The sequence below is a fragment of the Vibrio sp. 1180_3 genome (assembly GCF_029478545.1).
GTDB lineage: Bacteria > Pseudomonadota > Gammaproteobacteria > Enterobacterales > Vibrionaceae > Vibrio > Vibrio aestuarianus.
Window position 1 is genome coordinate 1 of record NZ_SJFM01000026.1, and the last position, 57671, is coordinate 57671.

57 protein-coding genes (1 of these 57 running past the window's edge) are annotated in these 57671 nt (G+C 42.2%); 16 read left to right on the plus strand and 41 right to left on the minus strand.

Annotation, left to right across the window (positions count from 1 at the left end):
• Positions 1 to 139: 139 nt before the first annotated feature.
• The 9 genes from EYW48_RS15160 to EYW48_RS15200 form a co-directional block, all read right to left on the minus strand.
• Complete coding sequence (locus tag EYW48_RS15160) at positions 140 to 1459, minus strand: O-antigen ligase (RefSeq protein ID WP_172532737.1); 1320 nt, start codon at positions 1457 to 1459, stop codon at positions 140 to 142.
• Between the two features lie 75 nt (positions 1460 to 1534).
• Positions 1535 to 2149, minus strand: a complete 615-nt coding sequence (locus tag EYW48_RS15165) for a hypothetical protein (protein ID WP_274699873.1) — start codon at positions 2147 to 2149, stop codon at positions 1535 to 1537.
• A 113-nt stretch (positions 2150 to 2262) separates the two neighbouring features.
• On the minus strand, positions 2263 to 2715 hold the full coding sequence (locus EYW48_RS15170; RefSeq protein ID WP_261919140.1) for a VanZ family protein: 453 nt from the start codon (positions 2713 to 2715) through the stop codon (positions 2263 to 2265).
• Positions 2712 to 3419, minus strand: a complete 708-nt coding sequence (locus EYW48_RS15175) for a VpsP family polysaccharide biosynthesis protein (protein WP_261919141.1) — start codon at positions 3417 to 3419, stop codon at positions 2712 to 2714. Before EYW48_RS15175 ends, EYW48_RS15170 begins: the two co-directional genes overlap by 4 nt.
• Complete coding sequence (gene vpsO, locus EYW48_RS15180) at positions 3419 to 5620, minus strand: exopolysaccharide regulatory tyrosine autokinase VpsO (protein WP_277432633.1); 2202 nt, start codon at positions 5618 to 5620, stop codon at positions 3419 to 3421. The genes EYW48_RS15175 and vpsO overlap by 1 nt, the downstream gene beginning before the upstream one ends.
• A gap of 13 nt (positions 5621 to 5633) precedes the next feature.
• Entirely contained in the window at positions 5634 to 6152 is a 519-nt protein-coding gene (vpsN, locus tag EYW48_RS15185) for an exopolysaccharide export protein VpsN (RefSeq protein WP_277432634.1), read from the minus strand.
• A gap of 6 nt (positions 6153 to 6158) precedes the next feature.
• Positions 6159 to 7286: an outer membrane beta-barrel protein gene (locus tag EYW48_RS15190; protein WP_277432635.1), complete on the minus strand. Its 1128-nt coding sequence runs from the start codon at positions 7284 to 7286 to the stop codon at positions 6159 to 6161.
• 82 nt (positions 7287 to 7368) lie between these two features.
• Positions 7369 to 8763, minus strand: a complete 1395-nt coding sequence (vpsL, locus tag EYW48_RS15195) for an exopolysaccharide biosynthesis glycosyltransferase VpsL (protein ID WP_172532742.1) — start codon at positions 8761 to 8763, stop codon at positions 7369 to 7371.
• A gap of 413 nt (positions 8764 to 9176) precedes the next feature.
• The gene (locus tag EYW48_RS15200) at positions 9177 to 9776 is read right to left on the minus strand and encodes a YitT family protein (protein ID WP_053310456.1); all 600 of its coding nucleotides are present in this window, start codon (positions 9774 to 9776) and stop codon (positions 9177 to 9179) included.
• Between the two features lie 345 nt (positions 9777 to 10121).
• Here EYW48_RS15200 and glyA point away from each other — a divergent pair, with 345 nt between their 5' ends.
• Positions 10122 to 11372, plus strand: coding sequence for a serine hydroxymethyltransferase (glyA, locus tag EYW48_RS15205; RefSeq protein ID WP_053310283.1), 1251 nt, complete (start codon positions 10122 to 10124; stop codon positions 11370 to 11372).
• 111 nt (positions 11373 to 11483) lie between these two features.
• On the opposite strand, the gene EYW48_RS15210 is transcribed toward glyA, so the two are convergent.
• The 13 genes from EYW48_RS15210 to leuS all read right to left on the minus strand — a co-directional run bounded on the left by EYW48_RS15210 (position 11484) and on the right by leuS (position 24541).
• Positions 11484 to 11810 carry a hypothetical protein gene (locus tag EYW48_RS15210; RefSeq protein ID WP_053310282.1) on the minus strand — a complete coding sequence of 109 codons (327 nt, stop codon included), beginning with the start codon at positions 11808 to 11810 and terminating at the stop codon, positions 11484 to 11486.
• Between the two features lie 160 nt (positions 11811 to 11970).
• Entirely contained in the window at positions 11971 to 12939 is a 969-nt protein-coding gene (gene lipA, locus EYW48_RS15215; protein WP_053310281.1) for a lipoyl synthase, read from the minus strand.
• A 5-nt stretch (positions 12940 to 12944) separates the two neighbouring features.
• Entirely contained in the window at positions 12945 to 13598 is a 654-nt protein-coding gene (lipB, locus tag EYW48_RS15220) for a lipoyl(octanoyl) transferase LipB (RefSeq protein ID WP_053310280.1), read from the minus strand.
• A 211-nt stretch (positions 13599 to 13809) separates the two neighbouring features.
• The gene (ybeD, locus tag EYW48_RS15225; protein ID WP_053310279.1) at positions 13810 to 14088 is read right to left on the minus strand and encodes a DUF493 family protein YbeD; all 279 of its coding nucleotides are present in this window, start codon (positions 14086 to 14088) and stop codon (positions 13810 to 13812) included.
• 116 nt (positions 14089 to 14204) lie between these two features.
• Positions 14205 to 15383 (minus strand): serine hydrolase, encoded by a 1179-nt coding sequence (locus EYW48_RS15230; RefSeq protein WP_053310278.1) that lies wholly within the window; start codon positions 15381 to 15383, stop codon positions 14205 to 14207.
• 92 nt (positions 15384 to 15475) lie between these two features.
• The gene (locus EYW48_RS15235) at positions 15476 to 16258 is read right to left on the minus strand and encodes a septal ring lytic transglycosylase RlpA family protein (RefSeq protein WP_261918021.1); all 783 of its coding nucleotides are present in this window, start codon (positions 16256 to 16258) and stop codon (positions 15476 to 15478) included.
• Positions 16259 to 16260: 2 nt separating this feature from the next.
• Positions 16261 to 17382, minus strand: a complete 1122-nt coding sequence (gene rodA, locus EYW48_RS15240) for a rod shape-determining protein RodA (RefSeq protein WP_261918020.1) — start codon at positions 17380 to 17382, stop codon at positions 16261 to 16263.
• Positions 17382 to 19268 (minus strand): penicillin-binding protein 2, encoded by a 1887-nt coding sequence (gene mrdA / locus EYW48_RS15245; protein ID WP_053310275.1) that lies wholly within the window; start codon positions 19266 to 19268, stop codon positions 17382 to 17384. Before mrdA ends, rodA begins: the two co-directional genes overlap by 1 nt.
• 6 nt (positions 19269 to 19274) lie before the next feature.
• Entirely contained in the window at positions 19275 to 19745 is a 471-nt protein-coding gene (gene rlmH, locus EYW48_RS15250) for a 23S rRNA (pseudouridine(1915)-N(3))-methyltransferase RlmH (protein ID WP_053310274.1), read from the minus strand.
• Positions 19746 to 19748: 3 nt separating this feature from the next.
• A complete protein-coding gene (rsfS, locus tag EYW48_RS15255) occupies positions 19749 to 20066 on the minus strand; it encodes a ribosome silencing factor (protein WP_053310273.1) in 318 nt (105 codons plus the stop codon).
• Between the two features lie 63 nt (positions 20067 to 20129).
• Complete coding sequence (gene holA, locus EYW48_RS15260) at positions 20130 to 21155, minus strand: DNA polymerase III subunit delta (RefSeq protein WP_053310272.1); 1026 nt, start codon at positions 21153 to 21155, stop codon at positions 20130 to 20132.
• 9 nt (positions 21156 to 21164) lie between these two features.
• Positions 21165 to 21785, minus strand: a complete 621-nt coding sequence (lptE, locus tag EYW48_RS15265; RefSeq protein WP_274693481.1) for an LPS assembly lipoprotein LptE — start codon at positions 21783 to 21785, stop codon at positions 21165 to 21167.
• A 182-nt stretch (positions 21786 to 21967) separates the two neighbouring features.
• Positions 21968 to 24541, minus strand: coding sequence for a leucine--tRNA ligase (gene leuS / locus EYW48_RS15270; RefSeq protein ID WP_277432636.1), 2574 nt, complete (start codon positions 24539 to 24541; stop codon positions 21968 to 21970).
• 122 nt (positions 24542 to 24663) lie between these two features.
• On the opposite strand from leuS, the gene EYW48_RS15275 reads away from it, so the two are divergent.
• Positions 24664 to 25134, plus strand: coding sequence for a zinc ribbon-containing protein (locus tag EYW48_RS15275; protein WP_274674781.1), 471 nt, complete (start codon positions 24664 to 24666; stop codon positions 25132 to 25134).
• A 73-nt stretch (positions 25135 to 25207) separates the two neighbouring features.
• On the opposite strand, the gene lnt is transcribed toward EYW48_RS15275, so the two are convergent.
• The 5 genes from lnt to miaB all read right to left on the minus strand — a co-directional run bounded on the left by lnt (position 25208) and on the right by miaB (position 30785).
• On the minus strand, positions 25208 to 26716 hold the full coding sequence (gene lnt, locus EYW48_RS15280; RefSeq protein ID WP_277432637.1) for an apolipoprotein N-acyltransferase: 1509 nt from the start codon (positions 26714 to 26716) through the stop codon (positions 25208 to 25210).
• A 45-nt stretch (positions 26717 to 26761) separates the two neighbouring features.
• Positions 26762 to 27637 carry a CNNM family magnesium/cobalt transport protein CorC gene (gene corC, locus EYW48_RS15285; RefSeq protein WP_053310267.1) on the minus strand — a complete coding sequence of 292 codons (876 nt, stop codon included), beginning with the start codon at positions 27635 to 27637 and terminating at the stop codon, positions 26762 to 26764.
• A gap of 92 nt (positions 27638 to 27729) precedes the next feature.
• A complete protein-coding gene (gene ybeY, locus EYW48_RS15290; protein ID WP_053310266.1) occupies positions 27730 to 28194 on the minus strand; it encodes an rRNA maturation RNase YbeY in 465 nt (154 codons plus the stop codon).
• Positions 28191 to 29291, minus strand: a complete 1101-nt coding sequence (locus tag EYW48_RS15295) for a PhoH family protein (RefSeq protein WP_053310265.1) — start codon at positions 29289 to 29291, stop codon at positions 28191 to 28193. The genes ybeY and EYW48_RS15295 overlap by 4 nt, the downstream gene beginning before the upstream one ends.
• Positions 29292 to 29360: 69 nt before the next feature.
• Complete coding sequence (gene miaB, locus EYW48_RS15300) at positions 29361 to 30785, minus strand: tRNA (N6-isopentenyl adenosine(37)-C2)-methylthiotransferase MiaB (protein WP_053310264.1); 1425 nt, start codon at positions 30783 to 30785, stop codon at positions 29361 to 29363.
• 255 nt (positions 30786 to 31040) lie between these two features.
• Here miaB and EYW48_RS15305 point away from each other — a divergent pair, with 255 nt between their 5' ends.
• A complete protein-coding gene (locus EYW48_RS15305) occupies positions 31041 to 32192 on the plus strand; it encodes a 2-octaprenyl-3-methyl-6-methoxy-1,4-benzoquinol hydroxylase (protein WP_171980427.1) in 1152 nt (383 codons plus the stop codon).
• A 241-nt stretch (positions 32193 to 32433) separates the two neighbouring features.
• Here EYW48_RS15305 and crr read toward each other — a convergent pair whose 3' ends face one another.
• The 5 genes from crr to cysZ all read right to left on the minus strand — a co-directional run bounded on the left by crr (position 32434) and on the right by cysZ (position 37444).
• Entirely contained in the window at positions 32434 to 32943 is a 510-nt protein-coding gene (gene crr, locus EYW48_RS15310) for a PTS glucose transporter subunit IIA (protein ID WP_053310262.1), read from the minus strand.
• A gap of 105 nt (positions 32944 to 33048) precedes the next feature.
• Positions 33049 to 34773: a phosphoenolpyruvate-protein phosphotransferase PtsI gene (gene ptsI, locus EYW48_RS15315; RefSeq protein WP_053310261.1), complete on the minus strand. Its 1725-nt coding sequence runs from the start codon at positions 34771 to 34773 to the stop codon at positions 33049 to 33051.
• Between the two features lie 139 nt (positions 34774 to 34912).
• Positions 34913 to 35170, minus strand: coding sequence for an HPr family phosphocarrier protein (locus EYW48_RS15320; protein WP_011078325.1), 258 nt, complete (start codon positions 35168 to 35170; stop codon positions 34913 to 34915).
• 301 nt (positions 35171 to 35471) lie between these two features.
• Positions 35472 to 36440 carry a cysteine synthase A gene (gene cysK, locus EYW48_RS15325; RefSeq protein ID WP_053310260.1) on the minus strand — a complete coding sequence of 323 codons (969 nt, stop codon included), beginning with the start codon at positions 36438 to 36440 and terminating at the stop codon, positions 35472 to 35474.
• A 263-nt stretch (positions 36441 to 36703) separates the two neighbouring features.
• The gene (cysZ, locus tag EYW48_RS15330; protein WP_171980426.1) at positions 36704 to 37444 is read right to left on the minus strand and encodes a sulfate transporter CysZ; all 741 of its coding nucleotides are present in this window, start codon (positions 37442 to 37444) and stop codon (positions 36704 to 36706) included.
• A gap of 242 nt (positions 37445 to 37686) precedes the next feature.
• Between cysZ and zipA the strand changes: the two genes are divergently transcribed.
• The 5 genes from zipA to cueR all read left to right on the plus strand — a co-directional run bounded on the left by zipA (position 37687) and on the right by cueR (position 43527).
• Positions 37687 to 38523 (plus strand): cell division protein ZipA, encoded by an 837-nt coding sequence (gene zipA, locus EYW48_RS15335; RefSeq protein WP_171980425.1) that lies wholly within the window; start codon positions 37687 to 37689, stop codon positions 38521 to 38523.
• A 60-nt stretch (positions 38524 to 38583) separates the two neighbouring features.
• The gene (ligA, locus tag EYW48_RS15340; protein WP_277432638.1) at positions 38584 to 40599 is read left to right on the plus strand and encodes an NAD-dependent DNA ligase LigA; all 2016 of its coding nucleotides are present in this window, start codon (positions 38584 to 38586) and stop codon (positions 40597 to 40599) included.
• Between the two features lie 510 nt (positions 40600 to 41109).
• Positions 41110 to 42153 carry a chitoporin gene (chiP, locus tag EYW48_RS15345; RefSeq protein WP_171980423.1) on the plus strand — a complete coding sequence of 348 codons (1044 nt, stop codon included), beginning with the start codon at positions 41110 to 41112 and terminating at the stop codon, positions 42151 to 42153.
• 75 nt (positions 42154 to 42228) lie between these two features.
• A complete protein-coding gene (locus EYW48_RS15350; RefSeq protein WP_171822914.1) occupies positions 42229 to 43044 on the plus strand; it encodes a hypothetical protein in 816 nt (271 codons plus the stop codon).
• 69 nt (positions 43045 to 43113) lie between these two features.
• Positions 43114 to 43527 carry a Cu(I)-responsive transcriptional regulator gene (gene cueR / locus EYW48_RS15355; protein ID WP_168522918.1) on the plus strand — a complete coding sequence of 138 codons (414 nt, stop codon included), beginning with the start codon at positions 43114 to 43116 and terminating at the stop codon, positions 43525 to 43527.
• 11 nt (positions 43528 to 43538) lie between these two features.
• Here cueR and EYW48_RS15360 read toward each other — a convergent pair whose 3' ends face one another.
• The 5 genes from EYW48_RS15360 to EYW48_RS15380 form a co-directional block, all read right to left on the minus strand.
• Positions 43539 to 43988, minus strand: coding sequence for an NfeD family protein (locus tag EYW48_RS15360; protein WP_053310253.1), 450 nt, complete (start codon positions 43986 to 43988; stop codon positions 43539 to 43541).
• Positions 43989 to 43996: 8 nt separating this feature from the next.
• Positions 43997 to 44920, minus strand: a complete 924-nt coding sequence (locus EYW48_RS15365; RefSeq protein ID WP_053310252.1) for an SPFH domain-containing protein — start codon at positions 44918 to 44920, stop codon at positions 43997 to 43999.
• Positions 44921 to 45186: 266 nt separating this feature from the next.
• On the minus strand, positions 45187 to 46041 hold the full coding sequence (locus EYW48_RS15370; protein ID WP_176246301.1) for a co-chaperone YbbN: 855 nt from the start codon (positions 46039 to 46041) through the stop codon (positions 45187 to 45189).
• 298 nt (positions 46042 to 46339) lie between these two features.
• A complete protein-coding gene (locus tag EYW48_RS15375) occupies positions 46340 to 47167 on the minus strand; it encodes an SDR family oxidoreductase (RefSeq protein ID WP_277432639.1) in 828 nt (275 codons plus the stop codon).
• 8 nt (positions 47168 to 47175) lie between these two features.
• Entirely contained in the window at positions 47176 to 48090 is a 915-nt protein-coding gene (locus EYW48_RS15380; protein ID WP_171980420.1) for a TIGR01777 family oxidoreductase, read from the minus strand.
• Between the two features lie 255 nt (positions 48091 to 48345).
• Here EYW48_RS15380 and EYW48_RS15385 point away from each other — a divergent pair, with 255 nt between their 5' ends.
• Genes EYW48_RS15385 through yfcE form a run of 5 tightly spaced genes read left to right on the plus strand, consistent with a single transcriptional unit; the run spans position 48346 to position 51207 of the window.
• Positions 48346 to 49080: a DUF1538 domain-containing protein gene (locus EYW48_RS15385; protein ID WP_053310249.1), complete on the plus strand. Its 735-nt coding sequence runs from the start codon at positions 48346 to 48348 to the stop codon at positions 49078 to 49080.
• Positions 49077 to 49871 (plus strand): DUF1538 domain-containing protein, encoded by a 795-nt coding sequence (locus EYW48_RS15390; protein ID WP_168522907.1) that lies wholly within the window; start codon positions 49077 to 49079, stop codon positions 49869 to 49871. The genes EYW48_RS15385 and EYW48_RS15390 overlap by 4 nt, the downstream gene beginning before the upstream one ends.
• Positions 49861 to 50211, plus strand: a complete 351-nt coding sequence (locus EYW48_RS15395) for a P-II family nitrogen regulator (RefSeq protein ID WP_053310247.1) — start codon at positions 49861 to 49863, stop codon at positions 50209 to 50211. The genes EYW48_RS15390 and EYW48_RS15395 overlap by 11 nt, the downstream gene beginning before the upstream one ends.
• On the plus strand, positions 50208 to 50612 hold the full coding sequence (locus tag EYW48_RS15400) for a CBS domain-containing protein (RefSeq protein WP_053310246.1): 405 nt from the start codon (positions 50208 to 50210) through the stop codon (positions 50610 to 50612). The genes EYW48_RS15395 and EYW48_RS15400 overlap by 4 nt, the downstream gene beginning before the upstream one ends.
• Positions 50613 to 50661: 49 nt before the next feature.
• Complete coding sequence (gene yfcE / locus EYW48_RS15405; RefSeq protein WP_171980418.1) at positions 50662 to 51207, plus strand: phosphodiesterase; 546 nt, start codon at positions 50662 to 50664, stop codon at positions 51205 to 51207.
• Positions 51208 to 51223: 16 nt separating this feature from the next.
• Here yfcE and EYW48_RS15410 read toward each other — a convergent pair whose 3' ends face one another.
• From EYW48_RS15410 to EYW48_RS15420, 3 genes are all read right to left on the minus strand, one after another.
• The gene (locus tag EYW48_RS15410) at positions 51224 to 51502 is read right to left on the minus strand and encodes a SelT/SelW/SelH family protein (RefSeq protein ID WP_171980441.1); all 279 of its coding nucleotides are present in this window, start codon (positions 51500 to 51502) and stop codon (positions 51224 to 51226) included.
• A gap of 95 nt (positions 51503 to 51597) precedes the next feature.
• Positions 51598 to 52113, minus strand: coding sequence for a regulatory protein ToxS (locus tag EYW48_RS15415; RefSeq protein ID WP_053310243.1), 516 nt, complete (start codon positions 52111 to 52113; stop codon positions 51598 to 51600).
• A 10-nt stretch (positions 52114 to 52123) separates the two neighbouring features.
• Positions 52124 to 52984, minus strand: coding sequence for a transcriptional regulator (locus EYW48_RS15420; protein WP_171980417.1), 861 nt, complete (start codon positions 52982 to 52984; stop codon positions 52124 to 52126).
• Between the two features lie 258 nt (positions 52985 to 53242).
• Here EYW48_RS15420 and htpG point away from each other — a divergent pair, with 258 nt between their 5' ends.
• The 3 genes from htpG (at position 53243) to hemH (ending at position 57244) form a co-directional block, all read left to right on the plus strand.
• On the plus strand, positions 53243 to 55150 hold the full coding sequence (gene htpG / locus EYW48_RS15425; protein ID WP_277432640.1) for a molecular chaperone HtpG: 1908 nt from the start codon (positions 53243 to 53245) through the stop codon (positions 55148 to 55150).
• Positions 55151 to 55516: 366 nt separating this feature from the next.
• Positions 55517 to 56161 carry an adenylate kinase gene (adk, locus tag EYW48_RS15430; protein ID WP_053310240.1) on the plus strand — a complete coding sequence of 215 codons (645 nt, stop codon included), beginning with the start codon at positions 55517 to 55519 and terminating at the stop codon, positions 56159 to 56161.
• Positions 56162 to 56278: 117 nt separating this feature from the next.
• On the plus strand, positions 56279 to 57244 hold the full coding sequence (gene hemH / locus EYW48_RS15435; RefSeq protein ID WP_274674056.1) for a ferrochelatase: 966 nt from the start codon (positions 56279 to 56281) through the stop codon (positions 57242 to 57244).
• 122 nt (positions 57245 to 57366) lie between these two features.
• On the opposite strand, the gene EYW48_RS15440 is transcribed toward hemH, so the two are convergent.
• A protein-coding gene (locus EYW48_RS15440; RefSeq protein ID WP_053310238.1) for a peptide MFS transporter crosses the window boundary here: on the minus strand, positions 57367 to 57671 show its end. 1084 nt of this gene lie beyond the right edge of the window; only the last 305 of its 1389 coding nucleotides appear in the window; its start codon lies beyond the right edge, outside the window; it ends in the stop codon at positions 57367 to 57369.

Genomic DNA, 57671 nt, shown 5'->3' on the forward strand with positions numbered 1-57671 from the left:
ACTCTACGATTACATGGTCAAATGTATGAAAGAACTGGCAAAGCCAGAGCCTGATATTAACTCTCTTCTGCCTTGGAACGTCTCACACTGAAATTAAAACGCCCCGTGGGATTATGGGGCGCATACGCACGCCCTAGTATTACGTTTTATGTTCTTTACGATCTACCCTATTTGGAATTGAGTTCGCCCAATGGCCCATCAGCAAGCAAAGTAGAAAATATAAAGTGTTAGCTGGTGCTTGAAGTGGAAAATCAACACTCATATGAATCGTCATACCAATAATAGCCATCAACGATGACAAGCCAATCCCACGCATCAATTTACTGCGACGCTTCTTAAATGCGTGGAAGGCTTGTTTGCCAGAGACTAAAATCATCAACAATAAGATGGTTGAGGCAACAAAACCATATTCAAATACAAATTGGATATAATCATTATGGGCATGATCATAAAACAGCTTTACATCACCTTGGTTATAGGCAGGAAACGTTGAATAAAATGTGCCTGCCCCATATCCCGTCAGTGGACGTTCTTGGATAGCAACGAGTGAATATCTGATAACATCATCTCGTGACTCACTTTCTAAGCTAGTTTCAACGAGGCGTTGCTTCACTTTTTCTAAACCAAACCAATTGCTTACAATAAAAGTATCAATAAGAAATAAGCTGATTATTAATACATATACACTTCTAGGTTTTGGTTTGTAGAAGAATAAAAGCAAAATGGATCCCAATGTCAATGCTATAAAAAAGGCAATATTGCCCATTCTTGAACGCGTTAGTACTAATGCAATAACCATAATAACAAGGCCTAAACGAACGAAAGCTTTATCCGAAAGTAATACGGCAAAAAACTGTTTTATCATGTTTCGTAATCCCGTTTTGTTTGAATCACTTAACTGGGCAATGAGAAGGCCAAAGCCAATACAAAGATTGAGCATAAGAAAGTTGGCTAAGTGGTTGTGATAAACAAAGCTCCCTGAAGCTCGAGTGCCCAAAGGTAGATTGAATATGGGCGAATGCTCTAGGTGGAGTAAAAGTACTACACCAGCATAAAAGCCTTGGCATATACCACTGGCCACCATGACGGTAGCTAGTAATTTCAGCTTGTTACGCGTATCGATTAATACAGATGCAACTAAGCATAACTGTAGATAGTGAAGAGACTTTAGTGCGGAGACAAAAACCAAGCCGGAATCTTGAGTCAGATTGAGTGACTGTATGCTTTGAATTAAAGACCAGAGCGTTATTGCCATGATCGGCATAATCACCCATTTGGTTCTTTTGAGCGACGTTTTCCAATGTTCAGGTGAATAAATACAGAGGCATAAGATAAGTAACAAAGCGCCCCATACTTCATTGAATGACCACGCGATAGGGCGATTACTGCCTAGAGGTATAGGAAGCCAAAAGACAAAAATTAAAAATAAAGGGAATGTTATCTTTTCAATTAGGCGCATGTTATTGATATCGAATAGAGAAGGGCAGGAATAGTTATATTCCTGCCCTTGGATAAAAAAGAGATGACGAACGTTTTAATTAAGTGATGCAGTACCGCCACCGCTACCACTGCCAGTACCTAAGGTTGTGGTGTTTCCTGGTGTTGTCGTTACTGGAGGTGGAGTACCCGGTAGGGTTGATGGGGTACCTGCTGCTGTCGGTTCGGTAATGGTTGCCGGATCGGCTCCGCCAGATAAGGCTGCAATAATGACATCCGTTGATTGCATCGTTTCTGTTCCGATAACGGCATCAACAATCGCTTGAGCTGACTCTGGCGATTGACTTACTGCAAGTTGGACAACCTCTGAACGTAGGTTTGCTGGAGCGTTTTTTACTAGAATTGCAGTGAGCTCAGCAACTTGATCGCTTGGAATATTGGCAAAAACAGCATTGAAAATATCTAAAGATAGCTCTGGGTGTAAAGTAGAGGCAACATCTGCCATCTCTAAAATCATATTAGGACATAACTTCATTAAAGCTTGTAACGAAGTAACTGCACTGTCTGCTTGAGCTAAGCTAGCTTTAATTGTGTCCATTGCGATTTCATGATTTTTATATAACGAACAGCTCGCTTCTGTTACTGCATATACATTTGAGCTACCCACTAAGGCTGCAAAAGTAGTCCATAATATCCATAGTGTTTTTTTCATTTTAGATTCCTGAAGAGCCTACAATTATTGTCGTGAAATTATAAGTTAAGTCGGTAACTAGGTGATATCACTCTAGCGATAAATAACTGAATTATTCTCATTTTTAAGGCATGTTAATGACTGGTATGGCACGAATTGGTGAATGATTTTCTCTTGGTTTTCATTGATTGATATTTATCTGTTAAGTAGCTCATAACTGCCGCAATAAATATACCGAGCAAACTTGAGCCTAGATCGAATAATGAAAAGGTTCTAGTGTCGGAAAATATCTGCAAACCTTCATCAATCATGCAGCATGCAGATACGATCGAAATAGCCAAGTAAATACTGTTTTTTATTTCCAGCGAGGCCGAGATTACTCTTATCAAAATAAGGGTTAGCAACAGTGCAAAGGTAAAATGTAGATAGATGTCTCCACCAATAAAATTTTCCAACAGCAATGGGATTTCTACATGGTAATGAAACGTTTTTAACAGTGATAACGCAACTGTGCAAAGCGAAAGGATAGTAAACATTGCAAAGGTAACAGGGCGCTGAATAATGTAATGTTTTAAGCTGAGATTCACTTTAACACCTTTTTACAGAGATTGACTTTGCCATCATACCCTCTTGGGTTGTAGATAATAGCGGCACAAGCAAATTTCAATAGTCCGCTTGATTGTAGATAACGGTACATCTCCCCTTGGCTTTTGGGATGGGTTAGTGCCCTTGCAATATGTTCAATGATTATGGATCTTCGTTGAGGCGTGAATTGCTGCCAGTTTTCGAGTCCCACTTGTGCAATCTTGCTATTGACGGTTGGGATAAATGGTCCATATTGATTAGCATTGTCAAAATACAAGTTAATATTTTCCCCTTGCAATTGCGTTTCTACAGACAACAAGTCGGCCCAAGTATCAGGCCAGTTCTGTCTTAGCGATGCACTTTTCAAGTAGGCTTTTTTCGCTTGTTGCAGAATGCCTATTTGGTCTTCTGTTGTGCTCAAATAGGCTTCCCATTCTAATGTTTTACCTAACAAATTGTAATAATGAGGATGACTCGAATGGTAGTCGATAGCCTCTAATATAGTTTGTTTGGTTTCATTAATCACATTAGGTGTGACATCTTGAGGGTGTTTTACCCAACGTTCGATATTTTTTTCTGTCGCAACAGCGTAGATAGAAGCTGAACCGAAACAGAAGGCCAGATATAGAGTAACTAATGCACAAAGCCCAACACTCCATTGAAGTATTGGGGCTGTGATTATATTTTTATTTACGAAGGCTACCATTATGGTTTTTCAGAACCGTAATACGAGTGGTACTGCTGATATCCGCTATAATGGGACGCTTTTTTGATGTTTAATTTATTTAAGACCACGCCATCAATTCTCGCGCCTTGCTGAGTCAGTCGTCCAACCACATCACGAACTATTTTCGTGCGAGTCTGTGCTGCATTGATAACCAGGATCGTTGAATCAACATATTGAGATAGCATGAATGCATCACTTACAGCAAGACATGGGGGAGTATCGATAACTATTCGAGTGTAGCTTGTCTTTAATTCTTCCAGCAAGGATACAAATCGCGATGATGAGAGTAATTCCAACGGATTGTCCGTCAGTACCCCTGCGGTCAGGATGTCTAATCCTGATTCTTCATCAGTATGAATACAGTCATCCAAGGTATGAGTACCTGTCAGCAGGTTGGTTATTCCTGGCTGGGAACCTGAAACTCCGAAGCGATGGGCTACCGATGGCTTGCGTAAGTCACAATCAATAAGCAGTGTTTTTTCCATTTGTGATAATGAAAAAGCAAGGTTAATGCTTGAGGTTGTCTTCCCTTCTTCAGGCAGCGATGACGTGACCATTACGACATGGTGATCTTTGTTGGTGTTAGCCAGTAAATAACCAGTTCGAATGGTCCTAATCGCTTCCGTTAACTCTCTGTGGTTACTATCAAAGTAGGCCCTTGGCTTTAATTGGCCGCGAGTCTTTATCGCTGGAACAATACCCAATAAACTGAGCGATAATAGTTTCTCAACCTGTTTAATATCGACAAATGTATCGTTAACCGCATCAGCAATGAAGGCCACCACGCAAGCAAAACCAAAAGAAGCAATGAAAGCCAAGATTACGATTAACTTTCTATTCGGCTTGCTAGGAGCAAGTGGTGGATTAGCAAAGTCAGTAAATCTGGCAATCGTTGCATTAAAATCGCTTGATGCACTGGTCTCTTTTTGGCGACTTAAGAATAAGTCAAATAGCTCGCGGTTGGTTTGAACCTCACGTTTTAATTCTGAATATTTGGCATTTTTTACGGTTAGAGTTTGAAAATCTAATTTTCTTTTCTCCAATTCCTTATGTAAAGAACGCTCAGCTTGCTTGGCTGCTTGCAATTCGTTGCTAATACCATTCAACAGCTGTTTAAGTTCTGAATTTAAGTTACGTTTGACCGAGTTTAGTTCGGCTTGAGCCGATTTTAATTTCGGGTGTTTTGGGCCGTAACGTTTTGACAGTTCAGACACTTTTCTTTCTGCTTGTACTTCAGCCAGTTTTACATCTCTGATCGTTGGGTGATTCGAGATTTCAGGAATCGAGGCGAGAGATGATAAATCATCCTTGCGGCTATAAGTTTGTGCGACGAGGTAAAGTGTTTCTGCGGCCACGCGGCGATCGCGAGTTTTATTCAGTTGAGAGGTGAGTTCTTCAAGCTCTTGCGAAGCTAACCCCTCAACGCCTTGAATATCAACTAATCCTTCTGCTTTAAGAAAGTCTTGCAACTGAGCTTCAGACACTCTGAGTTTTTCACGCAGTTCACCCATACGACTGTTCAGCCAACTATTTGCTTTTAATTCAACTTCAAGTTTAGCTTCAATGTGACTATCCATAAAAACTCGGCCAATTTCGTTAGCAATTTGAGCTGATAATTTAGGGTCTTTACTGGTATAAAAGATAGTAACAAGCTGAGTTTTTCGTATAGGGCTAATTTCGAGCCCTCGTTTAAATTTAGCTAAAACTAAGCGGCTGTTACGATAGTTTTGCTCTTCTTCTGAAGCTTCTACAGGCTCTTTTTTAAAAGCTTTAAGAGCCGGAAACCATTCAAAAATACTCGCCAAACTAAGGGTTGGTTTTTTTTGTGCGGAAGGATCAAATTCCGGATGCTGGGAAAGATTTAGTCGGTTGATAACTTCTTCTGCAATTCGGTCAGATTTTAGAATTTCAATTTGAGTTAAGTAATACTCTTGGCTCTTGGTATCTAAGCCATAGACATCTTCTATTGATACGGCTTTCGCCTGCTTAGATTCAATGAGCAATGATGCTCTAGCCGTATATTGTGAAGGGATCGACAATACTATGAGCACTGCGATTGCGGTCACCATGATAGAGAAAAGCAAAATACGCCATTTGTAGTTGAGCAGAATATTAAAGTACTGACGAATATCAATGATCTCATCTGAGTTCAATTGACGATTATTTATAGAGTTTTCCATACAACTACATTACCTAAAAAAAGCTTTCTTCAATGGTGAGAATGTCACCTGGCTGAATTTTATGAAGCAAAGTTACCTTGACCGGTTTGGCACTAGGGTCATCACTTGACGATATATATATATTGGTCTTTGAAGCTCGCTCGGTAAAACCACCAGCAATTGTAATGGCTTTATTTACGGTGAGACCTGGGTGGTATGGATAGCTCCCGGACTTATCAACTTCCCCATTGATAAAATATGGGCGATACTCGATCACACTGACAAATACATTCGGGTTAACGAGATAATCTTCAAGTAAACCATCGTGTATAGCGGTTTTCACCTCTTCAATGGTTTTTCCTTTTAGCTTAATTCTGCCCAAAAAAGGATAGTCTATGTTACCACTGTCACTGACACGGGTTTCCATAGACAGCTCTGGCTCGTCATAAACCTGGATCTTAATCTGGTCGCCGACACCGAGTTTGTATAGGTTCTCATTGGCCAATGTTGACAAAGAGAAACAGCTTAAAATAATGGCTAAGAAGTACTTCATTATAAGTTACATCACACCTTCAATAGCAAAGTAGTAAATATTTTGATCATAGCTAAATTGGTTGATGTTTGAATCTTTTGATTCAAGACCATAACCAAGCTTGAACGTTAACCAACGACGAAAATCATAATTAAAGGATAACGTTACATTGGTTGTATCATCTTTACGTGATGAGCCTGTGTAATCTTCGCTGAGTAATGAGACGTCAGCTTTAGTTGAGATGATCTTACTCCAATTGTGTGACCAATTAATATCGTAGATTTTTGTATCAATAGCATCACCCACACCGTCAGGGTCCGTTGAACGACGGTTTGTTTTAAGTTGTACAGCAGAATAAGATTTAACGAGATAAGTCAGATCGATATCCCATGAAAATGAATCAAAATCTTCTCTTTCTGCTGAATCAAAGTTTTTATGTTGTGCACCAATTTTTGCATTGCCTCGCAATTTACCCGTTGCATCCCAGGATGCACCGACATAAGCAAAGTAATGTTTGCTATCTCTTTGGGTCGAATTAGGAGCAACAAGATCATAGTTTCTGTCGTTGGCAATAAATTGGATCAATAGCGATGTTTTAGGTAAGGCCTTGTAGTAAAAGGCGGTGTTGAAACGAAGTTCATCCCAGTCTTGATACTGTGTTCTATTCTTATTATTTTTGTAATCTAAATCACCCCAACCAATATTGGTTTCCACTCTGCCTTTTGCTTCTATACCACCATAACCGTAACCAAGGTTAAGGTTATTGCTGTTGTATTTGTTGTACAGCAGATCCAGGGTTTCATCGTTATCACCGCGGCTTTCATGAGTTAATGCTAATGAATAGTTTAGGTTTAATCGGTGCTTAGAATTAAGCTCCCAATCGCTAGATAAATCAAAAAAGTGATCGGTGAAATCATCTTTACTTGAACTGAAAAAATCACCTCTTTGAAGCCTATAAGAGATGATATGCTTTTGTCCAACAGGTTCAAAAGCAACGGTCACACCAGGTTCCAATACTAAATAATGAGAACTTTCGAGGTCATTATCAGCTTTTGCTAGGTTGTCGTTATAGCCCGTTGATGCGTTCAAAAAAGGTATAATTGCAATCCCAGAATCTGTAACGATAGGATTGGGTTCTGGTTTTGCGTAAGCCATGGTAGCTGTTAAAAATGTCAGGCTAAAGAAAGCAGCCTTTTTAAAATTATAATTTTTCATGTGAATGCACTGAGTCCATTTTTTAGTAAGCGTTTTTGCCGACAAATCCTTTAAATACGGTTAGGAATACAATTTTGATATCCAACCATAAAGACCAACGGTGTATATAGTCCAAATCGAATTGAACCCGTTTTTCCATTTTATCCACAGTATCTGTCTCTCCACGCCAGCCGTTGATCTGAGCCCATCCGGTAATCCCAGGTTTGACTTTGTGTCGCAACATGTATCGATTGACTATGGTTCGATATTCTTCGTTGTGCGCAACTGCATGCGGACGAGGACCAACTATCGACATTCTTCCTTGAAGAACATTAATGAATTGTGGAAGTTCATCTAGCGAGGTTTTACGAATAAAAGCACCAAACGGTGTTACTCGGGGATCATTCTTGGTGGCTTGCGTGACTTTATTGCCATTATCCATTGCTCGCATGCTTCTAAACTTCCATACTTTTATGGGTTTACCATCGAGCCCATAACGCAGTTGTTTAAAGATAATAGGACCAGGTGAGCTGAGTTTAACGCCAATGGCAACGGCAATAAGAACAGGGCTTATTAACGTCAAAATAATACTGCTGAGTACCAGATCTTCAAACCGTTTTAGCCAGGTAACCAAACCATTAAAAGGCGTATCGAAAATACTAAAAGCATTAACTTCGCCGATGGTGTACCAGCGAGAATGAAGTAAATTGAAGGTAAAGAAGTCTGGGACGATATAGGTATTAACGGTGCTATCTGAAAACGCTTCTAAAATGGTGCTGATTCTCTGCTGAGCTTGCATTGGCAAAGCAATATATACATTTTTTACTTTGCCATCTTTCGCCAATGCTAATGCATCATTAACTTTGCCTAAAACAGGAATATCTCCATCTAAACGGGCTGTTTCTCTATCATCATAAAATCCGGTCATCTTTATCCCTAATTCAGGATTCTTAATTAGATTTTTTGATAATTCTAAACCTTGGGGTGTCATGCCTATGATGACGGCTTTGGTGGTATGGAACCCTTGTTTGTGTAAATAGTAAATGACGGCGAATGCTAACGAACGCCACACAATCAGCAATATGAATGATCCGACAAACCAAAATCCTAAAATTAAACGAGAAAACTCATTACCAGTTTTAGTGAAGTAGCCAACTAATGTCAGACAACCAACCGTAGCCGCCCAACAAAAAGAGGTGTGTAAGGCTAAATCTCGAAGTTTAGCTGTGCGCCATCCACTATAAATACCTAAGCTTTCAGCAATAAAGGAATAAAAAAGTACTCCTAAAAGACTCACTGAGACGTATGACATAGTGACAATATGTGAGTGAAACTTTAGCGTAATATACATGGTGATCAGTATTACTAGGCAATCTATCAAACGATAGAAAAATTTACCTTGATAGTTAGTAATACGGATCCTTCCTTTTTCACCCATAACAGGAGCTCCTACAAGCAACTTAATTAAAGCCAGAAATAATAATTATGTTAAGTGGAGCATTCTCATATTAAGCGTGTATGACTTCAACCTGTCCTAGTGCTTCAAAAATAAGACACTATGCATATTATTTGGTTTTTCGTTCTGTAAAAGGTGAGGTGATGATTTAAATAACAAAAAACTAGTACTTAAGTTTATTTTTTATTGATTTTGTTATTATTAATAATGATGAAGGAGGATTGCTTTATATCTAGTTTGAAGTTTATGTAATATTAGTGCTTTCTAATTTCGCGTTACTTAATGAAGCGTAATTTTTAATCAATTTGAAGTTTTATAAAGAAAAGGAGTACGTTATTTGCTGAATGTAATTACTTTCAAAGAAGGAAAAGGCTTTAAACCTTTTCCTAGATCAATTACCCGTAAGTAACGCTATAACGTGTCGGTTTATGGTTCATCGCTAACACTAGGTTTAGTGCAACCGCTCCCAATACAGAGATAGCAATAGTAGTCGGTGAGACGAAAAAGAAAGAGGCAAACAAGATAGCGCAGTCAATAGTCAACTGGCTCTTACCAACTGAGATACCGAATTTATCTTGGATAAATAAGCAAAGAACATTGAAGCCGCCAAGGCTCGAACGGTGGCGAAATAAAATAAGCATGCCTAATCCCATTAATAGTCCGCCCGCTATTGCGCAATAGATGTCATTGACACTATCAAGAGAAATAACCAGATACAGATGGTCGGCAAAAATAGAAACTAACGCACCGGAAACCGCGCTATTTATTGCAAAGCGTTTGCCAAAGCGTTGCCATGCGAGAAGATAAAACGGACTGTTGGCGATGAAATACAAGATTCCAAAAGAAGCTGGGACAAACTGGCTTAATAACAGTGCTAAGCCGGTAGTGCCGCCTGTCAGTAAATGAGCCGACTGCAAAAAGAAGATACCTTGTGCGACTAGAAATGTACCCGTTAAAATGGCAATCCAATCTTCTTTGCGTGTGTGTTTTTCCATCAAAAATAAATTTAAATAGTCCAAAGTGGCATGCATAGTAAAGAAAAGTCGATCTTTTCGGTAGCTAGAGAGCAAAAATTGAGGTAAACCTATGTAATTGCCGTTTTACAGGGTGTAAAGCTAAAAGTTGACGTTTGCTGGTTATCATGAAAAATCGAGCACGTAACATGAGAAACCTCGTTAGTCATTATGAGAAAACTGCATAATAATTTCTGCAATTTGTTCTTTATGACCCAGATCAAATTATGTAGAATGTGCGCCATATTACGGTGACGAAAACGTTTGCTTTTGGTCGTTGTGTGGTTTTTTTGAAACATTCAGTCAAATCTGAGTCAGGAGATACAGATGCTTAAGCGTGATATGAACATCGCAGATTACGATGCGGACTTGTTCGCAGCTATTCAAGAAGAAACTCTTCGTCAGGAAGAACACATCGAACTTATCGCTTCAGAAAACTACACAAGCCCACGTGTAATGGAAGCTCAAGGTTCTCAGCTAACCAATAAATATGCAGAAGGTTATCCTGGCAAGCGTTACTACGGTGGTTGCGAGTTCGTTGATAAAGTGGAAACGTTAGCGATCGAACGTGCATGTGAATTGTTCGGCGCTGAATACGCAAACGTACAGCCTCACTCTGGTTCTCAAGCGAATAACGCGGTTTACATGGCACTGCTTAATGCTGGTGATACCGTTTTGGGTATGAGCTTGGCTCACGGTGGTCACTTAACTCACGGTTCTCCGGTAAACTTCTCTGGTAAGCTTTACAACATTATTCCTTACGGTATCGATGAGAATGGCCAGATCGATTATGAAGAAATGGAAGCATTAGCGGTTGAGCATAAGCCAAAAATGATCATCGGTGGTTTTTCTGCTTACTCACAAATTTGTGATTGGAAACGTATGCGCGAAATCGCGGATAAAGTTGATGCTTACCTTTTTGTTGATATGGCGCACGTTGCAGGCCTAATTGCAGCGGGTGTTTATCCTAACCCAGTACCACACGCACATGTCGTAACGACAACCACGCATAAAACGCTTGCGGGTCCTCGCGGTGGTTTAATTCTTTCAAATGCGGGTGAAGATCTGTACAAGAAATTAAATTCAGCAGTATTTCCAGGTGGTCAAGGTGGCCCATTGATGCACGTTATCGCTGGTAAAGCGGTTGCATTCAAAGAAGCGTTGGAACCTGAATTTAAAGAGTACCAAACACGTGTTGTGGCTAACGCAAAAGCGATGGTAGCGGAGTTTCTTGCTCGTGGTTACAACATTGTATCAGGTTCAACGGAAAACCATCTTTTCCTTGTTGATTTGATTGATAAAGATATCACAGGTAAAGATGCAGATGCTGCGTTAGGTGCTGCCAACATTACAGTCAACAAAAACTCAGTGCCAAATGATCCTCGTAGCCCATTCGTAACATCGGGTATCCGTGTTGGTTCTCCTTCAATTACTCGCCGTGGTTTCACCGAAGCGGATGCAAAAGCGTTAGCTGGTTGGATGTGTGACATCCTTGATAACATGGGCGATGAGTCTGTTATTGAAGCGACTAAAGCGAAAGTACTTGAGATTTGTAAGCGTCTGCCTGTTTACGCGTAAATTTTTTTAGTACTAAAAGCAAAAGCTCCCAAATGATGGGAGCTTTTTTATTTAAGGGATAAAAAGATCAACTGGCGTCGAGATCCCTATCGTGATTATTCATTTATATTGCTACTTAGCAATGCTCAATAGTGTTCCTGACTTGCATTGAAATGAGTAATACTTAGTGCTTTCATTGAATTTGCCAAGACCTTCACCATCACAATATTCAATGTTGATATTACGCATGGTATCCAGTGTTTTTTCACTATTAAGCGCAAATTTAGAACCATCGGCACAAACGATACGTACGCGACCATCATCACTTACCGAATAGATACTAACTTCAGTATTACAAAGCTCAAAAGATGCTTCACGATAGTTATCCTGTTGTGTATTGGATGCACAACCGGCAGTTAATGCGGCAGCAATAAGCGCCAATGTACTGATCGTTTTCATTTGGATTATCCTTAGCTTTGTTATTGTACTTATATAATCCATAAGCCTATAGAACCTCAGCTCAATATTCAAGTTTCTGATATTTTCGTTAAGACAAACAAAAGCCGATATATAGGTATCGGCTTTATCGGCTATCGATTTTACTTATCAAACAGAAGATTTATTTTACTTCCAGTCCTTTCGCTTGCATGTCGGCGTGATAAGACGAGCGAACGAATGGGCCGCAAGCTGCATGAGTAAATCCAAGCTCTAATGCAATTTCTTTGAGTTCATCAAATTCTGATGGTGGAACATAACGTTCCACAGGTAAATGATGTCGACTTGGCGCTAAATATTGGCCAAGTGTAAGCATGGTGACTCCATGCGCTCGCAAGTCTTTGAGTACTTCTACGATCTCTTCTTTAGTTTCGCCCAGCCCCATCATCAGTCCTGATTTCGTTGGAATGCTAGGGTGCTGCTCTTTGAATTTCTTTAGGAGTTCCAGTGACCATTTATAGTTCGCACCCGGACGAGCCTTACGATAAAGGCGAGGAGCTGTTTCTAAATTGTGGTTAAAAACATCGGGTGGGTTGTCTTTTAGTAAATCTAAAGCAACGTCCATGCGCCCACGAAAATCAGGGACGAGCGTCTCGATACGAATCTCGGGGTTTAATGCTCGGATTTCGCGATTACAGTCAGCGAAGTGTTGAGCACCTCCATCACGTAGATCATCGCGGTCAACGGAAGTAATCACGACATACTTCAATTTCATGTCTTTAATGGTTTGCGCCAATTTTGCAGGCTCATCATTTTCAGGTGCATTTGGGCGACCGTGGGCAACATCACAAAATGGGCAACGACGGGTACAAATTGCCCCTAAAATCATGAAGGTTGCTGTACCGTGGTTGAAGCATTCGGCAAGATTCGGACAAGAAGCCTCTTCACACACTGAGTGAAGGTTATTTTTGCGCATCGCTGACTTTATGTCTTGAATGCGTTGGCTATCCGAAGGCAGTTTTATTTTCATCCATTCCGGTTTGCGCAGTACTTCTTTTTGTTCGACAGCTGGCATGTTTTTAACAGGAATTAGTGCCATTTTATCAGCGTCACGGTATTTAACGCCTTTTTCCATTTGGATTGGTTTGCTCATGCTTTTTACCTATGAAGAGGTGCTTCTGTGCTGATTTCTACTTGCTCGTAACCAAGTAACGTAACGAGTTCTTTTATTATTTGTTTCTCTATCACTTCTAGATCGGAAGGTCCACCAAGCTCACTGACTTGTATCATTTCCATCCCTTGATAACCACAAGGATTAATGCGTAGAAATGGAGATAAGTCCATGTTGACATTCAGGGCCAAACCGTGAAATGAACAACCTTTACGTATCCTCAAGCCAAGGGAGCATATTTTTTTTCCATCGACGTAAACACCAGGGGCATCCGGCCGAGCGGCTGAGTTAATATTGTATGTTTGGAGTGTATTGATGACGATATTTTCAATGTTGGTGACGAGATCGCGCACACCTAACTTTTTTCTACGTAAATCGATAAGAAAATAAGCGACTAACTGACCAGGGCCATGGTAAGTCACTTGCCCCCCTCGGTCGCTTTGCACGACAGGTATGTCGCCCGTATTCAGTAGATGTTCAGCTTTACCTGCTTGCCCTTGAGTAAATACGGGGCAATGCTCGACAAGCCAGAGTTGATCTGGCGTGGTTTCATCCCTTGTGTCGGTAAACTCGTGCATCGCTTGCCATACTGGCTGATAATCTTGCCGACCGAGTCGTTTTACAACAAGCTGGTTAAACATCAACAACACTCATCATCACTATATAAATAAAGTTTTTGGATTATAAACTTCTTCCGGCCAATGGACTACCGATTGGGCTGATAAATTTATCCATGTTGCTGATGTGGCTCATTTAGCTCTATGATTTATATGAAAAAAGCAGCCTAGGCTGCTTTCAAAAAAAATTGAAAAAATCAAAAATATGAGAGGTTAATCCATTCTCATCAACAAATTATAGCACCATTCGTACGATATCTATTTCACCGAGTTCTTTGTATAGCACTTCAACTTGTTCAATTGAAGTGGCGGTGATATTGATCGAAACTGAATGATAATTGCCTTTCGCACTTGGTTTTATCACTGGACTATAATCACCAGGAGCGTGGCGTTGAATGACTTCTAAAACCAATTCAGGAAGCTCTGGTTTAGCATGACCCATTACCTTGTAAGTAAAAGAGCAAGGGAACTCAAGTAGGTCTTTTAATTTCGCATCAGAATTTATGGTCAGCATAGTAGAGACTCCAGTTAGTCAATCGATTGGTGGCGAATAGTACTGTCAATCGATATTAATCTCAATAATAACAAAAGCCGCCATTATGGCGGCTTTCTCGTTGTTCATTATGAACCTTAGAATAAGCCTTTGAAAAGCAATACGATGTAATCCCATAGGCGGCTAAAAATTCCACCTTCTTTTACATCTTCCAATGCCATCAATGGGTATTGGGCAACGTCTTCACCATCAAGTTGATAGTATAGCTTACCGACAACATCACCTTTATTTATTGGGGCTTTTAGTTCTTTTTCAAGAACAAAACTGGCGGTTAAATCTTTCGCTTGACCACGAGGTAGGGTCACATAGGTATCTTCGTCTACACCTAGTGCTACCGCGTCCTTGTCACCCATCCAGATTTTTTCTTCAACGAAGGTTTCGCCAGCTTTGTGAGGCGCAACGGTTTCGAAGAAACGGAATCCATAGCTCAGTAATTTTTTGCTTTCCGATTTACGCGCATTGGCATCTTTAGTGCCCATGACGACTGCCACTAAACGCATTTTACCTTCAGTCGCTGAACTTACGAGACTGTATCCAGCATTCGTTGTGTGTCCGGTTTTTATACCATCGACATTCATGCTTTTATCCCAAAGTAAGCCGTTACGGTTGTATTGGGTAATGCCGTTATAGGTATATTTTTGCTCGGAATAAATACGGTATTCATCAGGCACATCACGAATCAGTGCTTGGCCTAATAATGCCATGTCGTATGGCGTAGAATACAGATTTGGGTTATCTAATCCGTGTACATTGGCAAAGTGAGTATCGTTCATTCCCAGTGAACTGGCCCAAGCATTCATTAGATCGACGAATGCATCTTCAGAGCCTGCGATGTGCTCAGCCATCGCAACACAGGCGTCATTGCCTGATTGGATGATGATGCCGCGATTGAGATCTTCTACTTTGACCGTTGTGCCGACCTCAATAAACATTTTTGATGAATCTGGGAAGTTTTTTGCCCATGCATTGCGGCTGATAACCACATCATCTTCAGGAGAAATGTTGCCACGACTGAGTTCTTGACCTATCACATAGCTGGTCATCATTTTGGTTAAGCTTGCTGGAGATAATTTAGTATTCATCTCTTTTTCAGCTAGAACTTTTCCTGAATGATAATCCATTAAAACGTAGCCCTTTGCTGCAATCTGTGGTGCATCAGGCACCACGATAGGACCTGCGAACACGGAGCTAGTGAAGGTAGCGGAAAGCGCAATTGAAGACGCTAGAATCGGTTTTAAAAACGTTATTTTTTTCATGATGAATGCAAATTTTCTTGTTAACTGTCCATATCTTAACAGAAACGACCTATCAAGCCAGAGCCGGAATCAATATCACGGTGTTTGAAGGGTCACTGAGTAACGGGTTGCTTTTTGATGAATGCTGTCTCGTAACCTAGCAATTTAACTTTTTCAAGCGCTTGCTGCGTCAGAGAATAGTCATTAAATGGGCCTAAAAAAACACGGTGGCTATCATTTACGCTGTCGATAAAGCTTTCAACGGATAACTTTTGACTTAAATCTTGAGATAAAGTTCGAGTTCTATCTTCATATTTTGAAGAGGCAACCTGAATAATGTATTTAGGGTGACGATTTGTCGGTTTTGTGGTGTTTGGTTTTTCGACGGTAATGACTTTTATCTCTACATTGGCGGTACCCGTTTGTACTACTCCTAGTTTGTAGGCTGCGGCGTAACTTAAGTCGATGATTCGTCCTTCATGGAAAGGACCACGATCGTTGACACGAACAACGGTTGTTTTTTGGTTATCTAAATTGGTGACTTGAACATAACTGGGTAGTGGCAATGTTTTATGCGCAGCCGTCATCGAATACATATCGTAGATTTCACCATTAGAGGTCAGGTGACCATGGAACTTCTTGCCGTACCAAGATGCTTGCCCCTTTTCAGTGAAACCGTTGCTGTCTTTGATTATGGTGTAATTCACCCCGCGCAGTGTGTAGTTTTTATTGCCACCTAAACTGTACGGTTCGTATTGAGGCTGCGCATCTTCAATGTGATCGACAGAAATAGGGGCTTTAGGCGCCACATCATCTTTGATTGAATAGCGGTCAGAAGAGCTGCAACCTGCGAGAAAAACGCTGGTCGTAATAAAAATAAATAGCGTATTTCTCATGGTTAAGTCGCCTTTGAAAATGCGTTTCTATGTGTATGAATGGACATCAGAATCCCGAACCCTGCCATCAGTGTTACCATGGATGTTCCACCATAGCTGATCAAAGCAAGAGGCACTCCCACAACAGGTAAAATACCACTTACCATGCCAATATTTACAAAGATATAAACAAAAAAGCTCAATACAATACTGCCTGCCATCATGCGGCCAAATGCTGTTTGTGCATTGCTAGCAAGGTATAAGCCGCGTCCGATAATGAAAAGGTAAATAGCTAACAAGCATAAGATACCAATCATGCCCCATTCTTCGGCGATCACGGCAAAGATAAAGTCAGTATGACGTTCGGGTAAAAACTCAAGTTGTGATTGCGTACCATGTAGCCATCCTTTGCCTGACATCCCACCTGAGCCGATGGCAATTTTACTCTGAATAATGTGGTATCCCGCACCTAGCGGATCTGATTCTGGGTTAAACAGTGTGCGAACTCGGACCTTTTGGTATTCACGCATTAAAAAGAACCACAGCACCGGAATAAAAGCGCCCAATGCAACGGCGGCTGCAAAAATAATTCGCCAACTTATCCCTGCAAGGAAAATAACGAATATTCCTGATGCGGCAATCAAAATCGATGTGCCTAGATCAGGTTGTTTGGCAATCAAAATTGTTGGAATGAAAACCATCAATAAAGCGATAAACAGTGTTTTGAAACTCGGTGGAAGGGCTCGTTTACCGATATATCGAGCCACCATGAGTGGTACGGCAAGCTTAAGCAGTTCTGAAGGCTGGAAGCGAACAAAACCAAGGTTTAGCCAACGTTGTGCCCCTTTAGATGATTCACCAAAGAACAGTACGCCTAGTAGTAATACGACACCACAAAAGAACAGAAATGGGGCAAGCGCTTCATAAGTGCGGGGGGATACTTGTGCAAGGATAAGCATCACACCAAGAGCGAGCGCCATGCGCATTGCTTGCCTGTCCATCATGGCCAAACTTTGACCGCTGGCACTGTACATCACTACCAAACCAAAGCCCATCAGCAACAAAATGCCAAGCAGCAGTGGGAGATCGATATGTAGGCGCTCAAATAGCGCTCGGTTTTGGCCAGTTGAAGGATCGAGTTCCATTATTTTTCTGCCTTAGTTTCTTCGCCCAATAGCGCTTTATCAAACACTTTACGCACAACGGGGGCTCCATTAGTAGAGCCTCCGCCTGCATTTTCTAGTACTATCGTCACCACGAGTTTTGGATCTTCTACAGGGGCAAAACCGGTAAACAGTGCGTGGTCACGTAAGTGTTCTGCAAGCTCATCTGCATTATATTCTTGATTCTCTGCTAGTCCGAAAACTTGTGCCGTACCTGATTTACCTGCACTGGTATATTTTGAGCCGTAAAAAGAGCGGCGCGCCGTGCCTTTTTTCCCATGGTTAACTAATTCCATTCCGTGAATGGCGATATCCCAATAACGTTTTGGCACTTCGTTAATTGGCGGGTACGTTTCGACATCAGACAGTTGTTGTTTACTGAATTCTTCACCATTTTTAATGGTCGAACGCAGTAGGTGAGGGGCGATAACTTTACCATGATTGACTAATACTGAGGTTGCTTTGGCAATCTGCATTGGCGTTGCTGTCCAGTAGCCTTGTCCGATCCCAACCGGTATGGTATCGCCTTGGTACCACGGCGTACGGTGGCGAGCCATTTTCCACTCACGCGTTGGCATATTGGCTTTACTTTCTTCAAAAATATCAATGCCGGTGTAATCACCAAAGCCAAAGCGCATCATCCAAGCTGAAAGCCTGTCGATCCCCATATCATAAGCGATTTGATAAAAGAACGTATCGACAGACTCTTCAAGTGCTTTGGTGATGTCTACTTTGCCATGCCCCCAACGCAGCCAATCGCGGAAGGGTTTGGTTTTAGAGTTAGGTATTGTCCAATAGCCTGGATCGTTGCGCACTGTTTTGGTCGTTATCACGCCCTCTTCTAAGGCTGACACGGCAATAAATGGTTTAACAGTAGAGGCGGGTGGATAAATGCCCAGTGTTGCGCGGTTAACCAATGGCCTGTTTTTATCGGTCAGAAGCGCGTTGTACGCTTTACCAGAGATACCATGAACGAAAGCGTTAGGGTCATAACTAGGGCTAGATACCATAGCGAGTACGCCGTTATCTTTGGGATCGAGCACAACAGCGGAGCCGCGACGACCATCAAGCAGTTGATGCACGTAAAGTTGTAAGTCGATATCCAGGTTTAAAACAATGTCTTTACCGGCAACGGGGGGAACGTATTTTAAGGTACGGATGATACGACCACGGCTGTTGACTTCCACTTCTTGGTAGCCAGCAATGCCATGTAAGGTTTCTTCGTAGAAACGCTCGATACCCAATTTACCAATATCACGAGTAGCCTGGTAGTTAGCCGCTTTTTCTTCACGTTCTAGGCGTTCTAAGTCTTTATCGTTGATCCGTGATACATAGCCAATGACATGAGTCAGCACTGCACCGTAAGGATAATAACGCTTTAAGTTGGCGGTAACGGAAACTCCAGGAAATCGATGCTGATTAACGGAAAAAATGGCCACTTGTTCTTGAGTCAATTGAGTCAAAATAGGGATGGAATTAAAGCGTCGGGTTTGTCGTCGCTCTTTTTCAAAAGTCGCAATTTTCTCTGGTGATATTTCGAGAATATCTTGCAAGCGAGCAATGGTCTCAGCCATATTTTTCACTTGTTCTGGAGTGATTTCGAGGTTAAATACCGGGCGGTTTTCTGCTAAAAGAACGCCATTACGATCGTAGATCAACCCGCGATTGGGAGCGATGGGAACAACTTTAATTCGGTTATCGTTGGAACGTGTTTTGTAATCTTGATATTGATTAATTTGGATGTGATATAAATTGGTGAGCAAAATGCCCACCAAAACTACAATACCAATGAAAGCTGCAATCGCTCGGTTTCGAAAAAGGCGAGCTTCAGCTTGGTAGTCACGAATTTGGCTACGATTACGCAACATGTATATTTATTCTCGGTGGTAAGGATGGTTCGCGGTAATGCTCCAAGCTCGATACAAACTCTCAGCCATAACCACTCGCACAAGAGGGTGAGGGAGAGTCAACGGCGATAGAGACCAGCTTTGTTCGGCTGCCGCTTTGCATGCAGGGGAGAGCCCTTCTGGGCCGCCAATCAAAATCGAAACATCACGAGCATCTAATTTCCAACTTTCTAACTGCCCAGCGAGCTGTTCTGTATCCCAGCGCTTGCCTGGAATATCGAGTGTAACAATTCGATTACCTTTTGGCACTGCCGCCAACATGGCTTCGCCTTCTTTTTGCAAAATTCTTGCAATATCAGCGTTTTTCCCTCGTTTTCCTGCTTGTATTTCAATCAGCTCTAGGGGCATGTCGTGCGGAAAGCGGCGGCGATATTCTTGGAAGCCTTCTTCGACCCACTTGGGCATTTTTGTCCCAACGGCGATCAGTTGAATTTTCAACGTTTAGCTCCAGAGCTTTTCTAGTTGGTACAGTTCTCGATGCTCTTCTTGCATAACATGCAACATGCTGCTGCCCATGTCTAGGACCACCCATTCACCTTCAGCTTCACCATCCATGCCCAAAGGTTCAAGACCGACTTTTTTTACCTCGCTAGAGACGTGCTCAGCAATAGAAGCAACATGTCTTTTCGATGTGCCAGTGCAGATGATCATATAATCGGTAATGCTGGATTTTCCTTTTACATCCAATGTTTTGATATCTAGCGCTTTCATATCATCAGCTTTATCTGCAAGAAAGTCTTTTAATTCGTGGTGTTGCAAAGGTGCTCTCCTATAAGAACAAATTTAAGGCGAAAGAAAAATGGAGCGCAGTATATCACGCTTTTAGGCCAACTTTGACAAGCCCGATTGAGGTAAACAAAACTCAATACTGAGTTGCTGCAATAGTGGCCAAGGTGAGGTGTCATACTGCGTTTTAGCCATGATTTCAGCTTGGCTGAGTTGTTGTATCAGTTGCTGTAATTTTACGCTCGACAAGCGTTTTAAACTGGCAGAATACCAAGGACGTTTTGATTGCCATATTCTGTGTTTATCAAAAATAGCGCCTAACGTCATCTGCGAGAGTTCTTTTTGCATTTGCAGCAATAATAAAAGCTCTTTTTGAAGACTACGAATAAGGATAACGCATTCTGTTTCTTCTGCGATCAATTGGCGCAAGATACGCTGTACTCGGTTCGCTTGCCCTTCTAATAAGGCGTCAATCCAATGGAATACAGTGAAGTGGTTGTGTCTACTGAGTGACTCTTCTAAACGGATCAAAGTCAGTTGGCCATCAGGATAGAGCAGGGCAAGTTTTTCTAAACTTTGCGCGAGTGCAAATAAATTCCCTTCATGCCACTGAGCGAGCATTTGAACCGCTTCTTTGTCCGGCGTTAGACCGAGAGCGCGGCAGCGCATCATGACAAATTGTGGCAATTTTTGCATGTCAGGCGTTAAGCAACTGACCCAACAACCTTGAGCTGAGAGCGTTTTAAACCATTTTGCACTTTCTTGTGCCTTGGTTAATTTACCCCCAATGATGACCAGCAAAATATCGTCATGAAGTGACTCACTTAGCGAGAGTAACTCCTTGGCAATCGCAGCGTTAGCACCGGCTTCCGGTAACTCTATTTCTATGATCTGTCGACTAGAAAAGAGGCTTAGAGACTGACAGCAATCATAAACATCAGGCCAATTTAAATTGGAATCAGCAGCAAAGCGGTGGCGTTCTTCAAAGCCATGCTGCTGAGCTTTTTTTTGAATAGCAAGGCGAGATTCTTGTAACAAAAGTGGCTCGTTGCCAAACAACAAATAGATGTTCACTAGTTGCTTATTTAGATGATCAGCCAATTTGTCAGCAAATATTCTCATTACCACGACCTAGTTTGATTGATTGGTTGGGGCTAATTCGCCTTCAATCGTTTGTATATCGTACTGCTTTTCGATGGTTTGCATTTGTTCGTTTTCTTGCGCTTCAAGCATCATCTCACTGGCCGCAATATTAGCTTTTAAACGAGCCATTTGACGTAAGATTTGGCTGGCGGCAACTTTACGCATTTCATCTTCGATCATATCGCGCTCTACGGATTTAGCGAGTGCTGTCAGTGGGTTATCTAGATAGCTGCGGGTAACGCTGGTCGAAAACACTTTTGTTCCTACATCAGGGACAGTCACGCGGTAAGAGGCGTTAAACGTTAACTCTTTTTCAGCCGCGCGAGTGTTTTGATATAAAGAAAGCGTCCGTTCTCCCACGCCTTCACTAAGTAGGTGTAAATTAGGTACATCTTTTGCCGGTGAGACTAGCTCTATTTCAGTCACGCGCAGTTGGTTTTTCACCATACGGGTAAAGGTGCTGTATTGGTCATAACTGGTTAATGACATTCTGTGCAACTCTTCGGGCACCGAGTAATCGCCACGAAGATGAAAACCACACGCTGAAAGTAGAGTCGTCAATGCGAGTACAGAGATTAACTTCAATGAGGAAGAAGGGATAAGGCGCATTAGATTTAAATTCTCATATGTTATTTACTTATTTTAGTTTACCTCATCAGGTTACTTGCTTAAGAGCATTACTGGAGAGGAAATATTATGTAGTCAGATAAACTAAAATAAGTAAACAGGGTAGCGAGCCACCCTGTTTAATTTGCACTTATAGCAAACTAATCCATTACCGTGATAATGTCTTAGTTTGCTACGATGTTGAGCAATTTACCGGGTACGTAGATTACTTTACGAATCGTCAATCCATCGGTAAATTTCATTACGTTTTCATCCGCTAAACCAAGTGTTTCAACCTGATCTTTGGTTGCGTCTGCGGCAACAGTCAGTTTGCCACGTAGCTTGCCGTTGACTTGCAATACAATCAGTTTTTCATCTTCGACTAGTGCTGATTCATCGTAAGTGGGCCAAGTAGCGTTATCTACATTTGATTCACCGAGCGCATTCCACATTTCAAAACAGATGTGTGGAGTGATTGGGTAAAGCATGCTTACTACCGCTTTCATGGCTTCATCAAGAATAGCGCGATCTTGTGCTGACTCTTGTGGTGCTTTTGTCAGCTTATTCATTAGCTCCATGATAGCTGCGATTGCTGTATTGAAAGTTTGTCGACGAGCAATATCATCAGTCACTTTCGCAATGGTTTTATGTACTTCACGACGAAGCGCTTTTTGCTCACCAGAGAGTGTTGCGGCGTCAACCGCTTCTGCTGCACCTTTTGCTGTGTGTTCACCAACCAATTTCCAAACACGTTTTAGGAAACGGTTTGCGCCTTCAACGCCAGACTCTTGCCATTCCAATGTCATATCAGCAGGAGAAGCAAACATCATAAATAGACGAACTGTATCAGCACCGTATTTGTCAACCATCTCTTGTGGATCAATACCGTTGTTTTTTGACTTAGACATTTTGATCATGCCTGAGTGCTCAACGCTACGGCCTTGGTTATCAATTGCTTGTGTGATACGACCTTTACCATCACGGTCAACTTTCACATCCGTCGGTGCTATCCATTCTTTAGTGCCTTTCTCATTGGTATGATAGAAAGCATCCGCAAGCACCATACCTTGACACAATAGTTGCTTGAATGGTTCGTCAGAAGTGACGTAACCAGCATCACGCAAAAGTTTGTGGAAGAAGCGTGAGTACAGTAAGTGCATGCACGCGTGTTCAATACCACCGATGTATTGATCCACCGGTAACCAGTAGTTAGCTTTTGCTGGGTCTAGAATATCGTCTGCTTGTGGTGAACAGTAGCGAGCGTAGTACCAAGACGACTCCATAAAGGTATCGAAAGTATCGGTCTCACGCAGTGCTGGTTCACCATTGAAGGTGGTTTTGGCCCACTCTTTATCGGCTTTGATTGGGCTTGTAACCCCATCCATAACTACATCTTCAGGAAGAATGACTGGCAGTTGATCTGCTGGTACTGAATGAACTTGGCCATCTTCAGTCGTCACCATTGGGATTGGTGCACCCCAGTAACGTTGACGAGATACGCCCCAGTCACGTAGACGGAAGTTAACAGTCTTCTTGCCTTTTCCTTCAGTTTCTAGTTTGGCTGAGATTGCATCAAATGCTGCTTGGAAATTAAGGCCATCAAATTCACCTGAATCAAACAGAACCCCTTTTTCGGTATAAGCGGCTTCTGATACATCCACATCAGAACCATCTTCAGGTTTGATCACTGGAATGATATCTAAGCCGTATTTAGTGGCGAACTCATAGTCACGCTGATCATGAGCGGGTACAGCCATCACCGCGCCAGTGCCGTAATCCATCAACACAAAGTTTGCGATATAGATAGGTACTTCACGCCCATTGAGCGTATGGATAGCGGTTAAGCCTGTATCCATACCTTTCTTTTCCATCGTAGCCAGTTCTGCTTCAGCTACTTTCGTATTCTTACATTCGTCGATGAATGCGGCTAATGCTGGGTTATTTTGAGCTGCAATAGTCGCTAGCGGGTGACCCGCAGCGATACCCACGTAGGTTACACCCATTAATGTGTCTGGACGCGTGGTATAGACTTCAAGATCTGAATGATCCTGAACGGCAAACTTAAGCTCAACACCTTCAGAGCGGCCAATCCAGTTACGTTGCATGGTTTTAACCATTTCAGGCCAACCGTCAAGTTTGTCGAGATCGTCCAATAGCTCTTGTGCGTAAGCCGTGATTTTGATGAACCACTGTGGGATCTCTTTTTGTTCCACAGGGGTATCACAACGCCAACAACAGCCATCTTCCACTTGCTCATTAGCAAGTACTGTTTGGTCATTTGGACACCAGTTCACTGACGAGGTCTTTTTGTAAACAAGGCCTTGTTCGTAAAGCTTAGTGAAGAACTCTTGTTCCCAACGATAGTATTCAGGAGTACATGTTGCGAATTCACGGCTCCAATCATAACCAAAGCCAAGAAGCTTAAGCTGATTTTTCATGTACTCAATGTTTTCATAAGTCCACGGAGCTGGCGCAGTTTTGTTTTTTACTGCGGCATTTTCTGCCGGAAGGCCAAAAGCGTCCCAGCCAATTGGCTGCATTACATTTTTGCCTTGCAGACGTTGGAAGCGAGAGACTACATCACCGATGGTATAGTTGCGCACGTGACCCATGTGCAGTCGACCACTTGGGTAAGGAAACATAGAGAGACAGTAGAATTTTTCTTTATTTGGGTCTTCACTTACCACAAAGGTCTTGTTGTCATCCCAGTGCTGCTGAACTTTTTGTTCAATATCTTGCGGGTTATATTGCTCTTGCATCGATGATATCCGGTTATCTTGGAATTTGTGAGTTCGGTTAGAACAGATTCTAATTGATCGACATAGAATACCTAAAGCAAGGGTACACAACAATAGCCAATCTAGTTTGATGGAGGTCACTAATGCCAAAACGTAAAGCGAGTTATGAAGAGATTGTTGATGATGTGATAGAAACACTCAAACATAGCCCAGATGAAGTATCAAATGTTTTGCATACATCGGGCAAAGTTGTTGATGCAGCGAACGATATGACCAAAGATGAGTTGGCGTTGATTTCGGCTTACGTTAAAGCTGATTTGAAAGAGTTCGCGGATAATTTTGAAGAGAGTCGAAGTAGCCCGTTTTCGTTGATGATCGCAAACTCAATTTGGCAAGGATTGCTAGATATTACTGATCGTACGAAAGTGGAATGGGTTGAGCTATTTCAAGACTTAGAGCGACAAGGTTTATATCAGGCAGGTGAGATGATTGGTTTAGGTGTATTAGTTTGCGACCATTGTGGGCAAAAAACGGAATACAACCATCCAACGGAAATTGTAGCTTGTATCCAATGTGGGAAAACTGCCTTTACCAGGTTGCCATTAAAACCATAATAGTGATGTGCTTTGGCTATCTGTGATTTCAAAGGCGCACTAAGCGCCTTTGTTTCATTTTAACTGAGCACTATTAGCTCTTCCATCGCCACCCACAAAGTAAGCTTAAGAAGACCCAAATATACAAAGGCCAAGTTCCAATGGTTCGATAAGGGGTATGACCTGTTGTTGAGGTCAGCTCTGTTTTAAGTACGCCAGTTTCAAACTGAGGCAGTTGTTTGAGGATGTTACCCTTATGATCCGTGACCGCTGTGACGCCGTTATTGGTTGAACGTATTAACGGCTTCCCTAGCTCAAGAGCGCGCATTCTGGCGATCTCCATATGCTGTAATGGCCCAATAGATCGACCGAACCAAGCGTCGTTTGATAGCGTTAAGATAAAGTCGGTATCGTCTGTGACGTTTGCTCGTACTTGCTCACTAAAAATGATCTCATAACAGAGCGCAGGAGTGAGGTGTTTCCCATTCGCTATGATATTAGGTTGAACATACTCTCCGCGATGAAAAGATGACATTGGTAAGTTAAAAAACGGAGCAATGGGCCTTAAGAATTTTTCAAAGGGGACAAATTCACCAAAGGGCAGTAGGTGATATTTGTGATAGCGCAGGGTTGGGTCATAGGTGTAATCACCATAAGGCGTTTCACCAAGCGTCAGTATGCTGTTATAAAATTCTTTCTCAGGTCCTTGGTTCAATATACCAGTAATGATTGCGCTGTTATTCATCTTTGCTGCGCTATCAAGGTTATGCAGAAAAGAGGGGATCTCAAATTCGAAAGCTGGAATGGCTGCTTCTGGCCAAATGATAATATCCGCATCCCAGTTTTCACGGCTGAGGTCGGTATATTTCATAATGGTTGGCCAACGTTGGTTAGGGTGCCATTTGACAGCTTGATTGATATTACCCTGGATGAGTGCAATTTTGGTGGTTGAGCTAGGGTCTAGTGTTACCCAATCAATATTTCTTAAGCCAAAACCAGTGGTAAAGATAATCGCAGGAATAAGTAGCAGCGCCCATGCTCGTTGAAGCAACGTCATCGCGATAGCACTGGAACACACGATAACGAGCAAAGTGATGAGCTCGACACCCCCTAATGGGGCAAAGCTGGCCAGGGGGCTATCGATTTGGCTATAGCCTAACCACAGCCAAGGAAATCCGGTCATCACCCACCCTCTTAACCAGTCGGTGAGTAACCAAAGTGCTGGCGCGGCTAAGAAAAAGCGAGTGAGATTATTTTTCGGGAAAAAACGGTTTAAAAGACCGGCAAATAACCCAGTGTAGATGGCTAAATATCCGACCAATAGTGACATCAAAAATAGGCTAGCGATTTTTGGCATACCGCCAAATGTGTCGATGCTGACGTGTACCCAACTGATACCAAAGGCGAAGAAACCTAACCCCCATGCATAGCCTATTACGGTGGCTTTTCTAGTTGATTGTTGGTTAATCAGTAGTAACAAGAGTACGGGGCTGATGATGGCAAGTGGCCAAAATTGGTAAGGAGCAAAAGCTAAAGGGGTTAATACGCCAACAAAAGCGGCCGCTAACGGCCGCTTTAGGCGATGAATAAATGCTTTAATCATCTTTTGTCATTCTAATGTACTTACTTCAGTAAGAATGGATATTGGTTATTCTTCTGTGGTGACAGGAAGAGTTTCAAGATCAGGGATGGTGACTTGTAGTTGAACAACTCTACGGCTGTCTGCTGCGGTGACTTTGAAACTATAGTTTTCGATCTCAACCACTTCACCACGGCTTGGCAAATGACCAAATGCAGTCATGACTAGTCCACCTACGGTATCGACTTCTTCATCACTGAAGTTAGAGCCAAAAGCATCATTAAAGTCTTCAATGGTTGTTAGTGCTTTAACCGCAAATGTATGCTTGCTGAGCTTACGAATATCAAGCTGTTCTTCGTCATCGAACTCGTCTTCAATATCGCCGACGATTTCTTCCAAAATATCTTCAATGGTTACAAGACCAGATACCCCACCAAATTCATCAACGACGATCGCCATATGGTAACGTTCTTCACGAAACTCTTTCAGCAATCGGTCAACTCGCTTACTTTCCGGCACAACCACGGCTGGGCGAATCACTTCTAAAATGTCAAATGGTGCGCTTTCTGAACCCAAATATTTAAGTAAGTCCTTCGCAAGTAGAATACCTTCAACATGGTCTTTGTCTTCACTGATAATCGGATAACGTGAGTGCTGAGCGTCTGTAATCAGCGCAATTAAAGCATCCAAGTTAGCATTTTTATCAACAGTGACCATTTGTGAGCGTGGGATCATAATATCTCGCACGCGCATCTCAGAAATCTCCATCACACCTTCCAACATATCACGGGTGTCATGGTCGATTAGGTCATTTATTTCGGAGTCGCGGATGACATCTACAAGCTCTTGGCGATCTTTGGGCTCACCTTGAAATAATTGGCCTAGGCGTTCAAAGAAGGACTTTCTACTCGGACCTTCAGAATTCTGGGGGTTATCTTCGTTCATTGTTTCTCTAATTATTCACGCTATCAGATGTGTGATAGCACACATATTTGTACCTGCCAGTCAGGTACAGCTTTAAAGCTCTTGCTTTTAAGCTATTCTTTTTCTGCAATGTATGGGTCTTCAAAGCCCATATCAAGCATGATTTCTGTTTCGAGAGACTCCATCTCTTCAGCTTCGTCATCTTCGATATGATCATAACCTAACAGATGCAGGCTGCCGTGTACAACCATATGCGCCCAGTGTGCCATCAATGGCTTGTTTTGCTCTTGGGCTTCTTGTTCTACTACTTGGCGACAAATAACGAGGTCACCGAGCAAATCGATTTCCATTCCCGGCGGTGCTTCAAAAGGGAAAGAAAGCACGTTGGTTGGCTTATCTTTTCCACGGTATTCGCGATTGAGTTGCTGACTTTCTTGGACATCAACCACACGAATGGTCACTTCTGCTTGAGTCTGAAATGGTGTTACCGCTTTATTGAGCCACTGGCTAAAATCATTAAAAGTAGGTAAACCTTGTTCTGATTCGACCGCTAATTGTAAATCTAGTTCGATACTCATTGTTCACCAGTCGTTTTTTCAGTTTCTAACAATTCAGCGTTTATCGTGTCGACGACTTTTGCTTCGCGCTCTTCTCGTCGACGTTGCTCATTAGCTTTTCGTTCTTTTTGATCTTTCGCTTCCCATTTTTCATAGGCGTTGACGATACGTGCTACGACTGGGTGACGAACGACGTCGTCGGCAAGGAAGAAGTTGAAACTGATTTCATCGACTTCATTGAGTACTTCAATGGCATGTCTAAGGCCAGAACGAGCACCGCGAGGTAAGTCAATTTGGGTGACATCGCCGGTGATCACGGCGCGAGAATTAAACCCAATCCGAGTCAAAAACATTTTCATCTGTTCAACGGTGGTATTTTGGCTTTCATCCAAAATAATAAAAGCGTCGTTAAGCGTGCGTCCACGCATGTAAGCGAGCGGAGCCACTTCAATCACATTACGCTCAATCAGCTTTTCTACTCGTTCAAAGCCGAGCATTTCAAACAAAGCGTCGTAGAGTGGTCGCAAATAAGGGTCAACTTTTTGGCTTAGATCTCCCGGTAGAAAACCGAGTTTCTCGCCAGCTTCAACTGCAGGCCGAGTCAGCAAAATTCTGCGAATTTCTTGGCGTTCAAGTGCATCAACGGCTGCGGCAACGGCTAAGTATGTTTTCCCTGTACCGGCTGGCCCAATCCCGAAACTGATGTCATGAGTGACCATGTTAACTAAGTACTGAGCCTGATTCGGTGTGCGCGGTTTTATGACACCTTTTTTGGTTTTAATGAACACTTCTTTACCATGTTCAATGACCGCTTCCGAGTTTTGTTCAAGGATGCCTGATTCTTTGATCGCTAAGTGGATTTGTTCAGGCTCGATGTCGGGAATATTACCGTGGACAGGTGCGGTATCAACGTATAAAGATTTAATAATATCTAAAGCAGCGGCTGCGGTATGAGGTTGGCCGACAATGGTGAAAAACTGGCTGCGATGGTTGATTTCGACACCTAAACGGCGCTCTAAATGCTTGATGTTGTCATCGAATGGACCGCACAGACTGGCAAGGCGGCGGTTATCTGAAGGTTCTAGATCTATCTCTAGCGTCACAATTTTATTGCTCAATGTTGCCTCTCAGTTTGCCATTTAATAGCACCCGATTTGGACCGGGTGCCATATGGAATTATTGTAAACCTAAGGTGTAAACGTTGCTACTCCTAGCTCATCTTCACGACGAGTCTGCGCCATCATTTGAGTAGGAGAAATCATGGTGCGAAGGTCCATATCTTTTTCTGTACGCACTAATTCACCACGTAGTGAGTTAGCAAATACGTCTACGATCTTCACATCAACGAATTGACCAATGAGATCGGCAGAACCTTCAAAGTTTACAACGCGGTTATTTTCTGTGCGCGCACGAAGTTCCATCAAGTTCTTTTTCGATGGGCCTTCAACTAGAACGCGTTGCTCAGTACCAAGCATTAAACGTGAATAACGCATGGCTTGCGCATTGACCGTTTGTTGTAGTTCGTACAGGCGCTCTTTTTTAACTTCTTCAGACAAATCACAAGGATAGTCAGCAGCAGGTGTACCTGGGCGTGGAGAAAAAATAAAACTGAAGCTCATATCGAAATCAACGTCTTTAATTAGCTTCATCGTGTCTTGGAAATCTTTGTCACTTTCACCTGGGAAGCCAACAATGAAGTCTGAGCTAATTTGAATATCTGGACGAGCTTTACGCAATTTACGAATGATCGATTTGTATTCAATCGCGGTGTGTGGGCGCTTCATCATGGTTAAAATTCGGTCTGAACCACTTTGTACTGGAAGATGCAGGAAGCTCACTAGCTCTGGTGTATCTTCATAAACAGCAATGATGTCATCGGTAAATTCAAGCGGATGACTGGTTGTGAAGCGAATGCGATCAATACCATCAATCGAAGCGACCAAACGTAATAGTTCTGCAAAAGAGCAGATTTCGCCATCGTGCATTGGGCCACGATAGGCATTAACATTCTGACCAAGTAGGTTGACTTCGCGTACACCTTGCTCAGCAAGTTGGGCGATTTCGTACAACACGTCATCCATTGGACGGCTTACTTCTTCGCCGCGAGTGTATGGCACTACGCAGTAAGTGCAATATTTTGAACAGCCTTCCATGATAGAAACAAAAGCGGTCGCACCGTCTGCTTTTGGCTCTGGTAGACAGTCAAATTTCTCAACTTCAGGGAAGGAGATATCCATCACCGGCCCGGCGTTGGTTTGTGATTGTTTAATCATTTCAGGTAAACGGTGTAGCGTTTGTGGGCCAAAAATAACATCAACGAATGGCGCTCGTTCACGAATATGATCGCCTTCTTGTGTTGCCACACAACCGCCAACACCAATCACAACGCCCTGTTTTTTATCTTTTAGCGTTTTCCAACGACCTAGTTGGTGGAAAACCTTTTCTTGCGCTTTTTCACGGATTGAACAGGTGTTAAGTAATAGTACATCTGCTTCCTCTGGCTCTTCCGTTAGCTCATAGCCGTTTGCAGCGTTAAGCAGGTCGGCCATTTTTGATGAATCGTATTCATTCATCTGGCAGCCCCAGGTTTTAATTAGCAGTTTCTTACTCATCTCACTTCCGCTCATTTTGTTTGTCTAAATTCGTTGAGCCATGCTCAAATTATAGCCGCCATATCAGCGGTAGCCGCGTATTGTACTGCTTTAAAAAGTCACTGACTAGTGATCCAGCGAAATCTATTCTATACAAGGCTGTATCTAGGGTTTTGCCATGTTTTTAATAAGGTTTTTGATGAAAAAAATTAGCAAAAATGTCTGAGGAACGTACAATGAAAAACAGCCCAAAAATCAGAATGAAAAGTGTAAATAATGGATAATTTTGACGTAGTGATCGTTGGTGGTGGCATGGTAGGTGCTGCTGTTGCGCTTGGTTTTGCTAAACAAGGACGCACAGTCGCGGTTATTGAAAGTTGCATCCCTGAAGCATTTGATGCTTCGCAAGCCTTTGATTTGCGTATTTCTGCTATTTCACAAACATCGGTTCAGCTATTGGAGTCTTTGGGGGCTTGGGAGTCTATTGCTCGCATGAGAACATGTCCATACCGTCGTTTAGAAACCTGGGAGCACCCAGAATGCCGAACGCGATTTAATAGCGAGGATTTAGCCTTACCACAGCTTGGTTATATGGTTGAAAATAGGCTCATACAGTTGGGGTTATGGCAACAGTTCGAACACTATTCAAACCTAACGTTACTTTGCCCTGAGAAGCTAGAATGTATTGATTTTGATGAGCTTAACACTGTGCATTTGCAGTCAGGAAAATCACTCAAAGCCCAATGGGTGGTCGGTGCTGATGGGGCTAACTCCAAGGTGCGCCAACTTGCTCATATTGGTGTTACGGCTTGGGACTATCGCCAACAATGTATGCTTATCAATGTGGAAACCGAAATGCCTCAACAAGATATCACCTGGCAGCAGTTTTTTCCTTCAGGACCTCGTTCATTTCTTCCTTTGCTCGGTCAGCAAGCTTCTTTGGTTTGGTATGACTCTCCAGCGCGCATTCGTCAACTATGTGCCTTGGACGCAGACGCGCTCAGAGGTGAAATATTATCTCACTTTCCACAAGAGCTAGGTGATATCAAGGTGTTGAAGTGGGGGGCGTTTCCTCTTACTCGGCGTCATGCTCAGCAATACTCAAAACGACAATGTGTTGTGGTCGGTGATGCGGCGCACACTATCAACCCGTTAGCAGGGCAAGGGGTGAATCTTGGTTTGAAAGATGCCAAGGTATTATTGAATGTTACTGAAGGAAAAGCTCGATTGTCTGATGACTTGCTGTATGAGTATCAATGTCGACGTTACCCAGATAACTTGTTGATGCAAACGGGAATGGATCTGTTTTATAAGACATTCAGCAACCAAGTTCCGCCAGTTAAGCTGCTTCGTAATGCGGTATTGAAGTTGGCAGAGCACTCAGGTCCAGTTAAAGGTCAAGTGTTGAAGTACGCTTTAGGGCTTTAGGCTGTATATACCCTTCCCACTTGAAGCTGCAGCTGTGTTGGCTACATTCGTTCACCCCAATCACATAGTTTATCTATGCTCATGGGGATAAACTCACTTGCCGCCTACCTGCAACTTCAAGTAGTTTGGGTATGGCATCAACAGAGTGAATTTAGGTCCAAGATGTCATAAATTGAATACAACAAAAAACGCTGCTCAAAAGCAGCGTTTTTTTACATAACAATGACGATAACCAATAGGGTTACTTAGTTACGCGTAGAACTGGAGTTTCACCTACAGTTACAGAACCAGAAAGTTTGTTCAACTCTTTGATTTCATCCATGTTAGAGATAACAACTGGAGTCAAAGTTGATTTTGCTTTCTCTTCTAAAAGCGCTAGATCGAATTCGATTACAGTATCGCCAGCTTTAACAGCTTGGCCTTCTTGTGCAATGCGAGTGAAGCCTTCGCCTTTCAGTTCAACAGTATCGATACCGAAGTGAACAAATAGCTCAACACCATCGTCAGACTCGATTGAGAATGCGTGGTTTGTTTCGAAGATTTTACCGATAGTACCATTTACAGGAGCTACCATCTTGTTACCAGATGGTTTGATGGCAATACCATCACCAACGATTTTCTCAGCGAAAACAACATCTGGCACATCTTCAATATTTACGATTTCACCAGAAAGAGGTGCGATGATTTCGATTGCACCCGCATCTGCGCTGTCGTCAGATACTAGCTTTTTAAGTTTGTCAAACAGACCCATTGTGTCATGCTCCTAACGTTTAGTTTAATTCTGTCGATTTATAGTATACCAATCATTGAGATTAGACGACTACTTTTAGTCGTCTAGGTCATTGGTATCGGCAGATTATTGAGTTTTCTCTGCGATGAATTTGTCTACGCAAGCTTCAATCTCTGCAGCAGTTGGAAGAGAAAGTGCTTCTTCAGCCATTGCTTTCACGTCTGCAAAGTTTGAATTACGAATGACTTTCTTCACTGTCGGGATAGAAATACCGCTCATAGAGAACTCGTCAAGTCCCATGCCTAGTAGCAGAAGCGTTGCGCGTTCATCACCTGCGAGCTCGCCACACATGCCAGTCCACTTGCCTTCAGCATGAGATGCATCGATAACTTGTTTAATCACCGTCAGTACTGCTGGTGATAGTGGATTGTAAAGATGAGAAATCATCTCGTTACCACGGTCAACCGCTAACGTGTACTGAGTCAAATCGTTAGTACCGATAGAGAAGAATGACACTTCTTTCGCTAAGTGATGAGCGATAGCTGCGGCAGCTGGTGTTTCAACCATGACGCCGATTTCGATATTCTCGTCGAAAGCAAGACCTTCAGCACGAAGTTCTGCTTTGTACTCTTCGATTGCACTCTTAAGTTCACGAATTTCTTCAACAGAGATGATCATTGGGAACATGATGCGTAGTTTGCCGTGTGCAGATGCACGTAGAATACCACGTAGTTGATCGCGGAGAATTTCACGGCGATCAAGGCTGATGCGAACAGCACGCCAACCCAAGAATGGGTTCATCTCTTTTGGTAGATCCATGTATGGCAGATCTTTATCACCACCAATATCCATGGTACGGATAATAACCGCTTCACCGTGCATTGCTTCTGCAACTTCTTTATAAGCTTGGTATTGCTCATCTTCAGTTGGTAGGGCATCACGATCCATGAATAGGAATTCAGTTCGGTATAGACCGACGCCTTCACCACCATTACGTAAGATACCATCGCAGTCTTTTACGGTACCGATGTTACCGCACACTTCAACTTGATGTCCGTCTAGTGTAATAGCAGGGAGGTCTTTAAGTTTTGCTAGCTCTTCTTTTTCAGCGGCAAAGTCATCACGAATTTTTTTCGCTTCTTCAAGCTGTGCTTCTGAAGGATTAATGATGATTTTGTTGTTCATAGCATCAAGAACAAGCATATCGCCATTTTTCACTTTTTTAGTGATGTCGTTAGTACCAACAATCGCTGGAAGTTCAAGTGAACGAGCCATAATTGAAGTGTGAGATGTACGACCACCAATATCACAAGCAAAGCCCAACACGTAATCAAGGTTGATTTGTGCAGTTTCAGATGGTGTTAGATCGTAAGCAACAAGAATAACTTCTTCGTTGATATCGCTAAGTGAAACGATATTGATACCAAGAGCATTCTTAACGAAGCGAGAGCCGATATCACGGATATCTGTTGCACGTTCTTTTAAGTACTCGTCATCAAGAGATTCGAGTGCAGCAGCTTGTTCTTCGATCACGGTATAGATCGCGTTATCTGCATGCATTTTGTCATTTTTGATGAGTGCTAAAATCTCTTCTTCTAGCTCTTCATCTTCAAGCAACATGATGTGGCCTTCGAAGATGGCTTCTTTTTCTTCACCAAACGTTTCAAGTGCTTTTTGTTTAATCACTTCTAACTGAGCAGAAGATTTGTTACGTGCATCATAAAAACACTTAACTTGGTCTTCTACTTGAGCTTCTGAAATAGAGTGAGTATTTAGGACAATTTCATCTTCTTGAAGTAGCAGTGCTTTACCGAAAGCAATGCCTGGAGATGCTAGGATGCCTGAAATCATAGCCTTACCTTAACTTGGTCAACTGTAAACGGGAGGGTGTGTACTATTGCGCTAACGATAATTAATAGCCCAAAGTTTAGTCTATTTCCAACAAAGCCACTTTGTTTTCACAAAATGGCTTTGAAAATAGAGGACCGGATTAGTGTAGTTGGTCCATTAGAGCTACTAGGTGATCTACCGCTTGCTGAGCTTGAGGGCCTTCAGCAGAAATAGTCACAACAGTGCCTTTTACTAGGCCTAGTGTTTGAAGTTTGAAAAGGCTTTTAGCACTTGCGCTTTTGCCATTAGAAGTCACAGTGATGTCAGCATCGAATGCTTTCGCTTCTTTAACGAATTGCGCAGCAGGACGCGTGTGAAGACCGTTTTCTGCAGTGATTTCTACTTGCTTCTCGTACATGTTATATACCCCAATTGATTTATTTTTTGTTAGTTTCTCAACCAGAACAGCTTAACCGCTAATTGACGATTCTGCTAGTGCATCGACGTCGTTTACGTGTCAGAACTGATACTGGTCTAAAATAGTACAATCGCGATTTCAATCTATGTTGTCGTTCGCCATTGTTCTGAAATACGTTTCTGACTTCTTTATTTTGAAGCTTAAAATAAAACATTGCTGATATTACCAAAGGAGAGGCAGGGATCAACAAAAAAGCCCCTGAACGGGGCTTTTTTAAACGAAAAATTGATTTGACCACATATTACTGCTGGTTCTCTTTCTCGGTAAATATACCGGCAAAGAGTGCGGTGCTTAGATAACGCTCACCAGAACTTGGGAGTATGGTAACAATAGTTTTTCCAGCAAATTCAGGTAGTTCTGCTAATCTGTTGGCCGCGACAACAGCTGCTCCAGACGAAATTCCAGCGAGAATACCTTCCTCTTCCATAAGACGTCGTGCCATAGCAATCGCTTCGTCAGAAGTGACAGGTTCAACACGGTCAATTAGAGATAAATCTAAGTTTCCTGGAATGAAACCAGCGCCGATACCTTGGATTTTATGTGGAGCCGGCTTGATTTCTTCACCTGCAATCGCTTGTGCTATGACCGGTGACTCGGCAGGTTCAACGGCAACAGAGATAATCGCTTTGCCTTTTTCACCTTTTATGTAACGACTTGTTCCAGTCAATGTGCCGCCTGTGCCCACACCTGCGACAAATACATCAATTTCACCGTCGGTTGCATCCCAAATTTCAGGACCTGTGGTTTTTTCGTGAATTTGTGGGTTTGCAGGGTTATTGAATTGTTGCAGCAGCAAGAATTTCTCTGGGTTACTTGCCACGATTTCTTCGGCTCTAGCGATCGCGCCTTTCATACCTTTTGCAGCTTCGGTTAATTCTAAGTTTGCACCTAAAGCTTTCAATAATTTGCGGCGCTCTAAGCTCATTGATTCTGGCATAGTTAGGGTCAGTTTATAACCGCGGGCTGCCGCAACAAACGCAAGGGCAACGCCGGTGTTACCACTGGTTGGTTCTACTAGTTCAACACCAGGTTTAAGAGTACCTGCTTTCTCCGCTTCCCAAATCATATTCGCGCCGATACGACATTTAACACTGAAGCTAGGGTTGCGAGCTTCAATTTTAGCAAGCACTTTGCCATTACTGACTTTGTTTAGGCGAACTAAAGGTGTGTTACCAATAGTTAAAGAGTTGTCTTCGTAGATTTTGCTCATTGCGATATTCCTTTATTACACACGTTAATCGTGTCTGTTAGATAAGTAGGACACGTGAGTGGATACAGAAAGAAGGATATGTGTTAACTCTGAAACGTAGAAGGATTAAAAAGTTATAAGTTATATATCCTTCCTACTTGAAGTTGCGACGACGTTGATTCCTCAATCACATAGCTTGCGTATGCAAATGAGCTCTCACTTAAGTGCAACTCCAAGGTGTTTAGAGGGTTAGGTAAACCAATCTATCTCGATTGGAGCTTGTTTTAACATAGTTTATTCTTAAATTCGGCAACCCACATAGCGGTTGCACCACAAACTGCAACAGGCATAACAATTAAGTTAAGAATAGGAATGGTCGTAAACACCGACACCAAAATACCAAAGCTATAGGCTTTACCCTGTTTTTGTTTCAAATTGTGTCTCATTTGATCAAAGCTGATTTTATGGTTGTCGAAGGGGTAGTCACAATACTGCACGGCCAACATCCAAGCGGTGAACATAAACCATAGTAGGGGGCCGACGGTTTGTCCTAACGCTGGGATCAACAACAATAAAAACAAGCCAAGCGCTTTTGGTAGCGTATAAAGTAGCTTACGCCATTCTCGAGCAAGAACTCTTGGCACATCTTTGATGACAGACATCAAGCCATCATCATTAACGGGGGCGCCAATAAGCTTTTCTTCTACTTTTTCAGCAAGTAAACCATTAAACGGAGCCGCGATAAAGTTCGCTAGCGTGCTAAAAAAGTATGAAAACGTAGCTAGGATAGTAATCGCTAATAATGGCCAGAGGATATAACTTAGCCAAGATAGGAAGTCTGGTATTTGGCCGATCAACTGGGTAATCCAAGTATCCAAGTGGCTGAATAGATAAAAAAGTGCACCACCAACCAAAATAATATTGGTGAGTAAAGGGAGTAAAACAAAACGACGAATTCCCGGGGTAAGAGCCAGTTCAAGCCCAAAGAAGAAGTAACCAAAGCCAGAGCGTTGCTGATGTGTCATATCATTTCCAATACAAAATTTTATCAATGAATAGCGTGAAAGCTATTCTACTCAACCTATCGAAGAAGAAAAGCGTGGTGAAAATCACATCATGTATGGAACTTCTCACATTAAGTTGTTCTAAATCGGTACTAAGTTTTGGTAAAGTACCTGAATAGACCGAATAATCCACCTTGGTGATACGTTCAGTTCAGCGATATACAGCAACGAACAACAATACATCGAGAAACTGAGAGTGAAAAATGCAGGAATTGAGATTCGTACTCATCATTGTTGGCGCGCTAGCGATAGCCGCTCTACTGTTCCACGGCCTTTGGACCAGTAAGAAAGAAGGGAAATCGAAGTTTGGCGACAAGCCTCTCGGGAAAATCGATATTGATCACGATGATTCCGTCTCTTCACCGCAACGTTCGTTTGCTCCAGAAGATGATTTTGAGATTATCCGAAAAGAACGCAAAGAGCCTGACTTCAGTGAAACAGTTGATCCATTAATTGATGGTTATCCTGAAAAGATGGTTGCAGTAGATACTGTTGATGAGATTGAGGATATTCCTTCAATTTCTGTATCAGAAGCTCCGCAACCGGTTATTGTTCAAGATACTGCTCACGTTGAGCAAGAGAGCCAAGAAGTTGAAGTTGCAGATGAACAACCCGCAGATATGGAAGTGCTAGTACTTAATGTACATTGTGCAACGAATGAACCTTTTGTTGGTACTAAGCTTTTTGATAGTATGCAGCAAAATGGTTTGCTCTACGGTGATATGGATATATTCCATCGACACGCTGATCTTTCAGGGACAGGTAAAGTATTATTTAGTGTTGCTAATATGATGCAACCAGGAACACTGGAGCATAACGATCCTGCTGATTTCACTACACAAGGTATTTCATTTTTCATGACTCTGCCATGCTACGGTGAAGCGGACCAAAACTTTAAATTGATGCTCAAAACCGCGCAACAAATTGCCGATGATCTTGGCGGTAATGTGCTTGATGACGCTCGTAACCTGATGACTCCAGACCGCTTAGCAGCATACCGTCGTCAGATACAGGAATTTAAAAACGCTCGTAGCGCGTAAATAAAAAACAGACCACTAAGGGCTCCTCGTCGGAGCCTTTTTTCATGATCCGAGAGAATTATGACTCAAACAATTCAAAACCAATTAAATCAGTTGCGTGAAACGCTTCACTACCATTCGGTACGTTACTACGTTGAAGATAGCCCTGAAATTCCAGATGCAGAGTATGACCGGCTTATGCGTGAGTTACTTGAGTTGGAAGCTCAACATCCTGAACTCATTACTTTAGACTCACCAAGCCAGCGAGTCGGTGGTAAGCCTCTTGATGGATTTGAGCAAGTTAAACATGAAATACCGATGCTATCTTTGGATAATGCGTTCGATGATGATGAGTTGGATGCTTTCCACAAGCGCATACAAGACCGCTTAGCTACGACTGAGCTAGATGCGTTTTGCTGTGAACCTAAGCTAGATGGTTTAGCGGTAAGTTTATTGTATGAAAATGGTGTTTTGATCCAAGCTGCAACGCGTGGCGATGGTACGACAGGAGAAAACATTACTGAGAATGTCAGAACTATCAGCGCGATTCCTCTGAAATTACAGGGGGAAGGGTGGCCTACTCGCCTAGAAGTGCGTGGAGAAGTCTTTATGCCCAAAGCTGGTTTTGAACGTTTGAATCAGCAAGCGCTAAAAACGGGTGATAAAACTTTTGTTAACCCTAGAAATGCTGCGGCAGGCAGTTTAAGGCAGTTAGACTCCAAAATTACGGCAAAACGCCCGCTTAATTTTTATGCTTACAGCGTGGGGGTTGTGGAGGGGGCTGAATTGGCACTGAGCCACTATCAACGCTTTTTGCAATTAAAAGCGTGGGGTTTGCCTATGTGTCCTGAGACACGCTTGGTGAATTCGCTCGATGAAGTTAAAAGCTATTATCAAAGTATTTTAACCCGTCGTGAGCAGTTAGCTTACGAGATTGATGGCGTGGTCATCAAAGTGGATGATATCCAAGCTCAGCAACAATTGGGCTTTGTTGCTCGAGCACCACGATGGGCGATTGCGTATAAATTCCCTGCGCAAGAAGAGATTACGGTACTTAATGATGTTGAGTTCCAAGTAGGACGAACCGGCGCGATTACACCAGTGGCTAAACTAGAACCTATTTTTGTGGGTGGGGTTACCGTTAGTAATGCCACGTTACACAATGCCGATGAAATTGAACGTTTGGGAGTCAAAATCGGTGATAGTGTCACGATTCGTCGTGCGGGGGACGTGATCCCGCAAGTCGTTTCCGTTGTTTTAGACCGACGTCCTGCATCAGCAAGAGATATTATTTTTCCCAGCCATTGCCCAGTATGCAATTCAGAGATTGAACGCGTTGAAGGTGAAGCGGTAGCTCGCTGTACTGGTGGCTTAGTTTGTCAGGCCCAGCGTAAAGAAGCGCTTAAACATTTCGTATCACGTAAAGCGCTAGATGTTGATGGATTAGGTGTTAAAGTCATCGAGCAGTTGGTTGATAAAGAGATGGTAAAAACACCCGCCGACCTTTTTCGACTCAAAGCGGGGCAATTGACTATTTTAGAACGTATGGGTCCCAAATCGGCGCAAAATATTGTCAATGCTTTAGAAAAATCAAAACTCACCACTCTCGCTCGCTTTTTGTATTCTCTCGGTATTCGTGAAGTAGGGGAGGCCACGGCTGCAAATTTAGCTCTGCATTTTGAAACTTTAGACAATATCAGCCAAGCGACATTTGATGAGCTACTTGAAGTTCAAGATGTAGGTGTAGTTGTTGCGAGTCACATCACTTCTTTTTTTGAGCAAGATAAAAACAAAAAAGTCATTGAAGAATTAATGGAGTTAGGTATTCAGTGGCCAAGTGTTGTAAAGCCGAGTGAGGATAGCGTTCAACCACTTTTAGGTAAGGTTGTTGTATTGACAGGAAGTTTATCTCAGTTGTCAAGAAGTGATGCCAAGGCTGCTCTGCAAGCTCTGGGAGCAAAAGTGACTGGCAGTGTTTCCAAGAACACAGATATATTATTTGCCGGTGAAGCGGCAGGCTCTAAGCTGGCCAAAGCACAAGAACTTGGCATTGAAATTCGCACTGAGCAAGATTTACTCTCCATGATGGATTCCTAGTCTTTCATTTCCTCCCTGTATGTAATTAAGCCTCAATTTTTCTAATTGAGGCTTAATTTTTTATAAAAAAAAGCATTCTACCTTTTTGTTTTAATTCTTACATTATTGTGCTTTTATCCATTGTTACTAAAAATTCTCTCCTCTACTTTCTCGTGATTATTGCGAGCCACTTCAAGTTAATTGAAATGGAAAAACACCCAACATGTTGTTTTTTATATCTTTTATTTTTTATGTGTTCGGGTTTTACTATTTATTAGATCTCGATCTCTTACTTGGCTAAAGTTTGCTGTGGCTCATATTTTTTCAGGTAAAAATTAAGTTCTCGTTGATGTTTTTCGCTGCGAAGTTAGTCTATTAAGCATGGATACACGGTGTGTATGCAGGAAATAGAAAATCAAAAGTTAAAGGTTAATTTAGGTTTTCAACATAGGAAATGATTTCTCCCTTCGGCGGCCAACTTAAGGTGAGAAATATAAAAAGCAGCTATATCCATTTTTAGGAGTTTTTTCCATGGACAAAATGTTTAAACGTACTCTGCTAGGTGCAGCAGTAGCAATCGCTTCAACTGGTGCTTTCGCAGCAGAAGAGACAGGCCAGATTGGTGTTCTTTCTGATTTCAATGTTCAAGCTTATGGTGTTGCGGCAATTTCAGCGTTTTATCAAGAAGATAGCAATGGCTACGACTACGAAAATGAATCACGAATTGGTTTTCGCGCTAGCAAAGATATGTTCGATAATGTAAATGTTTTTATGCAAATCGAATCTGGTTATGTTGGTGAAGACGGTAAAGGTAGTACTCTCGGTGCTCGTGATACTTTCCTTGGTCTACAAGGTGATTGGGGTAAATTGCGTTTTGGTCGTATGCTTACACCTTTGTACGAAATCGTTGACTGGCCATACTCTAACCCAGGTCTAGGTCGTGTATTCGACTGGGGTGGTGATGTAGCAGGTCATTATGATCGTAAAGGTGATATTGCTCGTTATGATTCTCCTTCTTTCAGTGGTTTTACATTTAACCTTTCTGCTGGCCGTGGTGATGTGGGTACAAAAGATTCAAACCACTTTGGCGCAGCGGTGCACTACAATGCAGCGGACATCGTGACTGTCCATGTAGGTTATGAAAATAACTCTAAATACCAAGTTACACTAGAAAAAGATGGGCAAGCTGACATTAAAGCTGCTGCTGATGCAACCGCATATATCGTAGGTTTTGAATTGCCACTACCAGCAGGTTTCGGTTTAGCTGGTGCTTATAAGTATACCGAAGGTGTTTCTAAGCATTACGCTAATGCAGGAAAAGAAGCAGAGCAAGGTCAATACTCAATCATTGCTCAATACTGGAATGGGCCTTGGGGTGTTAAAGTAGGCTATGCCGCTAACCTTGAATCGGAAATTGCAGGTGTAGAACAAGATGATGCTGATGAAGTTTTGTCAGCCCAGTTAATGTATGTTAAAAATGGTTTTGTACCTTACTTACGTGTAGGCCAGCATGATGCATACAATGCTGATGATAAGAAAGCATTTGTACGTGTAGGTCTAGAATACGGTTTCTAATTTACGTGTATTGCCTTTCATTAATTAAAATACCGGCCTAGTGCCGGTGTTTTTGCTCGAATATAAAGGATAATTATGATGAATCTATTTAGAGCTTCGATAATTTTTTCAACTGCTATGGTTGCGGTTGGATGCAGTAATTTAGACAGTTCTAGTACATTTAATGATGTCGCAAAAAATATCCAAGAAAGGCACAACTATGTTCAAGTTGTAGCGAAAGATATTACTCCTGAAACAAAAGCACTTTTAGGGGCCGATATTGTAAAATCTGAATTGAACTATGTGGGTAATTTTCCTAAAACGGCCGAAAAGAATATTGACAGTTCTTATGTGGATATGAATGTTACTTACTTTAAGAATTACGACCAATTCAAGACAGTTACCTATTTATCACAACACCTAGAATTAGATACTTATCGCCCATTAGCTGAAACATGCACAGAGCACTGTACTACAACGCAGTGGTTTAAGTTTCCACTTTCACCAGAATTCATACAGCAAACTACAGATGACTCAATAGTGTTTACATTGAATTCGTCTACGAATAAAAATAAGGTTGAATTTTCTGTTCCCAAAGCCTATTTTTTAGCGGTTATTGAAGAAGCCAATTATGTGTTAGGTGGGGTATCTCAGCCTTCCACCGTTACAGCGCAGGTTCAAGCTGAAGTTACTGCGAGCACTGCAAAATCAGTAGAAATGGTTCAATATTGGTTTGCTGAAGCATCGGTAAGCGAGCAAAAAGCATTTGCAGATTGGGCTTTTGTCAATCGCTCTTCTATCAACCAAGCACTAAAAACTGAAAGTAAGCCCTTAGAAATGCTTTCTTACTGGTATGAAAAAGCGGATAAATCTGAAAAATCTCAAATTCTAAGCTGGTTATTGAATCAATAGTAATCGACTTGCTTTCTCATGGTAATAAAGGCATGTTTATCAACATGCCTTTTTCATTGAATTTTTAACATGAATATTAGCCAAGTCGCTCAATTAACGGGATTAAGTGCCAAATCGATTCGACTCTATGAAGAAAAAGGGTTGATTACCCCTCCGCTAAGGTCAGAAAATGGATATCGTCACTATCAACAAGAGCATGTAGATGATCTTTTACTGATTGCGCGCAGCAAACGTGTTGGGTTCAGTTTGGAAGAGTGTAAGTCTTTACTTGCTTTAGCTAATGACCCGTCTAGAACCAGCTTTTCAGTCAAAGAAAAGGCCAAAGAAAAGCTGCAGCATGTTTCACGAAAACTCGCCGAATTGGAGTTAATTAGAGAACAACTGGAAGAATGGATTAACGAATGTCCTGGTGATGAGGGGAGCGATTGCCCAATCATTGATAATTTGAAAGGGCAGTGCTGTAAAACGAAAGGCGACAAATAGTCGCCTTTCGTTTATTGCGGCTCAACGATCAAAACAATGCCATCAACTTCGACGACTTTGACTAAACTGCCCGCTGCGATGTCTTGCTTGCATTGCGCTGTCCAGGTGGTATCTCCGAGAGTTAGGCGAAACGTCCCTTGTTGAACATCTTCTGTTAGCCGCGCAGTTTGTCCAATCAGTTGTTTCTGTTTTTGGTTAAGTTTGCGCGATTTGTCACTGTCATGATCAGACTTAAACTGTTTTCTCCACCATAACCATGTAGTGATCAAAGAGAAGCTGGCAAAGGTTAGCCACTGCAGCTGCCAGCTGATGGGTAACATGGCGAAAATCACTCCAACAAGTACTGCTGAGATACCGAGCCAAAGAAAATAGCCGGCAGTACCGAGTAGTTCTAGCGCCACGAGCACCAAACCAAACGCTAGCCAGTGCCAGTAATTGATTTGTTGTATAAGTTCTATCACTTGGTTACCTACTTATCTTTTACGGATGGTTGCTTGAACATTTCAGCGATCCCAGCAACGGACCCCATTAGTCCCGTAGCTTCTAACGGTAGCATGATGATCTTCCCATTTTCTGCTTGGCCAATCGCTTTTAAGGCATCAGTATAACCTTGCGCAATGAAATAATTCACAGCTTGCATGTCGCCTTGTGCTATGGCGTTTGACACCATTTCAGTTGCCTTCGCTTCCGCTTCGGCAGCCCGTTCACGAGCCTCGGCTTGTAAAATTGCTGCTTGCTTTTCACCTTCCGCCTTTAATATTTCAGACTGCTTTTGGCCTTCTGCACGTAAAATTTGAGCTTGGCGTACCCCTTCTGCTTCTAGAATGTCTGCCCGCTTATTACGCTCAGCCTTCATCTGCGCATTCATTGCTGCAGTTAGATCGGCTGGTGGCTGAACATCTTTTATCTCGATACGAGTGACTTTAACTCCCCATGGGTTAGTGGCTTGGTCAACGATAGAGAGCAGTTTTGTGTTGATCATGTCACGCTGGCTAAGCATTTCATCGAGCTCCATTGAGCCTAGTACTGTACGCATGTTAGTCAGTGTTAAATTTCGAATGGCGTGTTGTAGTTCACTTACCTCATAAGCGGCTTTTGCGGCATCTATCACTTGTACAAAGCAAACTGCATCAATCACAACATTGGCATTATCTTTAGAGATCACCTCTTGGGCGGGAATATCTAACACTTGTTCCATCATGTTGATCTTTTGTCCGATTTTGTCAACAAAGGGAATAATAATATTTAAGCCAGGTTGTAGAGTATGGGTATAGCGACCAAAGCGCTCAACTGTCCAATTACTTCCTTGAGAAACCGTTTTCACTGCTGCAAAGATAAAAGCAATAACAACGAATACGAATATGCCAACGGCAACGATTGAATCTAAAGCCATAACTGATCCTTTTTGATTATTGATTCTCCTAGCTTTGGTGGTTGTTGATATTATTCATCCAAGCTTGGGAGTGCTACTTTTTCTATTTTGCATTATACCTTTCCTACTTGAAGCTGCTGTGGTGTTGGCTACGTTCTTTCAAATAAATCGTATCGTTTATCTATGCTCATGAGGATGAACCCGCTTACCGCTAGACTACTACTTCAAGTTGTTTAGTTATAATACAATTAAGGCTGGGAAATCCCAGCCTTAATTGTTTGATATTATTAATATAATAATGAATATAGTTGTCTTCTATAGTAACCGGCGAGGCTATTACCTTGTCCTAAAGCGCTCAATATATCCATAAAGACTTTTTTGATTTCACCATCTAAGCAGTTGAGATCGCTCTTTAAAAAAGACCATAAAAGTTCTAGTGCTTCTTCATCTCGGCTGACTTGATGATACTGAAGTGCAAGTTCACTTGCTAGCTGAGCATTATCAGGTTGCGCTGCAAAGTTTTCCTCTAACGCTTGTATTTCTGGGCTATCAGCGGCTTGCTTATGCAGTTCCAGTTTGGCAACTAATCCTTTGTAATAGCTATCTTGATATTCTAACGGGATGTGTTGCAATTCCGCTTCTGCCGCATCGTATTGCTGCGTTTCCAAAAAAACATCCGCAAGGGCGAGTTTGGCTTCACCCTTTTCCTTTATCTCTTGTGGCAGATTTAATAGCAAAGGCAGGGCGTCAGAGTGTTGAGACTGTTGAATTAGTTCCAAAGCGTTCTTTAAATCAACCTCACTTTGGCTCGGCAAATGCTTATTTAGCATCTCTTTAACCGCGTCAATAGTTTGAGGTCCGCCTAAGCCATCCACCGCTTGACCGTTGATAAAAAGTGCAATGGTTGGCAAGGTTTGTACGCCAAACTGCGCAGCAACGGCTTGTTCTTCCTGACAATTTAATAGTGCTAAGGTAAAAGCACCATTGTATTGTTGGGTGAGGGTTTGCAGCTCTGGAATGATCTGCGCACTTTCTTGGCTCATTGGTGCCCAAAAATGAAATAAAATAGGAGTATTTACCGAGCCCTCGAACACTTCTCTAAAGTTATTCTGATTCACTTCAACAATGTAAGGAGATAGCATTGTTTGTTCCTTTGCTGTGTTAGGTCTATAGCTAAGAGATAGGGTTAAAAGTTGAAATATCAAGGGGAAAAACAAAAAACGCCACAAGGCTGCAGCGTTTTTGTCTCTTAACAAGAGAGCAAGCAAAGGTGTCTATAGTATTAATAATAAAGTCAGCGCAACACCGACACTGAGCCAATTTAATTGGTGTAATGTCATATTTGTCGTACCACATGCAACGCTTAGTATTAGGGTATCTGGAATGTCCAGAGCTGCATGATGTCACTTGAATGTTACGAAAAAATGACAAGTTGGTCATTTATGCCGCTTTATCTAAGAGATGATCTAACCACCGATTAGGAACCACTCGTTTAAGGATTGCAAACACTTTTGTTGGAGTGGTAATGCGATAACGAAGCTTCGGCTTCGATGATTCAAGTGCATGTAGGAGATATGGGAGGCAAGCTTTGGCTGGTAAAGCAAAGGCGTTATTTGATTTATCGCCATTGAGTCTTTGAATTTGACTTTGATAAACAGTGCTGTGAACGCTATTTTGGGTGTCAATCCAATGCTTAAACGCTGTAAGCGCATTGGCACGAAATGAAGTTTCGATTGGCCCTGGCTCAATAATGCTGATTAGTATGTTGGTTGTTCTAAGTTCAAGACGTAAGGTGTCACTCCATCCTTCAATCGCAAATTTGGAAGCATTGTAAGCTCCGCGATATTTCATCGCTGCGAAACCTAACACTGAGCTATTTTGAATGATCCTCCCTTCTCCTTGTTTGCGAAAGTGAGGGATAATTTCTGTTGTGAGTTGATGCCAACCAAAAAAGTTGGTTTCAAATTGTTCACGTAAAGCTGCCGTTGGCAGATCTTCAATCGCTCCTGGTTGACCATAAGCTCCGTTATTGAATAGCGCGTACAGTTTTCCATCACATAAATCCATCGTTTGAGTAACAGCCTCTGTAATGCTTTTCTCACAACGTAAATCGAGTTGGATACAAGTTAACCCTTCTTGACGAAGCTTTTCGACATCTTCCAATTTCCGGCATGAAGCGATCACATGATAGCCGCGTTGCTGTAAGGAATGCGCTGCCATATACCCAATGCCAGTTGAGCAGCCTGTTATCAATATTGCTTTCTTCATACCAGTTCCTAAAGGTTGCGTTTTAGAATGTTTTTGAACGCAGGTTCTATATGTGAGTATTGGAAATGAAAGCCAAGTTCGGTCAGTTTTTTTGGTTTTGCCCGGATGCTATCAAAAAGTAACACAGCAGCCTCTCCCAAAATGATGTTCATTAGCCATTTAGGTGTGAATAATAGATGAGGTCGGTTTAGCGTTTTCGCTAATGATTGGCTAAAAACCTTGTTGGTAACGGCGTGTGGTGCACACAGGTTAAAAGCACCTTGCGCATGCTGAGTTTCCAGTAAATAGGTGATGGCTCTTACCATGTCCAGCATATGTATCCACGGCATGTATTGCTCTCCGGAGCCTAGCGGGCCACCAAGCCCTAACTTGTAAGGTGGCAACATTTTCGCTAGCGCTCCCCCTTCGGTCGCTAGCACTATGCCAGTTCGTAATAGACAAACTCGGGTTCTTTCTGATTGAGCTTTGAGGGCGATTTGCTCCCATTTAGCGCATACCTGATGAGGAAAATTGTCGCTGTGGGCGTGTAAGGTCTCATCGAAAGGATGTGATTGTTGATCTCCGTAATACCCCACTGCAGAACCACTGATAAAAACGTGCGGTGGTTCGGTGCTAGCGTGGATCAATTCAACTAATTGTTCTGTGATTTCCCAACGGCTAGCGCATATCGCTTTTTTCTGTTTTGGGGTCCAACGTTTATCGGCGATAGGTTCACCTGCTAGGTTAATAATGGCGTCAAATTGGTTGAGATCTTTTAATGTTGATAGCGATGTTAAATAGGTGAAATTGCTATTATCAACGTGCTTGAGCTGCTCTTTAGCGCGTGGAATATTACGGGTTAGGATGTGTATATCGTGGGCCAGAATCTGTTTTATCAATGCCTTACCGATAAAACCAGTTCCGCCAGTTAATAGTATTTTCATATCACTACCTCTTGGGTTATCCATGATAGAAGGTGGTCGCGATTCCTACTAAGTATTAGAGTATTGCTGCAACTCAATTGTTTTGAACATTTAACATTCAACAGGCCTATTTCAGCATACGTTAAATAATGACAGTGATAAATGACAAACTTTGTAACATTTGGTCACTTTTTTCTGCGCCTCGTAACCCATATCACACTCTCATCAGTCTTGATTTGTCATTATGAACAAAGATATCAAACACGGGAGGAATGAATGGACTCGATGGTGGCGCTACTTAAAGCGATGATAGGAAGTTTGCGAGATCTGCTGCCGATAGTTGCCGTTATTGTGTTTTTCCAACTCATTGTATTACAAGAACCACTGCCCAATTGGCTGCCAATCATTGTTGGTTTAGTGCTGGTTGTGTTGGGGTTGACGTTTTTTATTTTTGGATTAGAGATGGGGCTATTCCCTATCGGCGAGTCAATGGCGCAAGCCTTTGCGAGAAAAGGAAGTGTCGCGTGGCTACTTACCTTTGCTTTTTTCTTAGGGTTTGGTACCACGATTGCTGAACCCGCTTTAACTGCTGTGGCAGATGAGGCGGCGAATGTGGCCGCAGCCGAAGGGGTGATCACTGCATCAGTTGAAAGTATGGACGATTATGCCAATGGTCTAAGACTCACCGTCGCGTTTTCTGTAGGAATCGCCATTGTATTAGGGGTGTTGCGTATTTTGAAAGGCTGGCCCATTCATTACATGATCATTGGTGGTTATGTTGGTGTCGTCATTCTGACCGCTTTTGCGCCTGAAAATATTATCGGTATTGCTTATGACTCGGGTGGTGTCACCACTTCGACCATCACGGTTCCTTTGGTGACAGCGTTAGGGGTAGGTCTCGCTTCTGCCATCAAGGGACGAAACCCAATGATTGATGGTTTTGGCTTGATTGCTTTTGCCTCATTACTACCGATGATGTTTGTCATGGTTTATGGGATGGTGCTGGCATGAATGCATTAATCCTGTTCTTCGACATGCTAGGTTCCACTATTTTGGATGTCATTCCCATTGTCACGATTATTTTTGGCTTCCAGTTTGCTGTATTACGCAAACCTATCGTGCGTCCGATAAGAGTAATTTTAGGTTTTTGTTACGTTATCATTGGCTTGACTCTATTCCTTTTAGGACTTGAATTGGCCTTATTCCCTTTAGGGGAGACGATGGCGCAGCAGTTAACTGCCCCTCAATTTCTCGCGGAATTTAAAATTAGTATGGGTAGTTCCCTACATTGGTTTGACTATTTTTGGGTCTATCTATTTGCGTTTTGTATTGGTTTTAGTACCACGGTAGCCGAGCCATCTTTAATTGCTGTCGCGATTAAAGCAAACCAGGTATCCGGTGGCAGTATTAGCGTTAATGGTTTGCGAATCGCGGTTGCTCTTGGGGTTGCTTTTGGAATTTCACTTGGCAGTTATCGTATCGTGGTTGGTGACCCCATCCATTACTACATCATTGCCGGGTATGTGGTGGTAGTGATCCAAACCTTTTTTGCTCCTAAGCTTATTGTGCCATTAGCTTATGATTCTGGTGGTGTGACAACATCAACCGTAACCGTGCCAATTGTGGCCGCATTGGGTTTGGGTTTGGCTTCGACCGTTCCAGGAAGAAGTCCTATGATTGATGGATTTGGACTGATTGCATTTGCCAGTCTATTTCCGATTATCTCTGTAATGGGCTATGCGCAGATAACTCAATGGTTAAATAAAGCTGCGTCATCAAAGGAGAAAGAAAATGCGCTTTAAACTGATACTGGCTTTTGTTGAAGACAGCAAAACCGATATTGTACTAGACGCTGCGCGTAATGCCGGCGCTACAGGGGCGACGGTTATCAATAATGCAAGGGGAGAGGGGTTAAATAAAAAGCGAACCTTCTTTGGCTTAACATTGGATGTGCAAAAAGATGTGGTGTTGTTTGTGGTCGAAGAACACCTCGCTCGCCACATTTTAGAAACGATTAATGATGTTGGGGAGTTTGACCAAGAGTCAGGGCAGGGTATTGCTATTCAAATCGATATTGAAGATGCCGTCGGTGTTGCTCATCAAGTCGCAACATTAACTAAAGTGGTTGAGGAAGAGCTATGAGTTTGCATAATAAGATCCGAGTTAGAGATGTAATGGCTAATACTTACGTTATCGTCGATGGTTTAACGACGGTGCATGAAGGCATTCATTTAGCTAAACAAAGTCAAGTCAAAGCGTTAATCGTTGATAAACGACACGAAGATGATGAGTATGGGATTGTGTTGATGAATGATATCGCTAAAAAAGTATTGGCTCAAAACCGAGCTACACAGCGAGTCAATATCTATGAAATCATGACAAAACCAGCGTTATCTGTATCTCCGGATATGAATGTGAAATATTGTGCGAGGTTGTTTGAACGTTTTGGTATTAGCCGAGCTCCGGTGATTGAAAATGGTAAGGTGGTCGGTATGGTCAGCTACAACAATATTGTGATTAACGGCATGGCGAGAGATGACTAAGTGTTTTTAAATTCGTACAATTTCACCATCAAAACTATGGAGATACATTGTGAAGTTGTTTTTTGCCTCTGATTTACACGGTTCACTACCTGCAACCGAAGCCATGCTAGCCTTATTTGAGCAATCAGATGCTCAAACCTTAGTATTGCTTGGCGATATCCTAAATCATGGCCCTCGTAATCTTATCCCTGAAGGTTATAATCCCGTAGCGGTTGCGGAGCGACTCAACCAGTATGCCGATAGCATTATTGCGGTTAGAGGAAACTGTGATAGTGAAGTTGATCAGATGCTGCTCAAATTCCCCATGATGATGGATTACGCTTGGGTATTACTTGAGTCTGGAGTGCGCTTTTTTATCACTCATGGCCATCTTTATAACGCACAACAGATGCCACCGCTCAAAAATGGGGATGTACTGATTCATGGACATACCCATATTCCAACGGCAGAGCCACTAAACCAAGTGTTTATCATGAACCCAGGCTCTGTCACTTTCCCGCGCAACAATTTCCCGCCAAGCTATGCCATATATAGCGAAGGCTTATTTCAGGTATTAGGATTGAATGGCGAATTGATTATTAAAAATTCAATCTAATGTACCAGTGAGGCCATTATTTATTGTCGGAATGCCCAAGATCTCTTTCAGGAGCGATAATGTCTCTTACCCGTTGTTTGAGCACTTTTGCTTCTGGAAAACCACCATCTTGTTTGCGTTCCCAAATAATTTTCTGGTTGCAAATTATTTCAAATCGTCCGCCAGTATCTGGGTGTAAACTCACGGAATCAATCTCTTCACTAAAAGTATGTAGTAACTCTTGGCTTAGCCATGTTGCTCGTAGCATCCAATTGCACTGACGACAGTAGTGGATGTGAATCGTTGCTTTATGCATCATTGTCCTTTTCGGGTATTCAATAAACGAAAGGCGGTTTTTACGCTATGTACCAAATAGCCGCCTTTCGCTTACGTTGTATGGGGTGGCTAGTATCAGTTGGTAAACAGAACCGTTGACCCATGACTGAGGCTGGTAAGCAGCAATGTTTTCTCGTTTACAACGTCGATACGCCGACTTTGTTGAGCATCCATCTTGAAGAATTGTGTAATTAACTCGAGCTGCTCAGGGGTAAAGTCTTTACTTTGAGTAGAGGTAATATCTTTAAATTCTGAGGGGGAGATTAGCAGGTAGCTGTCACTGACATCCCATTCGCCCGTCTCTGAAATGCTAATCCTACTTTCACTTTCTGAGCCAGTAGCAAATAATAAAATGTTAGACATTCTAATATAGCTACCATTTGGTAGATATTTTACATTAGACGTGACATCAACACGGCGCAGTGTACTGACGGAATCACTTCGCACGCTTGGTCTAATCACCGTCGTCATTTTTGATTGCCACTCTTGGGAAGTAAGGGTTTGCTCAGTTTTAATATCACTGCCCCAGTAGATCCAAGCGCTAAAGATAGCTGAAACTACCAAGATAATTGTTGCGATTTTCTGGTTCATCTTCATGCCCTTATTTACACACGTTGGTGAAATCATCTTGGTTAGCTAAAATGCGTAAGGTGATATTTTCACCAGAGAATTCAGAGCTATGGATGTAGTTCAATACCAATTGATTATTTTGCCCACCAGTTGCAATCACTTCTTTTGGTGCTAGCTCACCAGTATGTGAGTTATTGTATTTTTTGACACATTTCTCAATAGAAGGCAGCCAGTTAGTCAAGTCAGGATGATTAATTGGTGTATTCACGACAATATTATTGTAGACAGCCAATTGCCTAAATTTAGAATGGCTAGGGCTGGTTAAGAGCAGAGCCAATATGGGCAATAAAATAGCAACCACTAACATCAATTTACTTCGTATGGTTAGCTTTTGTTTGTCAGCCTTAACATTAGGTGGGATAGTCGCATTAGGGATGAACTCTTCACTGGGAGTGGGGCTCCCCGTAACGATAATAGAATCAGCTTCGAATTCTTCCACTTCAGCGCTCTCTTGTTGCTCGACCACCGGTTCTTTGTGAGAGTTTGGCAATGAACGCGAAATAGAAGCAATCATCTGATAACCACGCTTTGGAACGGTTTTCACGAACTCTGGTGATTTTGTTGAGTCTTTTAACATTTTTCGCAGTGTCGAAATCGCTTGCGTTAAGCTTGAGTCATCGACTTCAAAGCCTTGGTCTCGCCAAACAAACTCATGTAACTCATGTCGAGTAATCACTTCATTCGGTCTTTCACAGAGTAACAGCAGAATACGGCTTTCATTACTGCCGAGCCGAACCATTTCGCTATCATTTTCTTGATCAATAAGAGAGTTGCTGTTGGGGTCAAAGGTGAATCTTTCAGCAAGTATATATTTTGTACCTATGTTACTCATTGTTATCTTCTTATTGTTGATATGGTGAGTAGTTCATCAACCTAGCCAGCTTGGGGAAGCAATTGATGAAACAGTATACTAAGTTTTATTTTCTTTTATAAAAATATGGCCAAGCATAATCAAAACAAATAAAAAAAACAGTGTTTTTATTATCTTTGACCTTGATTTTACATTTGTCATCCTCATGTTACTAGCAAATCATTCTCAGTTGCACACAATGGCGTGTGTGAATAATCACTCAGATGTTATGGAGCTAGTATGAGCGAAACTGCCACAAACAATAAAGAAACTCGTGGGTTTCAGTCTGAAGTCAAGCAGTTACTTCATCTTATGATTCACTCTCTTTACTCAAATAAAGAGATTTTCCTGCGCGAATTGATTTCGAATGCCTCTGATGCTGCGGATAAACTTCGTTTTCAAGCCTTGTCAAACCCAGACCTATATAAAGGTGATGCAGAGCTTGGTGTTAAGCTGTCGTTTGATCAAGATGCAAATACGTTAACGCTTTCGGATAACGGCATCGGTATGAGCCGTGAGGATGTAATTGAACATCTAGGAACGATTGCTAAATCAGGCACGGCTGAATTTTTCTCTAAACTGTCTCAAGATCAATCAAAAGACTCGCAATTGATCGGCCAATTCGGTGTTGGTTTCTATTCAGCATTCATTGTTGCAGATGCGGTTACAGTACGTACTCGCGCAGCCGGCCTTGCCGCAGACCAAGCCGTACAATGGCATTCTGCGGGTGAAGGTGATTACACGATCGAAAATATCATCAAAGAATCTCGTGGTACTGACATTATCCTGCATATGCGTGAAGAGGGTAAAGAGTTCCTAAACGAGTGGCGCCTACGTGATGTGATCAGTAAATACTCAGATCATATCGGTATTCCGGTCTCAATTCAGACTAAAGTTCGTGACGATGAAGGCAAGGAAACCGATGAGACGCAATGGGAGCAAATCAACAAAGCTCAAGCATTGTGGACCCGTTCTAAATCTGAAATTACGGATGAAGAGTATCAAGAGTTCTATAAGCATGTGTCTCATGATTTTGCTGATCCGCTGCTGTGGAGCCACAACCGTGTAGAAGGTAAGAACGATTATACTAGCTTGCTTTATATCCCAGCGAAAGCACCTTGGGATATGATGAACCGCGATCATACATCAGGTTTGAAATTATACGTTCAACGTGTATTTATCATGGATGACGCGGCGCAATTTATGCCATCTTACCTGCGTTTTGTTCGCGGTTTGATTGATTCAAATGATCTGCCTTTGAACGTGTCTCGTGAGATTTTACAAGACAACAAAGTGACTCAGTCACTGCGTAATGCATGTACTAAGCGTGTCCTGACGATGCTTGAGCGCATGGCCAATAATGATGCAGATAAATATCAGTCATTCTGGAAAGAGTTTGGCTTGGTATTAAAAGAAGGTCCTGCTGAAGATATCGCTAACAAAGAAAAGATTGCCAACTTATTACGCTTCGCTTCAACGGAAGTTGACTCTGCGGAACAGACGGTCAGCTTGGCGTCCTATGTTGAGCGTATGAAAGAGGGACAAGATAAGATCTACTACCTCACAGCAGACAGTTATGCTGCAGCGAAAAACAGCCCACACTTAGAACAGTTCAAAGCGAAAGGCATTGAAGTCATTTTAATGTTTGATCGTATCGATGAATGGCTAATGAACTACTTGACGGAGTTTGATGGTAAGCAATTCCAGGCGATTACGAAAGCAGGTTTAGATCTTAGCCAGTTTGAAGATGAAGCTGAAAAAGAAAAACATAAAGAGACGGAAGAAGAGTTTAAGTCTGTCGTTGAGCGTACCAAGCAATACTTGGGTGAACGTGTTAAAGAAGTTCGTACTACCTTTAAGTTGGCAACAACTCCAGCAGTAGTCGTGACTGATGACTATGAGATGGGCACGCAAATGGCTAAACTTCTTGAAGCGGCTGGTCAAGCTGTTCCTGAAGTTAAGTACATCTTTGAGCTAAACCCTGAACATGCCTTGGTTAAGCGCATGGCTGATGAAGCCGATGAGCAAGCGTTTGGTCGTTGGGTCGAGGTACTACTCGGTCAAGCAATGCTTGCTGAGCGTGGTTCAATGGAAGACCCATCTCAATTTTTAACGGCGATTAACCAACTTTTGACTAAGGTTGAATAACCGTTAAATAAACAAAAAGCTCGCATATGCGAGCTTTTTGTTTTGAATTGTGATGATTTGCTTAGAACTGACGCTAATTTGTGCAAAACGGAAGCGAAAATCTAAGCCGGATTACATTCTTTAGTCTTAATCTCGTCAGCAGCATTGAATTCTATGTTAGAATGCTGCACTTGAACCAAGCGAATAAGGTGTGTATTTTGCTCGCCAAACAGTGTGCTTTGCTCAACTGAATTGTTCGTTAAGCTGTAGTTGTTCGCTCAAATCACTAACGTTATACCGAAACTTACCGTTGTATATGTTCGTATCTTTATGTTCGTAACGCTGTGAGCTTCGGTATAAATCATAATTTTCTAAAGAGGATTAAACATGCGCATCATTCTTCTAGGTGCTCCAGGTGCAGGTAAAGGCACTCAAGCTCAATTCATCATGGAGAAGTACGGTATTCCACAAATCTCTACTGGTGACATGCTACGTGCTGCTATCAAAGCCGGTACTGAGCTTGGTAAACAAGCAAAGTCAGTCATCGACGCTGGTCAACTAGTTTCTGATGAAATCATCCTTGGTCTTATCAAAGAGCGTATCGCTCAAGCTGATTGCGAAAAAGGCTTTTTGCTAGATGGTTTCCCTCGCACTATCCCTCAAGCTGATGGCTTAAAAGAGATGGACATTGCTGTTGATTATGTAATCGAATTCGATGTTGCGGATGATGTTATTGTTGATCGTATGGCGGGGCGTCGTGCTCACTTACCTTCTGGCCGAACTTACCATGTTGTTTACAACCCACCTAAAGTGGAAGGTAAAGATGACGTGACTGGTGAAGATTTGGTTGTTCGTGATGATGATAAAGAAGAGACCGTGCGTGCCCGTCTAGGTGTTTACCACGATCAAACAGCACCGCTTATTGCTTATTACAGCAAAGAAGCTGAAGCAGGCAACACTAAGTACCTAAAATTTGATGGTACTAAGCAAGTTGCTGAAGTGAGCGCAGATATTGAGAAAGCACTAGCATAATTGGCTAAGTACTGATTATCTAACTTTGTTATAGTGAAGGCGACCTAGATAGGTCGCTTTTTTTATGAACTTTCTAGTCATGGATTCGTATTCAACAGACTACAGTAAAATAGATGAATGGAAGTTATGCAAAATAATAAACGACAAGGGGTATTACTGGTTAATTTAGGTACTCCAGATGAACCTACAACTCCTGCTATTAAACGCTTCTTAGGTCAGTTTTTGCACGATCATCGTGTCGTCGATATGAGTCGATGGATATGGTGCCCAGTGTTACATGGCATCATATTACCGATCCGTTCACCTAAAGTTGCGAAACTCTACCAGTCAGTGTGGATGGATGAAGGCTCACCACTGATGGTTTATTCACAACGTCAAGCCAAACGTTTAGCTGAGCGTATAGCCATGCCTGTCGAATTAGGGATGACCTATGGCTCTCCAAGTTTGTTAGATGGTGTTAAATCGCTATTAGAGCAAGATGTGGAAGAGATTGTCGTATTGCCACTTTATCCTCAATATTCCGGCACAACCACAGCGGCGGTTTTTGATGGCTTAGCTAAAGTGATGAAAAATATCCCAGTGACACCAAACTTACACTTTGTTCGAGATTATCATGATCATCCACTTTATATTCGGGCGTTAGCGGACAAAGTTCGCCAATCTTGGAAGGAGAATGGACAAGGAGATTACCTGCTTTGTTCTTATCATGGTATTCCTAAGCGTTACGCTGATAATGGTGATATTTATCCGCAACACTGCGAGCGCACAACGCAACTCTTGGGACAAGAATTAGGCCTAAATTTGCAACAAATAGGGATGTCTTATCAATCGATATTTGGCCGTGAAGAGTGGTTGCAACCTTATACAGATAAGACCTTAGAGGCTTTACCTAAACGTGGTGTGAAAAGTTTGGATATCATTACCCCGGCATTCTCGGTGGACTGTTTAGAGACCTTAGAGGAAATATCGGAGCAGGGTAAAGAAACCTTTATCCATGCTGGTGGAGAATCATTCACTTATATTGAATGCCTAAATGACTCAGAGATGCATATTGATATGATGGCTTGTCTTATTGCGCGCTGATTTGAATACCATTCAACCTCAGTTCGGGTTATTTAGATTGAACAAAAACGGTCACAATAGTGTGACCGTTTTTCGTTATTATCCCTGAATTACCACCCTTAAGCTTGGTGGTATATTTGAAGCTAAACTAACTGAGCTTGCTGCTCTTCAATTTCTTCAGCGTGGCTTGCCGTTGTTTCAGCACCGTGCATCCAACGAACAAGCGTGTTTGAGAACAACATCAGAATGATGCCACTGATAATTGCGGTTACTGCAATACCGCTAAAGATAGCCATTGCGCCCAATTCGCCAACATGAGAGCCAACGTAACCTGCTACATAATTCGCGATTGCGTTACAACCGAACCATGCCCCCATCATTAATGAAGCAAGACGTAGTGGCGCTAGCTTAGTGACAAGTGATAGGCCGATTGGAGAGAGACACAGTT

Coding starts and splice junctions, on each gene's coding strand:
- EYW48_RS15210 (WP_053310282.1), bottom strand. CDS start 11,810: ATGAAAACGATCAGTACATTGGCGCTTATTGCTGCCGCATTAACTGCC.
- corC (WP_053310267.1), bottom strand. CDS start 27,637: ATGAACGAAGATAACCCCCAGAATTCTGAAGGTCCGAGTAGAAAGTCC.
- EYW48_RS15410 (WP_171980441.1), bottom strand. CDS start 51,502: ATGCATAAAGCAACGATTCACATCCACTACTGTCGTCAGTGCAATTGG.
- cueR (WP_168522918.1), top strand. CDS start 43,114: ATGAATATTAGCCAAGTCGCTCAATTAACGGGATTAAGTGCCAAATCG.
- vpsO (WP_277432633.1), bottom strand. CDS start 5,620: ATGGAAAACTCTATAAATAATCGTCAATTGAACTCAGATGAGATCATT.
- lptE (WP_274693481.1), bottom strand. CDS start 21,785: ATGCGCCTTATCCCTTCTTCCTCATTGAAGTTAATCTCTGTACTCGCA.
- zipA (WP_171980425.1), top strand. CDS start 37,687: ATGCAGGAATTGAGATTCGTACTCATCATTGTTGGCGCGCTAGCGATA.
- vpsL (WP_172532742.1), bottom strand. CDS start 8,763: ATGGGTGAAAAAGGAAGGATCCGTATTACTAACTATCAAGGTAAATTT.
- ptsI (WP_053310261.1), bottom strand. CDS start 34,773: ATGATTTCAGGCATCCTAGCATCTCCAGGCATTGCTTTCGGTAAAGCA.
- EYW48_RS15385 (WP_053310249.1), top strand. CDS start 48,346: ATGGACTCGATGGTGGCGCTACTTAAAGCGATGATAGGAAGTTTGCGA.
- hemH (WP_274674056.1), top strand. CDS start 56,279: ATGGAAGTTATGCAAAATAATAAACGACAAGGGGTATTACTGGTTAAT.
- cysZ (WP_171980426.1), bottom strand. CDS start 37,444: ATGACACATCAGCAACGCTCTGGCTTTGGTTACTTCTTCTTTGGGCTT.
- lnt (WP_277432637.1), bottom strand. CDS start 26,716: ATGATTAAAGCATTTATTCATCGCCTAAAGCGGCCGTTAGCGGCCGCT.
- crr (WP_053310262.1), bottom strand. CDS start 32,943: ATGGGTCTGTTTGACAAACTTAAAAAGCTAGTATCTGACGACAGCGCA.
- htpG (WP_277432640.1), top strand. CDS start 53,243: ATGAGCGAAACTGCCACAAACAATAAAGAAACTCGTGGGTTTCAGTCT.
- EYW48_RS15380 (WP_171980420.1), bottom strand. CDS start 48,090: ATGAAAATACTATTAACTGGCGGAACTGGTTTTATCGGTAAGGCATTG.
- EYW48_RS15175 (WP_261919141.1), bottom strand. CDS start 3,419: ATGGTAGCCTTCGTAAATAAAAATATAATCACAGCCCCAATACTTCAA.
- EYW48_RS15190 (WP_277432635.1), bottom strand. CDS start 7,286: ATGGCTTACGCAAAACCAGAACCCAATCCTATCGTTACAGATTCTGGG.
- rodA (WP_261918020.1), bottom strand. CDS start 17,382: ATGGAACTCGATCCTTCAACTGGCCAAAACCGAGCGCTATTTGAGCGC.
- vpsN (WP_277432634.1), bottom strand. CDS start 6,152: ATGAAGTACTTCTTAGCCATTATTTTAAGCTGTTTCTCTTTGTCAACA.
- EYW48_RS15375 (WP_277432639.1), bottom strand. CDS start 47,167: ATGAAGAAAGCAATATTGATAACAGGCTGCTCAACTGGCATTGGGTAT.
- EYW48_RS15230 (WP_053310278.1), bottom strand. CDS start 15,383: ATGAAAAAAATAACGTTTTTAAAACCGATTCTAGCGTCTTCAATTGCG.
- EYW48_RS15390 (WP_168522907.1), top strand. CDS start 49,077: ATGAATGCATTAATCCTGTTCTTCGACATGCTAGGTTCCACTATTTTG.
- EYW48_RS15350 (WP_171822914.1), top strand. CDS start 42,229: ATGATGAATCTATTTAGAGCTTCGATAATTTTTTCAACTGCTATGGTT.
- EYW48_RS15365 (WP_053310252.1), bottom strand. CDS start 44,920: ATGGCTTTAGATTCAATCGTTGCCGTTGGCATATTCGTATTCGTTGTT.
- EYW48_RS15320 (WP_011078325.1), bottom strand. CDS start 35,170: ATGTACGAGAAGCAAGTAGAAATCACTGCAGAAAACGGTCTTCACACG.
- cysK (WP_053310260.1), bottom strand. CDS start 36,440: ATGAGCAAAATCTACGAAGACAACTCTTTAACTATTGGTAACACACCT.
- ybeD (WP_053310279.1), bottom strand. CDS start 14,088: ATGCTGACCATAAATTCTGATGCGAAATTAAAAGACCTACTTGAGTTC.
- adk (WP_053310240.1), top strand. CDS start 55,517: ATGCGCATCATTCTTCTAGGTGCTCCAGGTGCAGGTAAAGGCACTCAA.
- ybeY (WP_053310266.1), bottom strand. CDS start 28,194: ATGAGTATCGAACTAGATTTACAATTAGCGGTCGAATCAGAACAAGGT.
- holA (WP_053310272.1), bottom strand. CDS start 21,155: ATGAGAATATTTGCTGACAAATTGGCTGATCATCTAAATAAGCAACTA.
- miaB (WP_053310264.1), bottom strand. CDS start 30,785: ATGAGTAAGAAACTGCTAATTAAAACCTGGGGCTGCCAGATGAATGAA.
- EYW48_RS15275 (WP_274674781.1), top strand. CDS start 24,664: ATGCCAAAACGTAAAGCGAGTTATGAAGAGATTGTTGATGATGTGATA.
- lipB (WP_053310280.1), bottom strand. CDS start 13,598: ATGTTTAACCAGCTTGTTGTAAAACGACTCGGTCGGCAAGATTATCAG.
- lipA (WP_053310281.1), bottom strand. CDS start 12,939: ATGAGCAAACCAATCCAAATGGAAAAAGGCGTTAAATACCGTGACGCT.
- EYW48_RS15370 (WP_176246301.1), bottom strand. CDS start 46,041: ATGCTATCTCCTTACATTGTTGAAGTGAATCAGAATAACTTTAGAGAA.
- EYW48_RS15395 (WP_053310247.1), top strand. CDS start 49,861: ATGCGCTTTAAACTGATACTGGCTTTTGTTGAAGACAGCAAAACCGAT.
- EYW48_RS15160 (WP_172532737.1), bottom strand. CDS start 1,459: ATGCGCCTAATTGAAAAGATAACATTCCCTTTATTTTTAATTTTTGTC.
- ligA (WP_277432638.1), top strand. CDS start 38,584: ATGACTCAAACAATTCAAAACCAATTAAATCAGTTGCGTGAAACGCTT.
- chiP (WP_171980423.1), top strand. CDS start 41,110: ATGGACAAAATGTTTAAACGTACTCTGCTAGGTGCAGCAGTAGCAATC.
- EYW48_RS15235 (WP_261918021.1), bottom strand. CDS start 16,258: ATGAGAAATACGCTATTTATTTTTATTACGACCAGCGTTTTTCTCGCA.
- EYW48_RS15415 (WP_053310243.1), bottom strand. CDS start 52,113: ATGAACCAGAAAATCGCAACAATTATCTTGGTAGTTTCAGCTATCTTT.
- EYW48_RS15165 (WP_274699873.1), bottom strand. CDS start 2,149: ATGAAAAAAACACTATGGATATTATGGACTACTTTTGCAGCCTTAGTG.
- mrdA (WP_053310275.1), bottom strand. CDS start 19,268: ATGTTGCGTAATCGTAGCCAAATTCGTGACTACCAAGCTGAAGCTCGC.
- EYW48_RS15305 (WP_171980427.1), top strand. CDS start 31,041: ATGGATAATTTTGACGTAGTGATCGTTGGTGGTGGCATGGTAGGTGCT.
- EYW48_RS15420 (WP_171980417.1), bottom strand. CDS start 52,984: ATGAGTAACATAGGTACAAAATATATACTTGCTGAAAGATTCACCTTT.
- leuS (WP_277432636.1), bottom strand. CDS start 24,541: ATGCAAGAGCAATATAACCCGCAAGATATTGAACAAAAAGTTCAGCAG.
- EYW48_RS15200 (WP_053310456.1), bottom strand. CDS start 9,776: ATGGAAAAACACACACGCAAAGAAGATTGGATTGCCATTTTAACGGGT.
- EYW48_RS15400 (WP_053310246.1), top strand. CDS start 50,208: ATGAGTTTGCATAATAAGATCCGAGTTAGAGATGTAATGGCTAATACT.
- glyA (WP_053310283.1), top strand. CDS start 10,122: ATGCTTAAGCGTGATATGAACATCGCAGATTACGATGCGGACTTGTTC.